Here is a 56,100-nt window from a genome sequence, read left to right as displayed (position 1 = left end):
ATGGTGGGGGCGGCGTACCTGATTTATCTCGGTATCACCAGTTTGCGTGCCACCATACAGGGCAACGCACCGCTGAGTGTAAATGAGGGAAGTGCTTCGCAACTGGTGGTGAAACGTTCACTGCGCGAGGGTTTTTTGTCGAATGTGCTTAACCCGAAAACCGCGGTATTCTACTTGGCATTTCTGCCTCAGTTTATAAACCCTGAAGGTTCACCGCTGTTGCAATCACTGCTGATGGCCAGCGTGCATTTTGTGATTGCTATGGTGTGGCAATGTGGATTAGCCGGCGCGTTGAACAAAGCCAAATCGCTGCTCAACAGTGCCCGTTTTATGCGTTATATGGAAGCGACCACTGGCGTGGTGCTGGTGGCCTTAGGCGTGAAGCTTTTGGTGGAAGAAGCGCCGTAATCAACCGCGTTCACTCAAACAAAAAATAAGCGCCGATAGGCGCTTATTTTTTATCGTGAGATACAGCGGAATGATTTATGACTGAACCTGCATTTTCGCTTGATTTGGCGTGGCGACCAGTGCGTCAAAGTAGTTTCGGGTTTCTTCGACGATAACCTTACGCAGTGCGATCAGGCCAATCAGGTTTGGAATCGCCATCAGGCCGTTCACGATGTCGGCGATAAGCCAGATCATATCCAGTTGCAGGAAGGCCCCGGAAGCAACCAGTGCAACAAACACCAGCTTGTAAACCAACACCGCTTTGGTGCCAAACAGGTACACCACGCAGCGTTCTCCGTAATAGTTCCAACCCAAAATCGTGGTAAAGGCAAAGAACATCAGGCCGATAGACACCAGCATCGGGCCAAGCGTATCGGAGTTCAGACCTTGCGCGAATGCGTATGTGGTCATCGCCGCACCAGAATAATCGCTCTGCCAAGCGCCTGTTAAGATCAGAGCCAGGCCAGTCATGGTACAGATGATGATGGTGTCAAAGAAGGTACCGGTCATCGAGATCAGCCCTTGCTTCACGCATGAATCGGTTTTTGCAGCTGCCGCCGCCATTGGGGCACTGCCCAGGCCGGATTCATTGGAGAATACCCCGCGGGCAATACCAGACTGAATCGCCAACATGATGCTCGCGCCCAGGAAACCACCGGTTGCAGCGGTTGACGTAAAGGCCGACACCAGCACCAGTTCCACGGCTTCAACCAAACGGTCGGCGTTCATCACGATCACACTGACACAGGCGATGATGTAGAACAGCGCCATGGTTGGCACCACTTTACCGGCCACTTTGGCAATCGACTGTATCCCGCCGAGCGTGACAAAGGCGACCAGCAGAGTCAGCACCACCGCGGAAATTTCACGTGAGACACCAAACGAGATCTCACTGGCATCGATGATGGCATTCACTTGTGGAAACGTACCGATACCAAAGCAGGCCACACCCAGTGCAAAGATGGCAAACATCACCGCCAACGCTTTAGAGCCTACGCCATATTGCAGGTAGTACATCGGCCCGCCGATCATCTGGCCCTTGTCGTCGACTTTGCGGTATTTCACCGCCAGCAGACACTCAGCGTATTTGGTTGCCATACCGAACAGCGCGGCCAGCCACATCCAGAAGAGGGCACCTGGGCCACCAAGTTTGATGGCAGTGGCCACACCGACAATGTTACCTGTACCTATGGTCGCGGAAAGGGCGGTACACAGCGCCGCAAAGCTGGACACATCGCCTTCGGCGGCCGATTTGTCTTTACTGAACACCATTTTCAGGGCAGTTGGCAGGTGACGAAACTGGATCAGGCCTAAGCGAAAGGTAAAGTAAACACCGGTGCCGACAAGCAGAATTAAAAGTGGTGGACCCCAGACTAAGTTGTCGATGGTCTGTAGTAAAGAATGAAAGTGGTTCATGAATTCCCCTTAATTGATAAAGCATTACTAAGGAGAAGAGGGAAAGGGGGAGATCAACGATCTCAACAGATCACTAACGACAGAAAAGCCGCTAGCCGGATAATGTTCTTTCCACTCCTCTGTCCTTTTGCCTGAGAGTTTCACCCTGTTTGCACACGGCTTGCTCCTTCGGCGACCGATTAAACGGTTCTCTCCAGAGGTTCCTCCAACTACAGTCCTCGCTTTCCCGTAAGGGTTTTCTAACCAGGGTTAGAATAAAGCACCTGAAAGATTTACTTCTTCGGCGGGTTAGTTTAACCAAATGTTATATATTGGTTAAAAACCACTCTCCTGCAGTCTTCATCGGAACAATCATCTATTGGTAGATGATTTGCTTTCGGATAGTAACCAAAAGATTTTGTGATGTCACCTACAAAAATCCTGTTTGTCGATGATTTGAGCAGTGGTGAGGCCGAAACTACTTTTTTCTGACCTTTATCCGCACGGAAATGGTATAAAATGGTAGTGTCTTTGCATGCTTAACTCTCTCATTTTGTTAAGGTTGCAAGAGGAATGATGGGGGAGCGTTTCCCTGAACAAGGAGTTGTTATGACTAGACTTTTGGCGATCGCAATTTTAGTAGTAATGGCATTTTTGTTGATCCGCTACCGGACGAACGAAAAATTACGAAAAGGTGTCGTGATCACGCTGATCGCCGGTTTTTTGGTGTATACCGCTTCCATCATTGTTGCTGAACTAACCCGCTGACGAGCAAACGGAGTAACCGAGTGAATAATAGTAATGAGACAAATCAACACGACGAAGATGTAGTAGTGATTGAAGAGCGCGATAAGCGCACTTATCTGTATATTGCTATTGCCGCTGTGCTGGGACTGGCTCTGGGTGGTCTGATTGGCTCAAGCGTCACGGCGAAGCAATGGGAAGCCAACTATCAGGTGTTGGAAGAGAAATACCAGCAGGTAGAAGACAGTAAAAAAGCCTCTGTTGATCAAGCGGCGCAGCGTCAGGCGGCACTGAGCGCTGAAGTGGAAGAGAAAATTAGCGCAGCGGTTGCAGAGCGCGACCAGGTGCATCAGGCCGAGGTCGAACAACTGAAAGCACAAATCACTAAACTCGAAAGCAGCAACAAAACATTGAAAGCTCAGGTCAGCGAAAAAGCCAAGTTGCTGACAGAAGCGGACGACAAAAACATGAAGCTGAATGCGCAGGCCGATATTCAGGCGACAGTGCTGGAGCGCTCACGCGAAGTTTTCCAGCGTGAAGTGAAGGTTAAACAAGAGCTGGCGGCACTGCAATCTGAGCGTGAAAAACTGGTCCCTAAAATTGCCAAGTTGAAAAAAGAGTGCGATGTCTATCTGGAAGGGCGCTCATGGGATGCGAAATCAGATGCGTGTGATAAGCAAGACGAAGCCAACTCTCGTCTGAGTCAATTGGATCAAATGATCAAAGTGCATCAGATGGATCTGCAGCAGATAAAAGCCTTAACCGAAGGGCTGGGCATGTAAGCCAGAGAATCGAACCTAAGCCCCGCATCTTGCGGGGCTTTTTTATTGCGATGTCCCTACAGTTGTTGTGTTGATTTTTCTATCACCTCAGGAGTAAGTTAGTCACAGGCACAGGATGGTGACAGGGTCCTGAACCTGGGGGAATATGACACGTAAAACCGATCAGTTTTGCTTATATCACCTAGGCTTAGAAGTAACAGCATTTCAAATCTGCCTTGATGGAGGATTGTATGAAAGAAGTACCTCGTGACCTAATCCCGGGCACAGTCGTGCGACGAAAAGACTGGACGAAAAATCAGTTCAGTTTGTGGGTGGACGCTGATATCGGCCGCTATGACGCCGGGCAGTTTACGAAACTGGCGTTGCAGGAAGACGAAGACCAGTGGCACAAGCGCGCGTACTCCATGGTGTCGAGCTACCGGGCATCCGGCTCGCATCTGGAGTTTCTGATCATTACCGCTGAGCACGGTAAGTTATCCCCACGTTTACATGAACTGAACACTGGCGATACCGTTTATGTGGGTCAGACGGTATCCGGTTTTATGACGGTAGGCGAGTTGCCTGAGCCAGCAAAAGAGCTTTGGATGCTTTCCACTGGTACCGCGATTGGCCCGTTTATCTCTATTTTGCGTGAGCCTGATGCACTCAGCCATCTGGATAAACTGGTGCTGGTGCATGCCGTGCGTCATGAAGAAGATCTGGTCTACCGAGCAGAGATCGAAGAACTGCAGGAGCACTATCAGGGACGTTTAGTGTATGTGCCGGTTGTATCCCGAGAGCAAGTGCCTTATGCGCTCAGAGGCCGGATTCCTGATTTGCTGAGCAGCGGTGCCATTCAGCAGCAGGCCGGCGCGACGTTGCGGGCAGACAAAAGCTTTGTGTATCTGTGTGGTAACCCGGATATGGTTCACGATACGCAGGATGTGCTGCAGCAATTTGGTTTAGAAAAGCACCTGCGCCGTAAACCAGGTCAATACGCCAGCGAAAATTATTGGTAACAACCACTGCAACATCAGGTTCGCTTTGGCCGAACCTGATGTTTTTGTATAATCTGCCAATCATTTCCTTTGACTCTGTTCCTCATGTTATCCGTTCAACTCAATAGTTTTGTCCATCGTGTGGTAGACAAACAGCACGTGTTGTCGCTGGTACAAGCGTGTGGCGTCAGTCTGAAACGTATTCGACGTTCACGCCATTGGCTACTGAGCGGAGAAGAGCAGAACTTGCGTCAGTTACACCAGCAACTCAGCGCCGATTACTATTGGATTCAGCTTGCGATTGAAAAGCAGTTGCCGGCGCCCAAAGCGACGCCAGCCGAAGTGATTGCGCAACACCCCGGTATTTCGGCATTGGCGTTGGTGGATATGTGTGGTTGTAGCCTCAGTGAAGCGAGGCAAGCGATTGATTTGGCAGAAGGGTTTGAGTGACAGCGCCGCTATCGCCGCGCTGTCTTGATTCTGAGTTGAGTAACTCAGCTCAGTAAATACCCGCTTTTTGAATGGTATGCTGGTTGATGACGCCCACAAAATGGTCGTTCTCGTCCAGCACTGGCAACGCGGTAATCGCACGTTCGCGCATCAACGTTAGTGCATCGAAGCACAGCGCCGAATGGGACGTTGTCACGGCGCCCGGTTTGATCAGGTGACTAATCGCGGTATCCGGTGCGACGCCCTTGGCAAATGAGCGACGCAAATCACCGTCGGTAAACACCCCATGCAGCTTGCCATCTGCAACCACTGCGATTAAACCAAACCCGGTTTGACACATCACTCCCACGGCTTCCTGCAGGCTGGAGTCTGGTGAGCAAAAGGCGTTTTTGTGCGGTGCATCCAGCAGTTGCTCTACACTGGTCAACAAGCGGCTGCCCAAAGAGCCCGCAGGATGAGATAACGCAAAATCATTGTGATCAAAGTTGCGAAGTGTCATCACGGTTAACGCCAGCGCATCACCAAGTAACAGGGTATTTGCCGCACTGGCAGTGGGCGCCAAGCCAAGTGGACACGCTTCTTTTTCTGCCGCGATATCTAGCGCCAGGTGACACTCTTTGGCCAGAAAACTGTTGAGGTTGGCGGTCATCCCTATGGTGGTAATTTCCTGACGCTTGAGCAGTGGCACCATCAGTTTAAATTCATTCGCTTCGCCTGAATTGGAGATCAGGATAACCACATCACCATGACGTGCCATGCCCAGGTCACCGTGTAAGGCTTCTGCCGGATGAACGAAGAAAGCCGGGGATCCGGTGGATGCCAGGGTCGCCGCGATTTTCTTACCAATATGCCCGGATTTGCCAATTCCCGTCACAATCACTTTCCCGCTGCAATTCAAAATAGCCTGACAGGTATCAGCAAACGACTGGTTCAAGGTATTCAGCAGCCGTTTCGCCTGCTCCAGTTCCTGTTCAATCACGCCACGACCGAGCTGGCAGATTTCTTCAATTGAGTGATGTGTTTCCATGATCATGTCCGGTGTTGTTCGCTCGCTTTGACTTAGCCAATACGGTTGACTAAGCCACGATGTAATTTTCATATCAAAAGCTCAATGCTCAGTTAGTTCGATGAGTGTCTTTTAATTTGAAAGAAATGATGCCATTAGTTTTACACCAAGTGATGAATGATAGGTAGTGACTTGGCTTACATCTGTGACTTAGAGCAGGCATATGCTGTCTGGATAACGGGTCTCGAATGACAAGACGACTGGCTCTGACTATCACGATGACTCGTTTTATGTTGGGATTAATGTTATTAAAAACAGTAATTTAATCCTGTGTCTGGTCGGGTATCCTATAACTATTCCACATGGGCACTATCGCACTTTTCCTCCTGTTGTCATTGACCGTGATGACCATTTTTGCTCCTTTTTAAATTCAGCATTATCCTTTCATTTGTTTTATTTTGAAAATTATATAGTGTGATTTTAATCAACAAAGTAAAAACTTTTTCTTTTAAAGTGAAAATTAAAGTGAAAGTATAAAAGTGAGCTCTGACACAGAGCCAATAACAACAACGAGGTTTGATTATGGAATGGATAATTCACGGAGCGGAATGGTTTATCGGACTGTTTCAAAAAGGGGGAGAGGTGTTTACAGGTATGGTGACCGGTATTCTGCCTCTCTTAATTGCATTGCTGGTGGCGATGAATGCGCTTATCCGGTTGATAGGCCAAGATCGGGTTGAAAAGCTGGCGCAGCGCAGTGCCGGAAATCCGGTTTCCCGTTACCTGGTTTTGCCAGTGATCGGCACGTTTATATTTTGTAACCCGATGACGCTCAGTCTCGGTCGCTTCCTGCCGGAGCGTTACAAACCTTCCTATTATGCGGCAGCCTCGTATAGCTGCCACTCAATGAACGGTTTATTCCCGCACATTAATCCGGGTGAGCTGTTCGTGTATCTCGGTATTGCCAGCGGTCTGACAACTTTGGGCTTGCCACTTGGTCCCTTGGCCGTCAGCTATCTGCTGGTGGGGATGGTGACTAACTTCTTCCGTGGCTGGATCACCGATTTTACGACGTCCATGGTCGAGCGTCAGCAAGGCGTCCAGTTGGAACGTCAGGTTCACTTCAGCTAACAGAGGAAATGGAATATGTCTCAGGTATTACGCATACAAAAAGGCAATGGTGGTTGGGGTGGCCCGTTGGAGCTGCCCGTCGAAGCCAACAAGAAAGTGGTGTACATCACCGGGGGAACGCGTCCCGCTATTGTAGACCGTATCGCTGAGCTGACTGGCTACGACGCGGTGGATGGGTTTAAAACCAGCATTCCCGATGAAGAGGTCGGCGTGGCGGTGATTGACTGCGGCGGCACTTTACGTTGCGGTTTGTATCCGAAAAAACGCATCCCAACCGTGAACATTCACTCTACAGGAAAAAGCGGGCCGTTGGCGCAGTACATCACAGAAGATATTTACGTATCTGGCGTGCGGGAGAACGATATCCAGTTGCTTGATGGCGACGGCGTTAACGTTCAACCCGTCGTTCGAGACGCAGCACCGCAGGAAGAGAGTAAGTACGACACCAGTAAAAAGCTCACTCAACAGAGTGACAGCCTGCTGGCCCGCATCGGTATTGGTATGGGATCGGTCATGGCAACGTTCTTTCAGGCAGGGCGCGAAACCATTGACACGGTGTTAAAAACCATCCTGCCGTTCATGGCGTTCGTCTCCATGTTGATTGGGGTGATCATGGCCTCCGGCCTGGGGGATGTGATCGCCAATGCACTAACGCCGCTGGCGCAGAATCCTTTTGGCCTGGTGACGTTGGCATTGATCTGCTCGTTCCCGCTGCTGTCGCCGTTTCTTGGCCCCGGCGCGGTGATCGCGCAGGTGATTGGGGTGCTGGTCGGTACGCAAATTGGTCTGGGAAATATCCCGCCGCATCTGGCACTGCCCGCCCTGTTTGCCATCAATGCTCAAGCGGCGTGTGACTTTATTCCAGTTGGTCTTGGTCTGGCAGAAGCCAAGCCGAGAACAGTCGAGATTGGGGTGCCATCGGTGTTGTATTCGCGCTTTTTGACCGGAGCACCCACCGTGCTGCTGGCCTGGTTTGTCTCCATGTTTATCTATCAATAGGAGGAAGATGCAATGTCACCACTGTATCAGGTAAAGATCGAAAGTATTGGTGAGTTTGCCAACAGCGCGTTGGAAGACGACATGATGATTATTTTCAGCAATGTTGCGCCTGTCGATGCGGCTGAATACTGCTTCATTCACAACCACGACGCGCTGAAAGGCGACATAAAGCCTGGCGGAGTGTTGAAGCTGGGGGAGCAGCAGTATCCGATCACCGCGGTGGGTGAGGTGGTCAACCAAAACCTCGCCGAGCTTGGCCATATCACGATCCGGTTTGACGCGTTGGCGGAGGCTGAGTACCCAGGGTGCCTGCATGTGAATGGTGCCCGTCCACAACAGGTTCGTTGTGGCGATGAAATTGTGTTTTTGAATTGAGTATTCGTGCTCTGCGCCTGTGGCAGAGCACATTTAGAGTAAGGTGTAAGTTATGAGTAAAGTTGCGTTAGTTGTCGGTGGTGGTCAGACTTTGGGTGAATTCCTGAGTCTTGGGCTGGCGGATGAAGGATATCGTGTCGCGGTCGCGGATTTGAATGGCAGCAATGCCGAGCAGGTTGCAGAACGTATCAACCGCGAATACGGTCAGGAGACGGCCTTCGGTGTGGAAGTCGATGCGACCAAAGAACAGAGCGTGGTCAACATGGTTCAAAGGGTGGATGACTATTTTGGCCGGATTGATCTGTTAGTCTACAGTGCCGGCGTCGCTCAGGCGGCCAAAATCGATCGTTTCCCGCTGGACGCCTGGCAGATGTCCATTGATGTCAACCTGACGGGATATTTTCTCTGCGCCCGTGAAGCCGCCAAAGTGATGATTCGTGAGCAGCGTGGTGGACGCATTATCCAGATCAACTCGAAATCAGGTAAAGTAGGCTCGAAGCACAACAGTGGTTATTCGGCCGCCAAGTTTGGTGGTGTCGGACTGACTCAGTCACTGGCGCTGGATCTTGCCGAGCATAAGATAACGGTGCATTCTCTGATGCTGGGTAACTTGTTGAAGAGCCCGATGTTCCAGTCTTTGCTGCCTCAATACGCGCAAAAACTGGGTGTGCCAGAATCGGAAGTTGAGCAGATTTATATTGATAAAGTACCACTGAAAGCCGGTTGCGAATATCAGGATGTCCTCAACGTACTGAAGTTCTATGCCAGCGACGAGGCGGCGTACTGCACCGGTCAGTCGATCAATATTACCGGCGGGCAGGTGATGTTCTAATCCACCCCCCGTGGATTAAGCCCTATGCTCCGAGAATAAGGGCAACTTATCTTGGGCAGGCCACTGGCTTGCCCCTTTTTAACAGAGAGACGAAAGATGGACTCAACAACGATACTGATTTATTTTGCCGCCGGTGCATGGGCGATTCAGATTGTATTTGGCTACCTGCAAATCCGCGCATTCAATCGAATGCTTCAGGCGATGGCGCACAAAGGTCAGGTTAAAATTGGCCGGACTCAGAGCCGCTGGAAACCCAGAACGGTCGTGGTCCTGGCTGAAGACAGCGCGCACCGTATCGTGGATGCCAAAGTCATGAAGGGTATTTCGGTGTTCGCCAGACCCAAAACACTGTCGTCTTTGATTGGCCAGGCATTTCCGCCGCCTCAAGCGCTTTTGTCTCAGCTCGACATGAATGTTCAGGAAGCGTTAAGCGTCGCAATTTCTAAGCAATAGTGAAAGAATCTCTTTCATTGACTTTTAAATTGAAAAAGAACTGTTATAGACTGTCATGAGTTTAATTATTAAGTCGATGCTATGAATTTAGATAACAGAAGAGCGCAGTTGCTGGATTATCTGCGTGCCAATGGTAAGACGTCAGTCAACAATCTGGCGGATACCTTTGAAACCTCAGGAGCCACAATTCGAAGCGATTTACGTTCTCTGGAAGAAGAAGGGCTGGTGATTCGCCGTTACGGCGCTGCAGAAGCGTGTTCACCGAGTGGTGTCAGCAGTGAAGACCGTTCTATGGATGAGAAACAAACGGTCAACCTAGATCGTAAGTGTCTGATTGCCAAAGCCGCTTCTCAATTGGTAAACGACGGTGATTCCATTATTCTTGATTGTGGCAGCACCACATTACAGATGGTGCCGCATTTTGAGCGCGTGATGGCACTGACCTTAATGACCAACAGCATCCACATTGTGAATGCCGTCGCCAATTTAGAAGCAGAACACACGGTGCTGATGCCGGGGGGCACTTATCGCCGTAAGTCAGCTTCGTTCCACGGAACATTGGCGGAGCAAGCGTTCAAGCAGTTCTCTTTCGACAAGTTGTTTATTGGTGCTGATGGCTTTGATCTCGCTCAGGGTACCACCACTTACAACGAAGCGTATCAGGTTAGTCAGGCGATGTGCCAGGCTGCAAATCAGATTATTGTGGTGACGGATTCCAGCAAGTTTGGCCGCCGCAGCCCGAATGTGGTGGTGCCGCTGGAGAAAATTGACGTCGTGGTTACCGACAGCCATATTTCGGCAGAAGATGCCGCCTATCTGGAAAGCAAAGGGATTCAGGTGATCACAGTAGATGCCTAGTGTAGATAGAGAATCGTAAGACAGGGAAGCCCAAAGGCTTCCTTTTTTATTGCGTTTTATTTTTCATTTTGTTGTCTCTTTCAATTTTATGCTTTTAGAATGAAAATTCTTGGTGATTAAAATCACGCTTTTTTGTTTTGCCTCTTTTTCAATGTGTCAATAAGGGAAACACTTCGGCTATTCACCGGGTTAATAGAGAGCCGAAAGCATGGATTGGATCGTGAAGGGAGCAGACTGGTTTATCGGTCTGTTTGAAAAGGGTGGTGAGGTGTTTACCGGTATGGTGACACAAGTGCTGCCATTGCTGATCTGTCTGTTGGTTGCGATGAACGCTCTCATTCGTTTTATTGGTCAGCACCATATTGAAACACTGGCGCAGAAAAGCGCTTCCAATCCCGTGTCACGCTACCTGTTGTTACCGACGATTGGCACCTTTGTGTTCTGCAATCCGATGGTGCTCAGCCTCGGACGTTTCTTGCCCGAAAAATACAAACCCTCCTATTACGCGTCGGCTTCTTACAGTTGTCACACCATGAATGGTCTGTTTCCCCACGTGAACCCCGGTGAGCTTTTCATCTATCTGGGGATCGCTGCCGGAATCACTCAACAGGGGTTGTCGCTCGGGCCACTCGCCATTTCGTATTTATTGGTTGGTTTGGTGACAAACTTTTTGCGTGGTTGGGTGACTGACCTCACCACGCAATGGGTCGCCAGACAGCAGGGGGTGACATTGAATGACAAGGTCGATCTGGATTCTGCCGGAGAGAAGGCATGACGGTGTTAAAAGTGATCCGCGGGCAGGGCGGCTGGGGCGGGCCGTTGTTTATTCCTGTGGAGCCAGAGAAGAAAATCGTCTACATCACTGCGGGCACTCGTCCGGTATTCATTGATGAAATGGTGAGCATGACAGGGATGCAGGCGGTGGATGGTTTCGACAGTTTCGTACCCGACGAGCACATTTCCTGTGTGGTGATTGACTGTGGTGGTACGTTGCGCTGTGGGCTCTATCCTAAAAAACGTATCCCGACTCTGAACATCCACGCCACTGGCCAAAGTGGCCCGTTGGCACAATACATTCAGGACGACATCTATGTGTCGGATGTACGCAGTGGCTGCTTTTCTCTGCTCAACCAACGCGATGTGCCCCAACGCGAATCTGCACCTCTGGCTCAAAGTGATACGATTGATACCACAAAAAAACTGACTCAACAGACGGATGGGTTGCTGGCTCGCGTCGGTATCGGGATGGGATCCGTTATGGCCACGTTGAATCAGGCCGGTCGGGAAACGATCGATACAGTACTGAAAACCATTCTGCCGTTTATGGCGTTCGTCTCAATGCTGATTGGTGTGATCTTGGCGTCCGGTTTGGGCGATGTGATTGCGAATGCGTTATCGCCATTGGCCGGAAACCCGCTGGGCCTACTGACGATTGCGTTGATCTGTTCGTTTCCTTTGCTGTCACCGTTTCTCGGACCTGGCGCAGTCATCGCTCAGGTGATCGGCGTTCTTATCGGCACTCAAATTGGTATGGGTACGATACCCCCGCATCTTGCTTTGCCGGCTCTGTTTGCTATCAATGCTCAGGCGGCATGCGATTTTATTCCGGTCGGTCTGGGGTTGGCAGAATCAAAGCAAGAAACCGTGCAGGTTGGGGTGCCCTCAGTGTTGTACTCCCGGTTTCTAACGGGAGCGCCAACGGTGCTGATTGCCTGGTTCGTGTCGTTCTTCATTTATCAGTGAGGGCATATGTTGCAATATCAGACGACGATCCTCTCGGTAGGAGAATGCGCCAGAGATGCTTTGCAAGATGATATGGTGATTTTGTTTGGACACAATGCGCCGCAAGAGGTGCGGGAGTATTGTTTTGTGCATTCAGGATCGGAGTTGGTCGGACAGATAGATCACGACACCACGTTACTGATCGGTGAACGGGCATATGTGGTGACGGCTGTCGGCAAAGTGGCCAATCACAACCTTGCCAAACTGGGGCACGTGACGCTGAAGTTTGATGGCCAGCGCACGCCTGAACTACCGGGAACGATTCATTTGTTAGGGCCGGAATTAACCACGCTCAGCGACGGTGATGTGTTGACTTTTGGCTGAACGCTGATGTCGAACGCGGTACGATCTGGCGCTGCAGTCACCAGACCGTAATTTACGTTATAGGGCGGACAGCCTTATCTGATCGGCAGATAGATGTCGGTGATCAGGTCACACTCGTCCACTTCATGGATTAAATTCAGATAGTGGAAAAAGCATGGAAAATCTCTCAGCTCTTCGCCGCTGTCCGGCAACCATTTTCGATACAGGTGATACACCGTATCGCTGATCCCGTCGTGGCTCCCTTTATGTTGGATCACCGCGCAACGTCCCGGAGGAATCACGCCATTTTCGACACCAAATTCGTTCTCGGGCACATCTTGCAGTACACTGCCTGCAATATCAAAACGAAATGCCTCCTTGGGCGTATCGTTAGGATCGCTGTACGGAATGCCAAACGTTTGGCTGGTTTTCACCGGCGATAAACCGGTTTGTTTGCGCCACTCAATCAGTTTAGAAGCGGTCTCCAGCACGCGCTGATGATCACCTTGATGCGTGATAAACGCAATCTGAGTGCGCGGAAAGTCAATGATTCTGACGTCCAAGTTCATGTCTCCTGTTTTTATCGGATGAATTTCCAGTCGGCTGTGCCAGGTTGGCCAGTCCGGCTGACTTCTGAACTGAGACGGTGTTTGGCCAAGCGTGCGACTGAATGCCCGCGAAAAGGCTTCCGGGCTATCAAATCGAGCTTCAAGTGCGATATCTGTGACCGTTTTCTGCGGCTCGAAGGCCAAGCGAAATGACGCTCTTCGTAATCGGGCCAACAGAAGATATTGTATGGTACTGATACCAATCGACGCCTTAAACACGCGATGAAAGTGGTACTTTGAGCAGGCAGCGATGTCACTGAGCAGATCCAGTGAAAGATCATCATCCAGATGTCGCTCAATATAATCACATACACGTTGCACTCGTTGTTCTCTGGTGCGAATCACACTCATCGTTGTCTCGTCTTAATGTTCAGAAGTTGGCGTTATCATAATCAGTGAATTTGCGCGTTGCCTGATTGAAATTGCGCAGTTACGCCACCTTATCAGAAATTTACGACGTATAAACCTCGGCGAGTCAGGGACTTGTATAGCACTATACCGCGTGATTTCATGGCTCGCTTTTTGGTTCCGCTTCTGACAAAGTAGTTGAATAACTCGTGCTACAACCCGCCGTCGAAGCGGCAAACAAAAGGAGCCAGGATGGCGATCAGCAAAACCACTGCCGCGTTACTTGTTGGCGTTAATGCAACCCTGATGGGGATAGGACTTTCCCGTTTTGCGTTCACGCCATTAATTCCGGCTCTGGCTCAGGGAAACTGGTTTACGTCGGTGGAGGCTGGCTACCTTGGCGCGTCGAACTTACTGGGGTATCTGATCGGTGCCTTGCTGGCGCACAAAGTCTCGGAGCGTTTTGGTTCTGCTCGGGTTTTGCTGGTGTCTGCACTGGCTGTGGGGTTGGCGTATCTGGTGTGTTTTACGCCATTTTCCTTTTGGTGGTTTGCATTATGGCGTTGCCTCTCCGGAATTGGTGGTGGCATGCTGATTGTGGTCGGCCCTTCCTTCGCGATTCTCAATACGCCTGAACGCCACCGCAATACGATTGGCACGATGATTTTTATGGGCATCGGTCTTGGGGTGGTAATCTCCGCCGTGGTGATGCCGTTTTTACTCTCTGTTGGTTTAACCCAAACCTGGTTGGTGTTGGGGCTGATGGCGCTGCTTTCCACCTTATTGTGTGGTGTTGGATTACGCCGTTTATACGCGCCAACAAGGTCTGAGGCATCACGACATACGCAGAACGAAGATATGTTTCAGCCTGGCCTTGCTGCTTGGTTGGTGATTCTGGCGTACGGATTCGATGCGGCGGGTTTCATTCCTCACACCATCTTTTGGGTCGATTATATCGCGGCGGAATTGAATCAAGGGACGAAACAAGCGCTGTGGTACTGGAGCATGTTTGGTTTTGGCACCATGTCCGGGCCGCTGATCGCCAATCTTCTGGTGCGAATGGCTGGCTGGCGAGGTGCGATTGTATGTGCCTTTATCATCAAAACATCGGCTGTCGCGATACCTGTGTTTATCCTCACACCAGCCGGGCTGGCGGTCTCCTCGTTTTTAGTCGGGGCGATGATTCCTGGTGTCGTCTCGTTGACTTCAGGGCGGCTGGCTGAGCTGGTGGGTGTATTGCACCACAAGAAAATGTGGGGTTTGGCGACGGCAATGTTTGCTTTGATTCAGGCGTTGTCTGGCAGTGCCATGTCGGCCTTTTTTGACTGGCAAGGCGTTTATGCTCCACTGTTCCCGGTAGCCGCTATGTTGATGGGCACCGCCTTGCTGCTGGTGGTCGTCAGTAATGTGGTAGAAACGCGGTCCGCAAGGACCGCGCAACAAGTTTCCCGGTGATTACGCTTTAACCGCTAACGCTGCACCAAACAGCATCAATCCTGCGCCGCAGGCCTGGTTAAGCCGTTTCTTCATGCCCAGCAGACGTTTCTGCAACAAAGGCGCGGTAATCAATGTGGCCACCAGAGAAAACCAGATTCCATGGAGCGCAATCATATACACGCCATAAAGCAGGGCTTCCATGTCGGTGCTGCCGTCAGCCGAGATCACCTGGCTGAAGATACTGAGGAAAAACAGCATTGTTTTCGGATTCAGCGCATTGCATAGGAATCCCTGCAGCAGATACCGGTGCGCTGCAAGTGGCTGTTCCGCGGAATAGGAGAGGGCTGCATCGGCTGACGCGCTGAGTATCCCTTTGATCCCAAGATAAATCAGATACGCAGCCCCTGCGTATTTTATCCCCATAAACAACCATTGATTCTGTGAGACCAGGTAACTGATTCCCAGCCAGGAATACGAAATGTGGATAGTGATCGCTAGGCTGATGCCAGCCGCGGTAAGTAGCCCCGCCTTTCGGCCCGCGTTGAGGCTATTTTTTAATACCAAAACGAAGTCTGCCCCTGGGCTGATTACAATGAGTATGCCTAATATGGCTAAGCTGATAACTTCCACAGATTGTCCTTGATAAGAATGAAATTTTCTCGCTAATTGTAGGTTGCTAAGTGCCGGTCTATAATCGAAAAGAATTCGATTGATAGGTGAGGAAAACTCACGTATGAGGCATCTGAAAGCGTTTTATGTTTTTCATGTTGCGGCGCAATCTGAAACGTTCAGTGAGGCGGCCGAGAAACTCAACCTGACGCATGGCGCGGTCAGCAAGCAGATAAAAACGTTGGAGAGCTATCTCAAACAACCTCTGTTTACCAAGCAGGGGCGCAATGTGGTACTGACTGCACAGGGCAAGGCGCTGAGTGATTACACCGATAAAGCGTTTGGTTCTTTGCAACAAGGAGTGGAACACCTTTCCCGGCTGCAAACACAAGCGCTGGAAGTGTCGTGCGAGCCGACACTGACCATGCGTTGGCTGATGCCTCGATTGGGGGAGTTTCATGCCCAGTCGGGAGCCGATGTTCGTTTATCGACGGCAGGTGGCCCGGTGTTACTCGGTCGCAGTGGTTTGTCTCTGGCGATCCGGCGTGATGATTTTCCCCTGACCGAAAACTACACCAAAACCACTTTGGTGGAAGAATGGGTAGGGCCGGTCATGAGCCCTGAGTATTGGCAACAGATTTGTACTGAATCTGCGTCGCTTAAAATGTTGCACAGTCAGACCCGGCCGGAGGCTTGGCAAGAGTGGCAGGCGATGGCGAATCATGCTCCATTAAGCCATCAGCACAATCAAACGTACGCGCATTTTTATTTTTGTTTGCAGGCGGCAGCCGATGGGCTCGGCGCAGCGATTGGCCCGTATCCACTGGTCATGGACGATTTGCAAAGTGGCCGTTTGATAGCACCTTTCGGTTTTGTGCCTTCCGGACACGATTATGTGTTGTTGGGCTTACCTGAGGAAAGTTCGCCCTTGGTTACGGCCTTCGAACAATGGCTTACGAAGCGCATATCGGCCTGCGTGCCTGAACAGGCATCAATACAATAAACACATACGGATGAAAGAAATTGAGCAGTAGAACGGTTATATCCAACGAAGCGCTCTAGACTGTGACCCATTCATCACACCTTAGTGCTTGATTTTGACAACCAGGAGACCTCAATGGAACTGAATGCAATTGCTGCTCATCACGCCGCTATCACTCAAAAACTGAATCAAATCGCCACCGACTCTGGGCTTCACTCGCTGTTGGTGATGCAGTCGATGCCCAATGAAATGGTGGTATTTGCCGCCAATACTCAAGAGATCTACAGCCCGGGAGATGCGGGCCCGAAAAGCAATCAAGCCGGTTGCCATGAGCTGTATTGTGAACGTGTCATCGATACGAATCAGCCGTTATTGGTTGGAGATGCCCGAACCGACGCTGAGTGGCAGGGTAATGAAGATCTGGTGAAATTCGATTTAGGTACTTATTACGGTGTGCCGATTCATTTTCAGGGTCAAGCGGTTGGTACCGTGTGTGCACTTAACCGCTCGCCCGTCGATTTTCATCAGGGTCGTCCGAGCGTCGTTGAACAAATTGATGCGCTGAGAGCGGAGATCGAAGCGCTACTCAATCAGGAATCTGCTCGGTGAGGTCATCTAACGCTGGCTGAGAAAGGCATCAGTGATGCCTTGATAAAGGCTGTCCACACTCGGATGGTCTGAGAGGTGGTCGAACAGCGGCGTGTGGACATCCGCAAGAATGTCAGCGGTTTGGCCACTGAGTCGATTGCATACCCGTATCGGCTCAACGATTTGCGCCAGGTTTGCCTGCAACAGAATACAGGCCTGCGCCAAGACCACTTGTCCTCCGCCTTTCTTTAGCAGCACCCGCTGTGCCGTGCCGACCACTTTTTGCCCGGCGATATTCAGGTTGTAGTCACCGTCGCAGTAGGATCCCGGAGTGGCATGAATGTCGGTACGCACTCCGAATTGAGTAAAAAATCGCTTCAGAACGTCACACAAATGGAGATACGCGGCTTTTATGTCATAAGGCTGATTGTCCGGCCAGTGGTAGATGTGGGACAGATTAATAATGCCCGGAAGCTGTGGTACCGGCGCCCCTCCGGTTTTTCGTTCGACCAACTTCCAGCCAAGGCGGGCGATTGCGCTGTCTAATTCTGCGGTTCTTGGCCATTTTTTTCCGGCAGGAAGCACCACCGTTGGGCTTTTGGCTTGCCAAAGCAGTAGAACCTGAGAAAGCGCGCCGGATTGTACCTGGCTGAGCAGTTCACTTTCTTTGCGAAATGCGTCTTCAGCTTCAATGCTGAGATAACGTATGAGTTTGTTCTGAGTGGCCAAATCAAGCTCCTAAAGCGGGGAGAGACAACACCATGTTGACCTGAAAGCCAGAGATTCGCAACCATTTGATCTCTATACACAAGCTGTTAACTTAATGACGTCACCACAAGGCCAGATTCGATTTGCCGGAGAAGATCATGAATCAACAAACACTGGACAGTATCTACGAAAAAATCATTAACGATGAGGATGCCCGAGCCTGTAAAGCCATTCCAGATTCAGCGTGTCGTGAAGTGCCGGGCAACTTTATTAAGATGATTGTGGCCCAGTTTCTGACCAAAGTGGGTGATGCGTTGATCAATCCGAAAGTTACCTTACCCTGGATTCTGCAAAGCATCGGGGCGCCTGTGTATCTGATCGGTTGGCTGGTGCCGATTCGTGAATCGGGATCGCTGATCCCGCAACTGAGTATCGCTCACTATATTCGCCGTATACCAGTACGCAAATGGGTGTGGGTGGCAGGCAGCATCTTACAGGCGCTCTCCATTTTTGCGATTGGATTTATTGCTCTGACCATGACGGGCGTGGCCGCTGGTTACGCTGTGATCGCCGCATTGGTCGTATTTAGCCTGTCACGTGGTCTTAACTCGGTGGCCTCCAAAGACATTCTCGGTAAAACCATTCCCAAATCCCAACGCGGTCAGGTGAACGGCTGGTCATCCAGTTCAGCCGGTTTGGTGACCCTGATATTGGCCAGCTTGCTCGGGCTGTCCTGGTGGTGGCAAGTGGAACCAAGCGAACGCTTTTATGGGGTTAGTCTCGCTGCGGCTGGAGGCGTTTGGCTACTGGCCGCGGTGGTGTATGCAAGGATTAATGAATATGCCGGTGAAATTGACGGTGGAAAAAGCGGTATGCTCGAAGCGTTTAAACAACTGGCGTTGCTGAAAACCGATCCAACTTTCCGTCGTTTTGTCATTACGCGTACGCTGTTCCTGTGCTCTGCGCTCAGTGCCCCATACTATGTGGTGCTGGCACAGCAATCATTTGGCAATCAACTGTGGGTATTGGCGCTGTTTATGTTTGCCAGTGGATTGGCCTCTTTTGTGTCCGGACCGTTTTGGGGACGCCTGTCCGATCAGTCCAGCCGAAGTGTGATGATCATTGGCGCGACCATGAGCGCATTGATCGGTGTTGTGCTGTTTGTGTGTGAGCAATGGCTGAATGGTTCGTCTGCCCCGGTTTACTTGCTGCCAGTATTGTATTTTTGTGTCTGCATTGCGCACGACGGTGTGCGTGTTGGGCGCAAAACGTATCTGGTTGATATTGCTGAAGGCGACCGACGTACCAGCTATGTCGCAGTCAGCAACACGGTGATTGGTTTGATGCTAATGTTGATGAGTTCGATTGGTGCGCTGTCGCATGTGATCAGCTTGTCATCGCTCGTGCTGGTATTCTCAGTCGTCACTCTGCTCGGTGTGGTCATGGCGAAGCAACTGCCCGAAGTGAGTCACTGATTCGCCATGACACGACGATGCCGCTGATACGCACAAGTTACGCGGGGTTGGTCTAGAGTATCAGCCAGCCCAACACCAGCGCGACAAGACACATGACAAATAACGGCAGACGCCCCGGAGAGCGTTGACTGACCGATTTTACCGGTACTGGTTGGGGATCTTCCTGGAATGTTTTTTTATGCAGCTCTGGTATGTAATCTGAAGAGCGGTCTAAGTGATACATAGTGACCTCGTGTATGCGTGATTTAATGATTGCGTTGAGCTAAGAATCCTTAAATGACCTTTTTTGTGCAATTGAAAACCAAAAGGTATCCATATATGATTCCTTATGGTCAGTTTGAAGATACAAGAGGGCAAGGTGGAGCCGTTACACAGTGAGATTTGTCGCCAGCTTAAGCTGGAATTGAAACGCGCAGGCGTCTCGTATAAAGCGCTCAGTGAGCATCTTGGTGTGTCTGAAGTCAGTGTGAAGCGGCTGCTCAATCAACAGCAGCCGCTGTCCATTTCCAGAGTGTGTGATATTGCTGATTTAGTTGGGGTATCGGTATCGCAGATCATGGCCAGAGCGGAAGAGGCGGTGTCCGCGGTGCCGGTTTTTAGCGATGAACAGGACGCTGCACTCTATGAGCATCAGGAGCTGTATACCTTATTGGATCATATGATTTCAGACCGAGCCGATGCCGATTGGTTGATGAAAAAGTACGATTTGGATGAAGCGTCGATGTATTTGTATCTGCGCGACCTTGAAAAGCTGGGATTGATTAACCTCATCAGTGGGCTACGATTTCGTGTGGCTGTGCCGAGGCACATTGCATTTTCAGAGTCGCATCGTTTTCCGAGTTATTTTAAGAATCAGGTGCTGGAAGGGCTGAAAGAGCGCGTGCAATGTATTAAGCAGGACAACAAATCAGCCTATTTTATTACCTCTAAACTCAGGCTGACTGAAGAGGAGTTTCAGCAATATAACCTCGGGTTGGAGGCCATGATGATGGACGCGTTACAGTTATCGCAGTCGCGCGATGTCAACACTCCGGGAACGGATGAATACACGATTGCCGATCTTGGCGCGAAAGGGCGCTTTCACCCAGAGTTGAAGAAACCTCACCGCAGGCGGTAATTCGCGTCAACGCGAAACGATACTTCTCAGCACCATTGATATCTGAAAAAGCACCGGAATATCCCGGTGCTTTTGTTTCTCTGTCCTTTGCTTACAGAGCGTTGAGCACGTCCGCCAGACGACGAACAGCCTCGGCCAGCTCTTTGGGTTCGGCGTTGGTGAAGTTCAAACGCAATGCGGCCGGTGCACCTTCTGGTTGAGGGTAGAAAACAGGGCTTGGTACCACCGCGACACCGTTAGAAAGCAACGTTTTGGCAAGTGCAAAAGTGTCACATTGGGGAATAGACAGCCAGACAAACATGCCACCGTCGATAGATTTGAGTTCACAGGTATCAGGCAACAGAGCACTTAGGGTTTCATGCAGAACCTCGTAGCGTGACTTGTACAACTGACGAATGTTTTCCATGTGCAGATCGAAGTTGTCATGCTCCAGCAAGCCGAGCAGCAATGCCTGCATTGGAACGCTAGAGTGCAGATCCGCGCCTTGTTTTACTTTAATCAGTGGCGCCAGGTACTCTTTTTTACCGGAAACCGCACCGATGCGTAGCCCCGGCGAGGCTATTTTAGAAAAAGAGCGCAATACGATAGAGTGCTGAGGGCAGAAATCCGAGACCAGAGGTAACGCGTCACCCTGGAAACGGAGTTCACGATAAGGGGCATCTTCGATAAAGGCGACGTTATAGCGCTCACACAAATCGGCGACTTGTTGGCGCGTGTCCAGCGCCCAGCAAACACCGGTCGGGTTGTGAAAGTCCGGTACGGCGTAAAACATTTTAGGCTGACGGGTCTTAAACACTTCCTCTAATTGCGTTACATCCGGGCCGAATGTCGTTTGAGATACGGTAGCAATCTCAGCCTGAACCAGACCAAAAACCTGCATCGCACCAAGGTAGCTCGGTGCTTCCATGACAACCACATCACCGGGGTTGATGTAAGCACGTGCAATCAGATCCAGCCCTTGTTGAGAGCCGGTACATGCCATGACATCGTGGCTTTCCGGCAGTGCAAAACGTACTTTTAGGTGCTCGAGTAGCGGCCCATAACCTGCGGTTGCGCCATATTGGAAAACGTGCGCCATATTGGCCATGTTTTCAAGCGTCGGCTTCATTAACTCGATAGGAAATGTCTTCTCATCTGGCAAGCCGCCGGCCAGAGAAATAACGTTCTTATCACTGGCTGCGGCCAGAATTTCTCTGATGTACGACGATTGAATCTGTTGCAGAGAGTGAGCAATTTCCATGTTGTGTTCCTGTATTTATTCGAATTTTATGATAGTTCGATAGTACAAGTCGTTGCGTTGGTTTGTTTGTCCATTTATGCTCTTCAACATGTCTATTTATGCTATTTAGTCGATGAGTCAGCAACACATATCCCGAATCAATGACGTGCTTTACCACATTCACCGCGACATCAGTGGTGCGCTCTCTGCAAAAGAACTGGCCGATGTCGCGGCGTATTCTGAACAGCACTTTCACCGTATTTTTAAACAAGTGGTTGGTGAATCGATTCATCAGTATGTGCGAAGAACGCGCATGGAATATGCCGCGAATCAACTGATGTTTGATCCGCGGTCGTCGGTATTAGAGATCGCCAACAAGTGCGGCTTTAACTCTTTGTCTTCGTTCAGCAGGGCCTTCAAGGCCACTTTTGAGATGGCGCCTGGCCAATGGCGCCAGCATGATCTTCAGGTGTCGGACAAACCGTATCTGAAAGATCCTGAAGTGGCTGCTGGCTATCATCGTGTGTACGGAAAATCCTTACCATCGCCGAAAATCATTGAAACACCTGAGCGCATGACGGCGTATGTTCGCCATCAGGGTTACAATAGGTCTATTAGGAACAGCTGGCTGATTTTAAAAGCCTGGGCTAACGCCGAGCAGCGAGATTTCGCAACGCAGTTTGGTTTGCACCATTCCAATCCCGCTTGGATAGAACTAAACCAATGCCGTTATGTCGCGTGTATTGAGATTGATAAACCCATCAAACTTCGTGGAATCGTCAATCAGATGACCATTCCGGGCGGTTTGCATGCCGTGTTCCGCTTGCGTGGCGTTTATGGGGAGTTGCTGCCACAAATCAGCATGGTACTGGAAACTTGGTTACCTGGCTCTGGGTTCAAGCTCGGTGCGACGCCTGCGTATGTCCACTATCATCAGAATCACTTCCTGAACGACAACGAGCAGTTCGAACTCGATTTTTACTTGCCAATCAGCTTTTTTTAGCCCTCTGATCGCCGCCTGCAATATCGTTCAATACCCATTGGGCAGGGAGGATTACGCTTGTCAAAAAGTGAGGAGCGTAATCATGGACAATGTTTGGATTGCAATGGTGGTGTTTGCATTCGTAGGGGCGGTGACGCCGGGGCCGGTCAATCTCTTGGCAACCAGCACGGCAGTCACCCGCGGGCTATCAGCGGCGTTAATGCACGTAGCGGGCGCCTCCATCGCTTACGCCCTAGTGGTGTATTGTTCAGGCAGTGTGCTGCAAAGCGTATTGAGCAGCCTACCGAGCCTGGAGTTTGGGTTGCAGTGTGTCGGTAGTGTCTTTTTACTCTATCTGGCATACAAAATTTATACTGCGCCAGTGACAGCGGTTGGCGAAGCGGGCGCCGCTGTCTCCGGCTTCTGGACAGGGTCTATGACTCAATTTCTTAATCCCAAAGCCTGGTTGTACGCTGCCTCGGGTGTGAGTTTGTATGTGCTTGGGCAGACGCAGCAGGATGTGTGGCTCATCCATTTCACATTAGTGTCGTTAGTGGTGTGTCTGTTCGGCGTCGGTATTTGGGCCGTAATTGGAAGAATGTTGTCCGGATATCTTGAAAATCCGTTTCAACAACGTACTTTTAACAGAGGAATGGCTGTATTGCTCGGCTGTTCAATTGGTCTGATTTGGCTGTAAACACAAGGATGATTCATGAAAAAGGACCGGAGTGCCCATTTCAAGCTAAGTACGCAGTTGCCTTGGGTTGAGTTGCGGGTCGCTGACAACAGTTCGGCGTGTTACGAGGCTCATTCACACGATGAGTTTTCTTTCGGAATCATCGATCAGGGCGAGGCCCTGTATCTCAATCGCGGCAGGCGGCATACCATCGGAAAAGGTGACATTGTCACGATCAACCCTGCGGATGTACATGCGTGCAATCCGCATCAAGGGCTTTGGTCTTACCGGATGTTGTTTGTCGATACTCGCAAAATGGGGGAGTGCCAACAGGAGGTGTTGGATGATGTATCATTTGATTACCAGCCATTTCGCTACGATCTGGAGCGAAATCCGCACCTCAAACAAGACTTTCTCAACTTGTTTTCAGCCTTACATTCAGAGAGTGACCGGTTGACCGCAGAGAGCCAGTTGTTCCGGTTTATTGCGCGCAGCTTCCAGCTCAAAGATGTATCTCGGACACAGGCTCAGTTAGATCTACCGGGCTTACAAAGAGTGCGTGATAAATTGCTGGATGAACTCGATGCTGCGCATCAACTTAGTGAACTCGCTGAGGAGGCCAACATGAGCCGTTACCAACTGTTGAGGGCGTTTCAACACCACTTTGGTTTGTCACCGCATGCCTATCTGATGGATGAGAAAATCAAACGCTCTAAGGTGTTACTGAAACGAGGTCAAGACATCGCGGGCGTGGCGCTGTCTCTGGGGTTCTCTGATCAGGCGCACTTTCAACGCCAGTTTAAACGTAAAGTGGCGGTCACACCGAAATACTATCAGTCTCATTTCGTTTAACCTGACGCTGACGTCTCAATGTCTAAAATTGACGATTTTTTGTCCTGCTTTCATGCCTGAGTTGGCATCATATTCCGTGATCAAGTGCTACATTGATTGATGAGATAACCATCCCTTCCATTTATCTGAACGGTTAAAAGAGGTAGATATGTTAGGCGAAAATCACTCACTGACTCACGAATTTCCAGAACATCTGGATACCATCACTGAGCTTTGTAAACTTGACGAAAGCTTTGCTCAAAATGCCAAACACTATGATGCTCTGGATAAAGAGATACGGGTTCTTGAACTAAGAGGGGCTCCTATCGACGACAGGGCCATGAACCAGCTTAAAATGGAGCGCGCAGAGTTAAAAGATACGCTTCATCGTCATCTGGTCAACGGCAAATAGTGACGCAGGGTAGTATCTCTCATTGGCCGCCTGTCTAGGCGGCTTTTGACTTTCTGACAGTTATCCATCGGCGGGGGNATCACTGAGCTTTGTAAACTTGACGAAAGCTTTGCTCAAAATGCCAAACACTATGATGCTCTGGATAAAGAGATACGGGTTCTTGAACTAAGAGGGGCTCCTATCGACGACAGGGCCATGAACCAGCTTAAAATGGAGCGCGCAGAGTTAAAAGATACGCTTCATCGTCATCTGGTCAACGGCAAATAGTGACGCAGGGTAGTATCTCTCATTGGCCGCCTGTCTAGGCGGCTTTTGACTTTCTGACAGTTATCCATCGGCGGGTGTTGGTTATTCTGCTGGCTGAACGGGTAAGATTTCATCAACCTCGCCTGAGAGATTTATTGAACTCCGACCACTGGTCGCCTGTGTACTCCTAGAGATGCAATAACACAGGAGTATACAGTGCGTAAGATCTTAGCTTTAGCGGCAGCGTTCATGCTGGCAGGGTGTGTCAGTCCTCATTCAGTGGCGGACAACCGGGAGTGTGTCGGTGTGATGTCGTCTGAAGATGCGTATGGCTACCTTAATCCCAACCATTACACCATGCAGGTCCTGGCGCTGAGACAAGAGAAGGATGTCAAAGATTACATCCGCTATATAGACCCAAAACATCCGGTATGGGTAAACTGGAAAGCGAGCCGGGGCACACGCTGGTATACCGTTACGGTAGGCGATTTCGCAACCAAGCAAGAGGCATACAACGCGCTTTCATCGCTACCGGGCAAAGTGAAGCAGTCGCAGCCCTTTGTGATCAGTTTTGCTGAAATGAAACGTAAGCAACAGACGAACGTCGTCCGGATGCGTTGATCACCCGCTTAATCGATGTTTGCTGGTTAGGTGGATGCAGCATTCACCTGAATATCATACAAAGCCCTCAATTGAGGGCTTTGTTGTTATTTGGGCGATGAATGTGGTGCATCGTCTCTTATCATGCTCAGTAAGCTATAGTAATTAAAGACAAAATATTGAGTGCAGCTTGCAAACTTTGGCGTATGATAATTCTTTTAAGGAGGTATGAATGGGGTTTAACGAAGTCATTTTAGCCGATTCTATTTACCTTCCACCTTTCCTGAGAGTTGTGTTGCTTGGCCTGTTGATTTGGGCCGTGTTACATCAAATACTCCGACCTGTTCTGCACTCTGGCCATATCTGGCATCCGTCACTGGCTGACTTGTCACTTTTTATCATCAGCCTGGCTGCGAGTCTGAAAATTTTGATGTTGTGAGGGAATCCAATTGCAATTCATTAAACGTTACGGCTTAACCATAGTTTTAACGCTCATCGCGATTTTCATGGCACAGTGGATTTGGCATTACTACATGGCGGCGCCTTGGACGAGGGATGGGAAGATCAATGCCGACATCGTCAGTATCTCTTCCGACATCGCCGGCAAAGTTACGGAAGTCAGGGTAAAAGATAATCAGCTGGTAAAGCGGGGAGATATCTTGTTTGTTATCGATCCCCAGCCTTATCAGATTGCCCGGGAACAGGCGAAAGCCTCGTTGCAACGTGCGACAGCGGAACAAATCAAAGCGGAACACATTGCCAAGCGGCGCAGAAACATGCCATCGGGCACCATACCGGCTGAGAGTATTGATGATGCGATCAATGACGCGCTGGCGGCAAAAGCCGCTGTTGCAGAGGCGCAAAGTGCAGTAGACCATGCCACTTGGTCACTGGAAAGAAGTCAGGTTGTGGCTCCAACCGATGGCTACGTGACCAACCTTAAAGTGCGTCAGGGCCACTACACCCAAGTGGGAGAGTCACTGGTGGCGCTGGTCGACAGCGAATCGTTTTATGTCACCGGTTATTTTGAAGAGACCAAGCTTAGCCACATTCAGGTAAACGATAGAGCCAAAATCACGTTATACAGCAACGATGAAACCCTGACTGGTGTGGTGGAAAGTATCGGCCGGGCGATTGCTGACCAGAGTGTCGACAGCGCCAGTTCACTCATTCCGTCCGTTAAGACCAATGTTCCCTGGATTCGGCTGGCGCAGCGCGTGCCGGTTCGCATTAAACTGAATACGTTACCTGCACACGCCCTGTTGGTTGTCGGCACCAGTTGCACTGTGGTTGTCACTCCTCAATGAATAAGGCGTTAGCTACCGTGTTTCAAAAGCTGCCCTGGCGAAATACGCCTTGGGGGGCTGCCAGTCCGGATTTGTGGCGCAGTAGTCTGAGGATTGCAATCGGAATGTGTCTGGCATTGGCGGTCGCATTTTACTTTCAGTTGCAACAGCCTTACTGGTCGATGGCCACGGTGGCGGTGCTGCGTCAGTCCACAACAGGCAGCTTATTGACGCGTTCACTCGCGCGGATCGTCGCTACGGTCGTTGGTGGAGTGATGGCGATGATCATCGCGGGTTGGACCATGAATGAACCCTGGCTTTTGGTATTCTGTGCTGCGTCCTGGCTGGCGCTGGTGTCTTACGTGTCTTCGATTCAGGTCCGGGACAACGCCTACGGCATCGCTATCATGGGGTACACCAGCTCGTTAGTGCTGTTCAGCTCGATCAACAGTGTCGGGTTGGAATCTTTGTATTACACCACCAATTGGCGGATCAGCGAAGTGATCGTAGGCATTGTCTGCTCTGCGTTGATGCTGGCGATTATGCCAGATTCATCGAACGACAAACTCAAATTGCATCAGGCTTTAAGTGCAATGCGTTCGCAACTGCTGGATCACGCTATCGAGATGTGGCGTGAAAAGGAAAGCGACAAAGCGGTCTCCGTCTTGTTGGGGTTTGTCGGCAGAATCATGTCGGTCAATCTGCTTCGGGTACAGGCGCTGTGGGGAAATCTGGAGTCCCGGCGTAATAAAGCAGTACTGAATTATCTGATGCATTTATTGTTTCGGATGCACTCGCAGTTGACGGCGATGCGGCGCTTTTTTATTGATTGGGAAGAGAAACCAGAGAGCCTCAGAAGCCATGTCCGGGAGTATCTGGATTTACTTAAACAGCCTGAACCATGTCGTTACCAGGTGGCGCGCGTATTGGCGAAAATGTATCCGGACGCACGCAACGATCATCGTTACTATACGATCTGGGAACGCTTGCAACATTTTCAGCAATTGCAGTTCAGTTATCTGCGTTGGCTAAAGCATCTTAATGCACCGCAAGCCTCAAAGCTTCGCGCTGATCCTCCCAAAGGCACCCGAGTTGAAGACATTATTGAGCACAAACAGGCGGGTTATAACGCGCTGCGCACGTTTGCTGTGATTGTCGTATCTTGCGCGTTTGTTATCGGCACACAATGGGACAAAGGCAGCTCATTCATGTCGCTGGCAGCCATGATGTGCATTATGTTCTGTACCCGCCCGTACCCACATTTGGTGATTGCGCCAGCGATCAAGGCCATTCTGGTGCTGGCGGTGTTCTGCTTTTTCTTCAAGTTTCTCGTATTAGTGCACGTCTATGACTTGAGTGTGTTTCTAATGCTGCTGTTTCCTTTACTGGTGACGATGAAGCTGATCGAAGGGTTGGCCGAGCCAAAGAACAAGGCTTTTATGCTGTTTCTTATCGTGATGTTAGGTTCATTGCTGATGATTACCGATCCGCCAGTCTACGATGTTCAGTCGTACCTGAATTCGGTATTGGCGATGTCTCTTGGTCCGTGTCTGGCGCTGCTGTCATTTGCGCTCATCCAGCCTCACAAAGACAAAGAGTGGGGAGCTTCTGTCATTGACATTATTCGTCGTCAGTTTAGTGGTCAGTTGAGGGCAAGACCACGAATGAGTGAAGAGCATTTTGCGGCGTTTATTTACCAGCACGTCAACCTCGCGTTGCAACGTAAGGACATGACCGTCAGGAAGTGGGTTTTACGCTGGGGCGTTGTGATGATCAATGTTGATCATGTTTTGTGGTGTTTACGGCGTTGGCATTCTCGCGATCCTGTACTTCAGGAAGCCAAACGCCAGGTCATGGCGGAGGTGAGTAAGGTGATTATTCGCGACGCTTATGATCGCAAACAAATCGACGAGCTGGTGGCACGATTAAAGGCAATGACAGACGGGCTGGCCACACATCACAGCTCGGAATATCGAATGTTGGCCAGCATGGTCTGGCGTTTGCGATGTGCGTTATTGCCATTATCAACCGCGAATATGACGCCACAAGAGTTGGCTGATCATTAACTCAGTGCTCCCTTATTTCTGTTCCACAAGAGGGGCTGCGATAGTATTCGAAACCAATAACCAATAACCAATAATCAGGATGACTATGTATACAGGGAAATGCCATTGCGGCAACGTCACGTTGACCATTCCACGTTTAACCGAGACCACAACCAGTTGCAACTGCTCGATCTGCCACCGCTATGGCGCATTGTGGGGGTACCTGACTTGCAATGAGGTCCAGGTGGATATCGGGCAGTTTGGTCTGGGCAGTTACGAACATGGCGACAAATGCATTAGCTTTAAGCATTGTAATCAGTGCGGTTGTGTGACGCACTACACCGCAACGGAAGCGTGGGATAGTGATCGTCTGGCGGTGAACTATCGGATGTTTGACCCCAGAGAGGTGGCGAACATCGATATCCGCTATTTTGATGGCGCTGACAGCTGGACGTTTCAAGATTAATACCCGTTCACTATCCGCGATACTCCAGGAGCCACTGCTTGAATAGGGTTTGCGCTTTGGTCTCAGTTTGACTTTGGAGTTTTGTTAGCCAGTAGGAGCCGTTGTCGAGAAAGATATCGAAGGGTTGGATGAGCTTCTCTTCCATGAGTGTTCTTTCGAACATAACGGGAGGTGCTAATGCAATTCCGAATCCCTGAACTGCGGCTTCAATCATCGAAATGGATGAATCAAAGGTGATGCTGTTGAATCTGGACTTAGGTAGCGGTATATGGGCTTGTTGAAACCACAACGCCCACTCCTCAGGATTGTATGAACGCAGCAAGGTGTAGCCCAGAATGTCCTGCGGTTTCTCTAAGTGATGGCCGATCGTTTTGTTGCAAAGCACAGTTAAAGGGGCAGGAAACAAATGCTCTGCTTCGGTCGCATGCCATCTGCCTTTGCCATAACGAATAAAGAAGTCCAGCCCTTCGGACACGGGATCCGCCACGTTGTTGTTGGTCGAGATTCTGACATCGATATAGGGAAAACGTTCATTGAAGTCTTTGATTCTTGGGAGCAACCAGTTCAGAGCGAAGGTGCCCACCGCACCAACACTGACCACTTCTCGGTGAATTCCTTGTTCAAGCATTTCTAGCGTATCGGTCATACTGTCAAACGCATTTTTAACCACCGGCAATAACATCATTCCTTCATCGGTCAGCGCTAATCCCCGCGGAAGACGATAAAACAGCGCTCCCCCCAGTTGCTGTTCCAACATCTTAACCTGCTGACTGATCGCCGCCTGCGTGACACAGAGCTCGATAGCGGCTTTGGTGAAGTTCAAATGCTTAGCAGAGATAAGAAATGCCCTCAGGGCATTCAACGGTAGATGTGTGATGTTCATGATTAGATCTTAGTTAAACTTATGGCTGAGTTTAGTTTTAACACATTGTTCTCTGATACGTCTATCCTTACGATTGGTGTGTTTCTAGAGTGATATATATTAAAAATCAATAAGTAATAGTTATAAATGGAGAGGTTCACTTCAATGTGTGTGAGAAAACTAACCATCAATGCAATAGCTCTGGCTATGTTGTTTGCGCCTGCCGTTAACGCGGCTGGCGTGGGAGAAAAACTAAAAAGCGAGGTCGACAAACAGGCTCAAGCGTTGATGCAGAACTATCATATTCCGGGTATGGCGTTTGGTGTTGTCATTGAGGGGAAGGCGTATTTTTACAATTACGGTGTGGCTGACAAAGCGCAAAACCAGCCTGTGTCTGAAGCGACGATTTTTGAGTTGGGTTCGGTCAGCAAAACATTCGCAGCCACGCTGGCGAGCTACGCGCAGGTGAAGGGGCAACTGTCGTTAACGGATACGGCGGAGCAACACATGCCCGAACTGAAAGGCAGCACTATCGGTGCGCGAACCTTGCAAGAGTTAGGAACGTACCTCGCAGGCGGGTTACCGTTGCAGTTTCCAGATGCGGTGAAAAACAATCGGGATATGGTTCAGTACTATCGGAATTGGGGCGAAGTGTACCCAAGCAACACTAAAAGGCTCTATTCGAACCCCAGTATCGGTCTGTTTGGCTATATCGCCGCGTTAAGCCTGAAAGAGGACTACGCGTCCGTTATGGAAAAAAATGTGTTTCCAGCACTGAGTATGTCCAATACCTACATCAATGTGCCGGATAGTAAAATGAAAGAGTATGCATTTGGTTATAACGCGAACGGCGAAGCCGTGAGAGTGAATCCGGGTGTACTGGATGCAGAGGCGTATGGGGTCAAGTCTACCAGTTCGGACATGGTACAGTACATCAAAGCCAACCTGGGGTTGGCCGTGGTCGCACCTGATATGCAGCAGGCACTGGTCAATAACCGGATCGGCTTCTATCAGTCCCGTACTTTTACGCAAGGTTTAGCGTGGGAGATGTACCCGTACCCCAGCCAACTCAATGCCCTTTTGGAAGGAAACTCGACGGATGTGGTCATTAAGCCTCAACCAATTCAGATCAACATGCCGCCGACACCACCGACGAACGAGGTATGGGTCAACAAAACAGGCTCGACCGGTGGATTTGGTGCCTACGTGGTCTACATTCCAAGCCAAGAAGCGGGTATCGTGATTCTTGCCAATAAAAACTACCCAAATCAGGAACGAGTGAAAGCGGCATTCCATATTCTGCAGGCAGGATTAGAGCAGTAAGCGCAACCAGGGTCGATAACGTTTGAACACTCATGTCCGCGGTTGGAGAGCATGAGTGTTTGTTTATTGAGCCAATAGGATGGTGAACACGGAACCCTGATTAATCTGCGACGCCAACTTCAACTGACCACCTAAATTCTCGGTCATCGCTCTGGCGAGAGAAAGTCCGAGGCCATAACCCTCAACATTACTGCGGCTTGCATCCACACGATACAGACGCTCAAAGATCAGATCTTGATATTGGGGGGCGATACCGATTCCGGTGTCCGTGACCTGAATCTTTATCTGGTTATCGTCGGTTCGTTGGGCGCTGAGCGTAACCTGACCGCCAGGTTGTGTGTACTTGACGGCATTATCAACCAGGTTCACCAGCACTTGAGTCAGTTTGTCCGGATCAGACTGTACTACCAGTGCTTCGTCGGCGGTAACGCGCAATTCGATCTGCTTTTCGTCAGCCACATCTTCATACCAGCTGGCTACAGTATGCATGACCTGATGGAGGTCGGTGGCCTCGTATTGTGCTTGCTGCTTCCCAGTGAGTTCGTCATTCAGTTTCATCAATGCAGTCAGCATGTTACTCGCTTGCATGGCGTATTCGGCGCAGTCAGCCAGGGCATGTTGGGTTTTGTCTGCATTGTTCTCATCCGTTAACGCCGATTGGGCGCAAAGTGTGATCCTTGATAGTGGCGTGCGGATATCGTGAGCAATGGCGTCCACCGTGGTGTTCAGGGTCGTCGTGACATGATGAAGTTGCGTAATCGCATCATGAACGCTGGCGCTGATTACACTCAGGCCTTGCAGGTCAGCACGTGGTGGGTCGGCGATGTCCAGATTGCCTTGACGTAATTTGTGTAACATATCGCCCAACGTCACTAGTGGTGACATCGCGCGATGGATGATGCGTCGGGTGAACAGGGTGGTGATGCCAATCAGGACAAGCATTGCGTAGAAGGTCATCAACCACTGTTTGTAGGCGATGGTGTAGCGCGCTTTGTTATCCAGAATCAGCCAAAAATCTTGGGTTTCACCGGTTATTTTCAATGACATGAACGGGCTGAATACGAAGGCGTTGAACCAGGATTGGTGGTCTGCGGTGTCGGTCGCCAGATCAATACGTCTTGGTATATTTCCATCACCTGCAATAAATCGGGGCACACTCAGGTCTCCTGTCGGTACAGCAAAGGCGGCAATGTTGTTTTCAATCAGGCGGTGTGGGTTCGCGGTTAAAACATGCACCAGACGCTCGGCGGAATCGTAGGTGAGAATACGTTGATACTCGGTCGCCATGGAGCTAAGAATTTTTCTCTCCGTACGGTACAAGTCAAAAAAGAACAAGGTACCGACGATCAGTTCAACCAATAGCAAACAGAGCAATAACAACGACATAAATCGCAGCAGTAGAGTGCGCCGCGCTTTAATCAGCGCTTGCTCAATGTTGTGATTTGAGGACATAGCCGACTCCCCGCAGTGTATGAATCATCGGGTGCTCAAAACCTTTGTCCACTTTCCCTCTTAGACGACACACCAGTACATCGACCACATTGGTTTGTGGGTCAAACTGGTGGCCCCAAACGTATTCCAGAATAGCCGTTTTGGTGATGACTGTTTCCGGGTGTTCCATCAGTAGCTTAATCAGCATGAATTCACGCTGATTAAGGTGCACGGGGATGTCGTTACGTTTGAGCGAGTGTCTGAGCAAATCAAGAGATAGTTCGCCATAGCTCAGTTCATGCGGATTGGTTTGTTGCTGCTTGCCTCGGCGTGTCAGTGATTGGCAGCGTGCCATGAGCTCAGGAAAGGCGAATGGTTTGACCAGATAATCATCCGCACCGGATTGCAGACCTTTAACACGCTCTTCCACGGAATGCTTGGCGCTGAGAATGATCACCGGTGTGGTGTGGCCTTCTCCGCGAAGTTGGGCCAGGACTTCAAAACCATCTTTTTGTGGCAGCATAATATCCAACACAATGACATCGAAGGATTCACTCACGGCCTGATACAGGCCATCGACGCCGTTGTTGACGTGTGTGATGGCGCAGCCTTCCTGTTGAAAACCATTGGTTAGAAAGTGTGCGATGTGTGCATCATCTTCAATTAATAATATTTTCATGGTTTTCCCGTCATTCTCTGCCACCAACTCAACTCACTTCACACTTTACCAACAACCGGGTTTGAATATAACCAACATTACATCTTCGTAATGTTGGGGAAAGTCTGCGGTAATAGACGATTCGTTAGCATGTTACTGCTGAATAAGACAACCTATGACAGGAGTGAACATGAAAAACATCAAATTAACGTTACTGACGGCTTCTATGAGTTTTCTGGCTTTGTCCGGCAACGCGTTGGCTGCCAACCAACCTCATACCGTGTCCGTCACACAAATTTCATCTAAGAGTGCATTCTTGCTGGCTCAGGATGCGGTCAACCAGTGTGAAGCGAAAGGGTACAAAGTTTCTGCCACGGTAGTCGATGTGTCGGGTCAGGTATTGGCGCAGCTTCGTTCTGATGGTGCCGGTATACACACGCTGGATAGCTCGCGTAAGAAGGCGTTTACCGTTGCCAGTATGAAACAACCGTCAGGTAATCTGATGAAGCTGGTTGCTGAAAAGCCAATTATGCAGCCACTGCAAAATATGGATGACAATCTGCTGTTTCTGGCAGGGGGCGTTCCGTTGCAACTCAATGAGACGTTCATTGGTGCTATTGGTGTAGGTGGCGCTCCGGGCGGCCATCTGGATGTTGAATGTGCAGAAGCGGCAATTAAGAAAGTCTTCTGATTACCGCTCATCGTTTACTAGTCGTTTTAATGCCTGCCCTGATAAACCGAATCGTTTTTCAGGGTTTTCTGTTTGATAAGTCAAGGAGTTACATGCTTATGGGTGTTGTTTCGTATGTCGAGGTGTGACACTATCTGAGCGTAAGTGGTGATATGGACTAAGCGGTACGCCAGCACTGAATAAACAAGAAAGAATCCGTTGTTGCGTGAAGAGGAGAGAGTGTGAGCGTTAAAGTGTTTTATCAGCATCGGGTTGATGGCCCCGAACTCGTGAATCATGACAAAGTTGTTTCGACCTATCATGAAGCCTGCGACGTCATTGACAACTATCCCTGGGCAGAAGAAATGGAATGGTTTGACAAAGTAGGAGAGGGTGGCGGTTTTTTCTTTGTCTTTGGTGATGAGGAGGACAAATACGCTACGTTCCAGTTTACGCCAATCGATGTTGATAAGGGGATTCTTGACTTAGACGTTGTCATAAAGTCGAGCTTTTGGAATCTATTTGGTCGCAATGCGGTCTCCAAAAACTTTGATGTTATGTCGATACCCGAAGCCAAACAACAGCTCAAAGAGCTATTTGATTACTCCATTGAGTCCCTGTATAGAAAATACAAGAAATAACCATATCGGCTCAGTGACAAGGGAGCGCAGAGCATGGAAACAAAGCGGCTCTATCCGGAGCATTAGATAACACGGTCATTTATGCGAAAACGGCGTGTGATGTGTTGAGCGATAGCACATGTTTTTCATGATAAAAGAGCCAGCAACGTTGCGTTGCTGGCTCTTCAATCGGCAAGCGGATTTAGATTTGGACAACGTCCTTGCTAGATTTTGAATGCCCCAACATGACGGTCGAGTGTTCTAGACAGCTCAGCGAGGCGTTGGCTGGACTCTTCCAGCTGTTCACTGGCGCTTAACGAGCCTTTCACCGAGTGGCTGACGGTATCCATGTTCATATTGATCTCATTGGCCACGGTGGATTGTTGTTCAGTTGCTGTTGCGACCTGCGTGTTGATGTCCAGAATGGTCATCACTTGAGTTGAGATCTCTTCCAGCGCTTGTCTGGCCAATTCTGTTTCGGTAGTGCCTTCCTCAATCAACGATTTACTGTTGCCCATTGAATTCACTGCACTTTGCGCTTCGCTCTGCAGTTGGTTGATCATGGTGTTAATTTCGTCTGTCGATTGTGCCGTTTTTGTCGCGAGATTACGGACTTCGTCTGCAACCACCGCAAAACCACGCCCGGCATCACCAGCACGTGCCGCTTCAATTGCAGCATTCAGCGCAAGCAAGTTCGTTTGTTCAGAGATCCCCCGAATCACTTCAAGGATGGTCCCGATCGACTGTGTGTTGTCTGCAAGACTGGCAATGATGTTTGACGTACTGTTCATTTCGGTTTCAAGGTTGGTCATTGCTGTCGTTGTTCTTTCCAACGTCTTGTAACCTGCTTGCGTCTCATTGGTCGCGGTGCCAGCAGCATTTGCTGCACCGGCCGCATTTGAGGCAATTTCATTGACGGTGGCGATCATTTCATTCATGGACGTCACCACCAGCATCGTCTGTTCGTTCTGCTCTTGTCCTCTTGCCAAGGCTTGCTGTGATTGCTCGCGCAGTGCGATGGCCGAGCTGTTCAATTCGACACAGGTATTGACAACTTGCGTGATGATCTCGTGAACTTTACCGACAAACACGTTAAATGCCGCAGATATTTGCGCGACTTCGTCGTTGCCTTTGGTTGGTAGCCGGACGGTTAAATCACCATCTCCCTGAGAAATCTCGTGCAATGCATTCTTTAGTACCGAAAGAGGGCGCATTAATTTGCCCAACAGAAGTGAAAGCACAATGACGCAGAGTACAAAGATCGCAACCATGGAGGTCAGTTGATAAGTAATAATTCCGTTGGTCGCCTGGCTGACTTCAGTGATCGGAATACCGATATCAAACGTTCCGTATAACTGGCCGTTGACGTAGATAGGGGCCATGATGTCAAACACCCATACCTGTTGTACGTCAGCGTACCATTTTGAATACTGTTGCACGCCTTTGGTCGCACCAGCAACGGTATAATCGTCGTCATAAACTTTGTTGAGTTTTTGCTTATCACTGTGTGCAACGGCGGCCACCTTTTTATCGATGACAATGGCATAGCTCACGTCAGAGCGCTGCTTTAATCCGTCAACCAATGTTTGAAGATCTTGAATCGGATTGTCTGAGTTTTCCAGAATGTAGCTGGCATTCTTTGCCAGAAACTCAGCTTGAACCTGGGATTTGTTAAGGATGATCTCGTCGATTTTCTGACTCGAAATGAGATAAGTTGATGCCATACTGGCCACGACAGCAATGCCGAACATGGCGCAGACGGCTAATAGGATTATTCTTTTCATTCTGATTGTCTCAACGCAATTTTATTTTGATGTCTAAAGCCAGGACTCTGTTAAGCCTATGACGCTTAGAGATGAAACCACTGTTGTAAAAAGTGTCCCGCGAAATTAGACGTGACGTATCGATACTGTATCTGCACAAATGCCAATAACTTTAGAGTAAAAAAGCAGACTAAATCGAATGATCGTGTCGCTAATTGGAGCCATCATCGGATTAATTGAACTTTGCCCGGTAACAACAAAGCGGCTATTAATCAGCTGTGTCCCCGAAAACTGAACAACAACGGTTGGGTCGATGTGAGTTAACTAATAAAACGACTTACTACCGGTGTTTGTTAACCGTTCGTTGATTTGTTGTGCGAGGAGGTCGGCATTTTCGTTGAATGGCAAACAGACGTTTGTTGAGTCCGATCAGTGAGACTTCTCCACCTGGCTCTGCAAGAAATCGATAAATGTCCGTACTTTTTCAGGCACATGGCGAGTATTGGGATAAAGCGCGTAGATACCTTGTTTGGGAAAGCGATAACTAGGCAACAAATGGATTAACGAGCCATTGGTAATGTCTTCTTGCACCAGCCAAGCGGGCAGTAGAGCAACGCCTGCGCCATTGCGAGCAAATTCGAGTAGTGAAGCGGCGCTGTCAGCCATAATCTTGGAAGGCGTATCTGCTCTGAATTGCACGTTATCACCTGCAGGTGTTGTGACGTCCCAGCTCAACGGTGTGGAGAGACGGCTATGTGCAAGCCAGTGTGCACTTTGTAATTGCTTCAGGTCGGCGATGCCGTGGTCATGATATGTTGTTAGGTACTCTTTTGAAGCGACGGGTAAAATATCGAACTGATCAATCAGCTTTGCGCGATGCGTGGAATCCGTCAATTGACCAAGGCGTATCGCGACATCGAAACGTCCAGTGATCAAGTCATCATTGTGTGATGACGAAACGTGTTGGATGCGCAGTTGAGGGTGTAACACTGAGAAGGTTGATAGTACTGGCACTACAATTCGGGATCCATATTCAGGCGTTGTGGTAATGCGTAAGATACCCTTCAGACCTGCATGATCGCTGCGGACATCATCCAAAAGCTGTTCCGCATCTTGTAACAGTTGTTGACAGCGCCAATAAAAATGTTCACCTGCATCGGTGACCGCCACCTTTCGTGTACTGCGTGTAAGTACGGAAACCCCTAATTCCTGCTCAAGCTGCTTGATATTAAAGCTTACGACAGCTTTAGTCAGTCCCAGTGTATTTGCCGCGCCAGTAAAACTTCCGGTTTCCACGACTGCCACAAATATTTCCAAACGTTGCATATTGAGCATGCTTCCACCTAATTCTCTTGGATTATTGTCAAAATATTTTTGACAGTGTAACTGCAATACGTGGATTTATCTTTATTTTCCTGAATTTATACTACACCCATTATGTTGTTTTCCTTGAGAAATATATGAGTTATCGGGTGCGTGTCGCCAGCGTTTATCTGCTGGGTTTTTTCATCGATTTGCTTAACATGTTTATCGCCAATGTTGCTTACCCGGATATTGGCAGGCAGTTGAATGCATCAGTGAGTCAGCTGGCGTGGGTGAGTAATGGGTACATTCTGGGGTTAACGTTAGTTATTCCTTTGAGTCGTTGGTTGGCAAAACGAATGGGATCCAAACGCCTGTTTATCCTCTCATTGATTATCTTCATTATCGGTACTTTGGGAGTAATAGGTGCCGCCCGAATTGAACAACTTATTCTTTGGCGTGTAGTTCAAGGTCTGGGGGGAGGGTTGTTGATCCCAGTTGGTCAGGCAATGACCTATGTACTTTATCGCAACCATGAGCGGGCAAAGCTCTCTTCTGCCGTGATGCTGGTTGCTTTGCTGGCGCCAGCGCTCGCTCCGGCCATTGGTGGTGTGCTGGTAGACAATGTTAGTTGGCGTTGGGTATTTGGAGCCAGCTTGCCTCTGGCAGTTTTTTCATTGCTTCTTGCCTTGGCCTGGTTGAAGCGTGATGTACTCACTACTGATATCGAACCGCTGGATGTGAGGGGCTTTATTTCAGGCAGTGCGGCATTAACTCTGATATTGCTGGGCCTGACGTATATGGGTGAAGGCGAACGTTTGAATTTGGGCACAACGTTAATGGCCTTCGGTATATTGCTGATGGTCTGGTATGTAATCGCCTCGTTACGTAAACGACAGCCGTTGCTGAATCTACGCCTAATTAAGGACCCGATGTTGCATACCGCGATGCTGATCTATCAACTCGTTCCGGGAATTTTCACTGGCGTCAGCCTGATTGCGATGTTGTATTTGCAAGATCTACTGGGGATTCATGCCACTTTAGTGGGAGCGATGATGTTTCCATGGGCACTCGCCGCATTTGCTGCGATCTCTCTGACGGGCAAACACTTTAATGAAGTTGGACCGCGTCCGTTGTTTATCGTTGGTAGCCTGTTACAGGGTTGGGGCATTGGATTATTAATGTTGGTCGGCAGCGCCGACGACGTTGTTTTTGCGTTCATCTCTTATGCGTTGATGGGATTCGGAGGAAGTCTGTGCAGTAGTGCGGCGCAAAGCCTGGCGTTTATTCAAGTGCATGATGGCGATCTGGCAGATGCTAGTGCACTGTGGAACATCAACCGTCAGCTCAGTTTCTGTTTTGGGGTCACGTTAATTAGCTTGCTGCTGAGTGTGTTACTCAATACGCAAGGAATTCGCCAGCTCCAGGCATATCAACTGTGCTTTGCTCTGGCGGCCGTTAGTGCCTTCATTCCTGTGTTACTCAGCCTACGAATAATGAATTCCGGTGTGATACCTATATTAAATAAGGAGAAATGATGAACCGTTATTTTCAAGAAATCTTAGATGCACACGATTTGATTTGCTGTTGGCTTAGCGACGTCAGGAGTCCTACACAAGTGTGTGAAGAGTTGTTAGCACGTTTCAGCCCGGCCTATTCAATGGTAACACCTGACGGTGCCCAGCTTAATTACACGTCTCTAACTTCGTTTTTTCAGGCGCAATGTGGAGCGAAACCGGGGCTGAAGATTGAAATAGATAATATGCGTTTGATTACGGAGAGTGAAGTAGGGGCTTGCGTGACGTACCAAGAACGACAACAACTGCCAGGGCAACGTTCCACGCTGCGTTTTTCCACTGTTGTGTTTGAGTTGGGGAAAGGTGATCAGGTGATATGGCGTCATCTGCATGAGACGGCACAGCCTTTATAGAATTCTAATTGGTGTCCGCGAACCCTGATCTCCAGTTTCTGACATCCATAATCACCCTAAATGTGTCGAGAGTTGTCTCGTGACTGACGGCTTATTTTAAATAAAGCCCCGTAAGCGGGGCTTTGTCAGTTATTTCAGAACCACATCCTTAACCATGCCGGCTTCGGCGTGCCCTGGAATATTGCAGGCAAACTCGACGTTGTTATCGCCGTGGAAGTGCCAGGTGAGTTGTTTGGCTTTGCCTGGCTGCACGGTGACCGTGCTACCTGAATCGTGAGCGTGCCCTGTGGTCATCTGACGCATCATTTCGCGATGTTTCAACTGCTCTGCGTTCGAGCCGATGGAAAACTCGTGATCGATTTTGCCAGTGTTCATTACCACGAACTGCACCACATCGTTAGGCTGGATCTGTATATCTTCTTTAAAGGTGATTTTCATGTCGTCCGTTAAGATCACGTGAATCACTTTATCCGGCTTGGCGCCAGCGGCAGGCATGCCCACATCCGACATGCCTTCCATGTTCATCATTTGTGAGTGGTCCATTTTATTGTTATCCATCATTGATTCGTGCATGGTGCCGCTGTCCATCATGCTGTCATGGTTCATCTGCATATGCTCGTCAGCCATAACACCGCTTGCGGCCATGATCAGAGAGAGAGTCAGTAGTGTTTTTTTCATTGTTGAATTCCTTATTTATCCGAGAGTGACGATTGAGTTGGATTGGTTGGCCGGACTTCCCGGCTCTTCCATAGTTTGAAAATAGCTGGAATAACCAGCAGGGTGAGTAATAAAGCGGACGCCATACCACCGATCATCGGGGCAGCGATGCGTTGCATGACCTCAGAACCTGTGCCTTCGCCATACATGATTGGGATAAGGCCGATGATGACGGTGCTCACGGTCATCATCACCGGGCGGACGCGTAACCCGGCTCCTTCACGAATAGCATCGATCAGTGCCTGTTTTTCCAGCGGTTGATGATTTTCCTGCGCATGCAGCTTGCGCGCGTGCCATGCCTGATTGAGATACACCAGCATGATGACGCCAATTTCCACCGCAACACCGGCGAGTGCGATGAAACCCACACCAACGGCAATAGAGAAGTTGTAGTCCAGCCAATGCATCAGCCAAAGACCGCCCACCATTGCCAGTGGCAGGGTCGCCATAATGATCAGCACCTCTCCAACACGGCGGAAGCTGAAGTAGAGCAGCAACATGATGATGGCGAGTGTGATTGGCGTTACCACACTCAGGCGCGCTTTGGCGCGCTCCATATATTCGTATTGACCAGACCAGGTCAGAGAATAACCGGATGGCATATCGAGTTGTGCCGCGACGGCTTGTTGCGCTTCATGGACGTATGAACCTAGGTCTCGACCATCGATATCGACAAAGACCCAACCGTTCGGACGGGCGTTTTCGGTTTTGATCATCGGTGGACCGTCTTCGTAGCGAATGTCAGCCACATCTGCGAGTGCGATGCGAGCGCCATTTGGCGTTACCAGCGGCAGATTCTGCAGTTTGACGACCGAATCACGGTAGTTTTGCGGGTAACGCACATTGATTGGGTAGCGTTCGAGTCCCTCGATGGTTTCTCCGACATTCATGCCGCCCACGGCGGTGGCAATCACTTGTTGGACATCTTTGATATTCAACCCATACCGCGCCGCCTGACGGCGGTTAATGTCGATCGTGACGTAACGTCCACCAGCGACACGCTCGGCATACACCGACGCCGTCCCGTTTAACTGGTTGAGAATCGGCTCGAGATCGGCGCCAATTTGCTCAATCACGTTCAGGTCTGGTCCGGCAATTTTTATCCCGATCGGTGTTTTGATCCCCGTTGCCAACATGTCGATACGGGTTTTTATTGGCATGACCCAGGCGTTGGTCAGCCCTGGGAACTGAATCAACTGATCAAACTCTTTCCTGAGATCGTCAGTAGTGACGCCGTCACGCCATTGCTCTTTTGGTTTGAGCTGAATGACGGTTTCGATCATGGTCAATGGCGCGGGGTCGGTGGCCGTTTCTGCGCGGCCAATCTTTCCCCACACGGTCGCTACTTCGGGTACGGTCTTGATCAGTTTGTTGGTCTGTTGCAGTAATTCGCGCGCTTTACCGATGGATATGCCGGGGTAGGTAGTCGGCATGTACATCAGGTCGCCCTCATCCAGTGGTGGGATAAACTCACTGCCCACTTTACTGATGGGGTAGTACGCAGACGCCATCAGGGCCAGAGCAAGCATCAGCATCGATTTCGGGTAGCTCAGGCTGAGGTTCAGTAGTGGCCGATAGAGCGCCACCAGGCCGCGATTGACCGGGTTTTTGTGCTCTGGCAGTACCTTTCCGCGGATAAAGTACCCCATCAATACAGGAACCAGTGTGATTGCCAGGCCTGCAGCGGCGGCCATTGCGTACGTTTTGGTGAAGGCAAGAGGCGAGAACATTTTGCCTTCTTGTCCCTCAAGTGCGAAAACCGGCACAAAGCTCAACGTGATGATAAGCAGTGAGAAAAACAGTGGTGCTCCCACTTCCTCAGCCGCACGGCCGATAACCTGCCAACGGTTTTTGTCGGTCAGCGGGGTGCGTTCTATGTGTTTGTGAACGTTCTCAATCATCACGATAGCCCCGTCGACCATAGCACCGATGGCGATGGCGATCCCGCCGAGTGACATGATGTTGGCATTGATACCTTGCCAGTGCATGACCACGAAAGCCGAGAGGATACCGACCGGCAGGCTGAGTGCGATCACCAGCGACGAACGTATGTGGAACAAAAACAGAGCACACACGACCGCCACCACAATGAACTCTTCGGCTAACTTCTTCCAAAGGTTGTCGACGGCGGCGTTGATCAGCGTTGAACGGTCGTAAGTCGAGACAATTTCCACGCCATCAGGCAGGCTGCGCTGCAACTCGGAAAGTTTGTCTTTGACGGCCGCGATCACGTCACTGGCGTTTTCGCCGTAACGCATCACGATCACACCGCCGACGGCTTCACCTTCTCCGTTTAATTCAGAGATGCCGCGACGCATTTGAGGCCCCAGATTGATGTCGGCGATATCACCCAGCAGCAATGGAGTACCTTTGCTGGTGACTTTCAACGGTAGCGCGCGGATATCGTCGACATTTCGCAGATAGCCGGTGGTACGTACCATATGTTCAGCTTCGGCCACTTCAACCACTGACGCACCCGTCTCCTGGTTGCCATTTTGTATGGCGTTGTTGACCTGTTGTAGCGTCAGATCGTAGGCACGCAGTTTGGCCGGATCGATTTGTACCTGATACTGTTTGACCATGCCACCGACTGTGGCGACTTCAGACACCCCGCTCACGGTTTGCAGTTCGTATTTCAAGAACCAGTCTTGCAAGCTGCGCAATTGGGCCAGATCGTGTTGACCGGTTTTGTCCTGCAACACATAGCTGTAAACCCAACCAACACCGGTTGCGTCGGGACCGAGCGTGGGCTTAGCATTCGGTGGTAACTTAGGGGCGACCTGGCTGAGATACTCCAGTACCCGCGAACGCGCCCAGTACATGTCGGTATCATCATCAAAGATAATGTATACGTATGAGTCGCCGAAGAAGGAGTAACCTCGCACCGTGACGGCTCCTGGAACGGCGAGCATCGCGGTGGTGAGTGGGTAGGTGACCTGATCCTCAACCACCTGAGGCGCTTGCCCCGGATAGCTGGTTTTAATGATCACCTGAACATCCGATAAGTCCGGCAGAGCGTCGACGGGGGTGTTCTTGACACTGTATAAACCGCCCAGAGTCAGAAACAGGGTCGCAATCAGCACCAGAAAACGGTTGTTGATCGACCAGCGTATAATGGCTGCAATCATTACTTGCCTCCCTGAATTGCCGGTTCAATATCAACCAGCGTGTAGTCTGAGCCGCTGCGAGCGATCAGAAACCGAACCGTTTCACCTTCTTTGAACGCGGACAAATCGATGTCATCGGCCACCGAAAAGTTCATCACGCCTGCGTCCCACTGCCACTCGTGGACTGGCTGATGTTTCAGTGTGAGCATGCCGAAATCGGCCATCAGCATGGTGATGTCTCCCGTCACCCAGACTTCCGCAGCCAGCACGCTGTGGTCCGCTTTCACGTTAATAACTTCAAACTGGCCGGCATCGGTTTTGGCCATCTCAAATTCAATGGCCTGACCTCTGCCAAGAGTCGAGAGGTCAACCTGTTCGTTTACCTGAAAGTTCATGGTCATGCCCGGCCAGTCCCACTGTGGCACCGGTTGGTGGCGGATGGTAAGCATGCGGTGATCTGCCATCACGTCGGTGATCTCTCCTTTGGCCCACGCGGTATTGTTCAAGGCATCTGCGTCGTTACCAGAATCAATGCGTGACAGATCGGCAGACTGGCTCGACTCTGAGTCGAGCATAAAGTGTGCGGAGGTCACGACAATGTCGTCGTCTTTGAGCCCTTTAAGGACTTCAACACGGTCATCCGCTTCTCGTCCGGTTTCGATGCGCACAGAGCGGTATTGGCCGTCACCTTCTGCCAGCACGACACGGCTCATGCCACCTGCGTGAATAACGGCTGAGCGTGGAACGGTGAGCACCGATTGTTGAGATTTGGGTTGTAGGGTGATACCAGCAAACATGTTCGGTTTGAGTTCCCCATCCGGGTTAGGGAATTTCAGCCGCATGCGCAATGTGCGGGTTTGTGGATCCAGAATAGGGTAGACATAATCCACTTCGCCTTGCCATGATTGGCCTGGAAGAGAATCAAGACTCATGGTGGCCGGACTGCCGGATGTGATCCAGTGAGCCTGGCGCTCGAACACTTCGGCATCAACCCAGACATCGTCAAGCGGGCCGGCACTGATCACCGTCTGAGCCGGCGACAGATATCCCCCTTCGCGAATATTGAGGCTGGCGATAATGCCATCTGCGGCGGCTTTGATGGCGATGGTTTGCTGAGCTTTACCGCTTTTTACGATCTGGCGGATCTGTTCGCGGTCGACACCAAGCGATACTAGCCGTTCAGTGGCGCCTTTAATCAGGCCGCTACGGCCCGTCCGGTAAGCATTAAGCAGTTCTTCCTGCGCTTTGACCAGATCAGGTGAATAGAAAGTGAAGAGCACATCACCTTGTTGGACTTTCTCGCCGACCGCATTGATGTGCAGTTTTTCGACCCAGCCAGCCACACGCACGTTGGTTTGCCATAATCGACTTTCATCAAAAGCGATATAGCCGACAGTCTCGATACGCGGCGCAAGGTAGGCCTTTTTTACTGCTTCTCGTTTGACGCCCAAGTTGTTCTCCACCGAGGGGCTGATGGTGACCGTGCCCGCCGCCTGTGTATTGTTGGCCTGCTCTTCGGCATACACAGGAATGAGATCCATGCCCATCGGCGATTTCCCCGGCTTATCTCGTCGATAGTTCGGGTCCATTGGAGCGACCCAATACAGTGGTTCATCGGTTGATGAAGACGCGGTGCTGGCGGATAAGGCGGCACTCTGCCCAACTGGCAGAAATTGGTTGGCGGTAAAGCCGAGTGCAACACCGACGGTCAGTGCCAGTGTCGTGATAGTGATTGTTTTCATTGTTGGCGCTCCTGAGCAGATGAGGCAGTCGGTGACAGATCGGGTTGGTTCACTTGATAGCCAAATGCGTCTAGCAGATAAGCCAGATTGCTGTTAGCAATGTTCAGATCCGTTAACAACCGCTGCTTTTCCAGATCCAGCGCCAGCTCATCGGCTGTGGCGGTGAGCACATCATTAAACTGAGCCGTGTTGTTCTGGTAACCGCGTTCTACGGCCCGGGTCCGCTCTTTAGCGCGTTGCAATAAGGTGTCCTGATAACGTTCCAGACGTTGCTTCAGGTTATTCTTGTCGACCAGCAATGCGTTCACTTTGGCGTTCATTTGTGCCAGCAGCAGGTCTTTGTTGGATTTAGCGGCACCAACCTGATATTGCGCGGCGGCATGCTGGCGATCCTGACGATTGCCGGTAAACAGCGGAATATCCAATGTCAGGTAGGCGCTGACTAAATCCGACGCGGGTTCGCCTCGCATGTTGTTGGCCTGCCGATAGGCGTACATGACTTCCACGCCAAACTGAGGTGTGTATGCCTGCTCAGCCAGTTCGACCTGAGTCTGACTGGTGGTGACGGCCACATCGGCCATTTTTAGCATGGGGTGCTGGTTTAGCAGAGCATAGTGCTGGTTGCCGTCAGATTGGCGTAACTTGGCCTCGAGATCAGGCCAGTCGAGTGTGTTACTGGCGGAAATACGGGCCTGATTGCTGAGCCAGACGGGACCTAACCATTCGGACAACTGGGATTGGATACGACGCTGCATTTGTTGATTGGCAAGCAGTTTTTCATCCAGCTTGCTCACTTGCAGTTGAGCTTGAATCAGATCCTGAGTGTCACTCTTCCCGAGTTGATAGTTGGTCGCAATGTAGCGCTCCATTTCTTTCATCAGGCGCAGGTTCTCACGCAGGATGCGTTCGGCTTGTTGCTGGTAACCCAGCTCAAGCCAAAGCTGGGTCATGCTGTTCGCGACCTCGAGCTCACGTGTCTGGCGTTGCAGTTGCATTGCATCGGCTTGCTGCCCCGTTTGCTTTTGTTTGAGATCAAGTGTTGAGCCTCGCTCAAACTGTTGCATCAATCCGACCGAGATGTTTGTCATCGGATCGTCATCAAATTTAAAGCTATCGACGGGCAGGCCGCCGACACCGACTTTGAGTTTCGGATCCATCAATGTGGCATTGGCGATGGCCGTTTCCCTCAGGGATAACTCCTGAGCGTAGATTTGTTTGCGACTCGCGTCATTTTCCAGCGCGAGTTCAATCCATTGCTTGAGTATGGGCTGGTGTGCGGGTACGTCTTGTTGTACCGCCGTACGTACGCTGCCTGAAGCAGCCAGTGGCGCAGACGTCAACCCAACTAGTCCACTCACAGCAATAGCGAGTATGGATGGTTTGATTTTCACGTGTAGATTCCATCAATCGTGAGGCGTGAACGAATTCAGGCCAAGCGAAAACACCCGTTTCTAAAGTGTTAAAGGAAACGGAATACAATCAGATTGAAAAGAAATCAGACGATAGGGGGGCGATAGAGTGTGGTTTGCCGTTTGATTTTTATCGCAGGCAGATCGTGAGGCACGGGCGCGCGCAGGTGTGAGCGCGTCAAACTGGTTATCGGTGCAGGCAAGGTGGCAAGAGCACTAATACACGTAACGTTGCAACAGTCTTGTAACCCGGACCAGCCATCACAGCCATAACCATTGCTTTTTGCCATCGAGTGATGCGCATTGGGCGTATGGTCGGTTGTACTCGGGGACGACATCATGGACTGATGATGCGTAGAGGATGAGGTTTGAAATGCCATGCTTGGATCAGCTGATGATACGCCAGACACTAGAAAGGCCAGCACAGTCAGCAACGTCATCCAAATTGTACGAAGAGAGTACTTAGGCATAACAACATATCCATTCAAAGAGAAACTAAGTATAGACCTTTCCCTTAGGGGAAGGTCAATGAACTTGCACAATAAAGTGAAATTTTGTTGTTGCTAATCATTAAGTTGGCTTTCTGTTTGTTAAGTGAGTGTGATTTAAGAACAAAAAGCCTGCTGATGACAAATTTTTATATGTTACTGTTTGCTTATTAATGTTCTGGCTGCCTTGTGGAGGGAATCATGAATCTAGGCAATTTGCTGGTTGAACTTGAGCAAGTGGGGTTGCAAAACGATGCGCCACAAAGCGATCGAGCCAAGAAGTATCTCAACATCACTCGAGATACAGGCGAATTTTTAGCGTTGCTGATCAAAGCAACGCAATCAAATCAAGTGCTTGAAATCGGCACATCCAATGGGTATTCCTCATTGTGGCTGGCAAATGCGCTACCAGCCAATGGACAGCTTTTTACGATTGAGTTCTTATCAAGCAAAGCGGATGAGGCGCAAAGACATTTTGAACGTGCCGGGTTGAGTCACAAGATCACGCAGTTACGGGGTGATGCTACTGAGCTGGTGAATGAGTTGTCCGGTGCGTTTGATTTCATTTTTTTGGATGCCAACCGTGCGACCTATTGTGCCATGGCCGAACGACTCTTCGTACTGTTGAAGCCCGGAGGCCTAATGGTGTGTGATAACGCGGTTTCTCACCAGCAGGAGCTGGCTGAATTCGTGGATTGGGTTACGGCCCAGCCGCATCTGCAAACTTCTTTGGTGCCTGTCGGTAAAGGAGAACTGCTGATTTACAAGAACCAGTAGTGAAATTTACTTATCAAGTTAAGGTATTGCAATGATCAACACTTCTCTTTTTGTTATGGCGACTATCACGCCCAAAAGTCAGTATTTTGAGCAAGTAAAAGCTGAGCTGCTGTCCATTCTTGAACCCACTCGCGCCGAGCCGGGCTGCCTGCGCTTTGATCTGCACGAATCCGAGTGTCAAACTGCTCTTTACTTGTATGAGGAGTGGACTGATAAGCACGATCTCGACGCACATCACCAACAAGCGTACACCCGTCAAGCGGCCAGTAAACTGATCGACTGGCTGGCTGCGCCGACCCAAGTTTCTTTAATGCATAAAGTGGATTGAGCCCCCTTCATAGACAAATGAACGTGCCCACTGTGCCATGACGAGTATACAGAATGAGCTACACTGATAAGGTATCTCGTTGTGGACAAATAAGATGTATCGGTGGGTTATCGGGATTATCTTGAGCTGTCTCATCGGAATTCCGAGTCCGTATGTGGACGGCGCTGAGGAAGCACCGTCCGCGAACACAAAGACAGTTCCTGTACTGACAATCAGCGGAGCAATTGGCCCTGCTGTCGGCGACTATTTGATTAAAGAGATTCAGCGCGCCAATCAACTTTCCAATGCGGTCGCATTGGTTATCACTATTGATACGCCGGGTGGACTGGTTTCCAGCCTGCGCGATATAAACCAACATATTCTCGCCTCCAATATTCCGGTTTTGTGCCTGGTCTATCCGCAGGGGGCCCGAGCTGCCAGTGCCGGGACCTATCTTTTGTACGCTTGCCATATTGCAGCGATGTCGTCGGCAACCACATTAGGAGCCGCAACGCCAGTGAACATCAGTGGGCCGGCGGGTGGTGGCGAACAAAAAGAGGATCAGAAATCGGCAGAGCCCTCTACCATGGAAAAGAAAATGCTCAACGACTCGATTGCCTACATTCGATCGCTGGCCCAATTGCGCGGACGCAACGTTGAATGGGCAGAAAAAGCCGTGCGTGAGGCGGCGACATTGTCCGCTCCTGAAGCCTTAGAACTGAACGTGATTAACCTGATTGTCGAAACGCCGGCTGAACTGGTCAGACAGGCGAATGGTAAGAGCGTGACAATCAATAATCAGTTAACCGTGATGGAGCTGGCGGGAGCTGTTACGGAGCCGCGTGAACCGGATTGGCGTAACCAGTTCTTATCCACCATTACCGATCCCAACATTGCCTATATTCTGATGCTCATCGGTGTGTATGGACTATTGCTTGAATTCTACAGCCCTGGATTCGGCATTTCGGGCATTGTCGGAGCGATTTCTTTGCTGATTGCCCTGTATGCATTTCAGCTGTTACCGGTTAACTACGTCGGTCTTGGCCTGATGTGTGTAGGGCTGGCCTTGTTGGTGGCTGAGTCGCTGATCCCGAGTTTCGGTTTATTTGGTATCAGCGGGATGGTGGCGTTTGTGTTGGGCTCGGTATTCCTGCTCGACAGTGATATCCCCGATCTCAGAGTGTCATTGAATCTGATTTACGGTATTGCTGCGCTGTCCGGCGGGTTCATTGTCTTCGTACTCGGTCGTTTGTTAAAGCTGAGAAAACAAAAAATAGTCAGCGGTCAGGAAGAGCTGCTCGATAGTGAAGCTCAGGTGTTAGGGAGCTTCAACGGCAAAGGGTTTGTGCAAGTCAGTGGGGAACGGTGGGCGGCAGAGAGTCAGGAGCCGGTCGAGAAAGGCGAGACAGTCCGGATCAACGCAGTTGATGGCCTGACTCTGAAAGTATCCAAGATTTCGGGGAGCAAAGAAAAATGATGGAAATTCTGATTGAAAGCGGCATGCTGACCCCAGTACTGGCTGTGATTCTGCTGTTGTTACTGGCGTTTAGTCTGTTCCATATACTGCGTGAGTATGAACGGGGTGTGATCTTCTTCCTGGGGCGTTTTCAACGCGTCAAAGGGCCGGGCTTGATCATTGTGATTCCTTTGGTTCAACAAATTGTTCGGGTGGATTTACGTACCGTCGTGATGGACGTTCCGACTCAGGATGTGATTAGCCGGGATAACGTGTCTGTGCGGGTGAATGCGGTGATCTATTTTCGGGTTATCGACGCTCAGAAAGCGATCATTAATGTGGAGGACTTCCTTCAAGCCACGTCTCAACTGGCACAAACCACGTTGCGTTCTGTGCTGGGGCAACACGAATTGGATGAGATGCTGGCGAACCGAGACATGCTGAATACCGACATTCAAGCGATTCTGGACGCCAGAACCGACGGCTGGGGGATCAAGGTGTCTGACGTTGAAATTAAACACATCGATCTGAACGAATCGATGATTCGGGCGATTGCTCGTCAGGCGGAGGCCGAACGAACCCGGAGAGCCAAGATCATTCACGCTTCTGGTGAAATGGAAGCGTCCGATAAGCTGGTGGAGGCGGCGAGCAAACTGGCGTCTGAGCCAAACGCGATACTGCTGCGCTACCTGCAGACGCTGACCGAAATAGCCGGTGAGAAAAACTCGACGATTCTATTTCCGATGCCGATGGAGTTAATGAAAGGTTTGTTTGGAAAAGACGGCTCGGGCAAAGATAAACAATAAGCGATTTTCTTCGTCATCAAGCACCGGCCCGCGCGCCGGTGTTTTTGTGCTTATGACCTGATTTCAAAGGCGTCATCACGGATTGTAGACCCGGCTTGTCGCTACATTGAGCGTTTTGTCAGGGAGAGAATCATGAATCAGGAACAGAAACGTCAGGTCCAGCAGAAGGCATTTGTCGAAAGCGGGCAGGAGTTATCGATCGGTACACTCGACGGTTTGGGGATCGATGTCGTGACGTTGGCGGCAACCACATCAGCATCGAATTATGTACAACAAGTGTTTGATTCCGGACTGACCGCAGTGGTCTATAAACTGAATCTGGGTGGAGAGAACTGGACCCTGAAACGTAAACGTGATCAAAGCCTGGTAAAGAACATCGACGGGCAAACCTCATTTCTCAACGAAGTGCAGCGACGCTGCGATTTTACCCACCTCAAACAACAGGCTCAGGGCGGTTTTGAACACGTCGTTGATACGCGTTATGCCTCTTTTTTGCATGGCGTGATTCTGTCGCCCTGGATTGAGGGGGAGGGCTTATCGCGATTGGATGAAAGCGTCTTTCGTCAGATATTTTCAACCATTTGTTCGCTGGAAATGGCCGGACTGTTTGAATGGGACTTATGTCCGGGTAACTTGCTTGTTGACCAGAGTGGCCAGATTAAGCTGTTTGATTTTGGCTATATGTACCGTTTTGATCCCAAAACAGAATTTAACAGTAACGGTCTGGATACACCGATGTTTCACGGGGTGGAGCGTTTTGAAACCCGGTTCTTTTTCGATTATCTGCTTAAGCACTCTCACACCTTGAGTGCGCAGGAACAATTGACCTTGTATCACTGTGAGAAAACCTGTGCGTTTGAGGCCTACCAGGACAAACGTAGCCGTTTGGCTGATCGCGGAGCCAGTGAGGCAGTGCTGAGTTGGCATGATGCGTTATTAAACGACTGGCAACAGGCGTTGAAGGAGGAATCGGCGCTGCGCCGTTTATTCCAGCGGGAAAAGTTTCGTTCCACACTACTCGATATGCTGGATGATGTGCACGGCAAGTCATGTACGCACTACACACTGCAAAAGGCAGATTATGTGCTGAATGCCTTAGAAAAGGATTATGGACAACTTAAGCAAGAAGGTGGATTATTTTTTGGCGATGAGCATTGCACTCAGGCGCAATTGTTAGCGAAGTATCGTGCCATGAGAGCTGATGCGGTGCGATATCAGCTCTCATAAACTGACCGGTTTAGTGCGTCAGGTAATGCTTCACAAATTCCGCCACTTTGACCATGTCATCAATAGCAATGTGCTCATCTGTGGTATGCACTTTGGCCATTCCGGTGGAGATGTTCACTGTGGTTAAGCCTTTTGCATTGAAGTTATTGGCGTCACTGCCTCCGCCCGTGCGTTTGGTCTTCGGAATCAGGCCGATGGCTTTAAAGGCGGTTTTGATCGATGCGATATGCGGATGATTGTCATCCAAAACGAAGGCGTTATACGCGCGAGTGGACTCAATCAATGCTTCGGCGCCATGTGTGGCCGCTACCGATTTAAATGTTTCGGTCATGTGAGCGACCTGCGCTGCGAGTTTAGTGTCATTGAGTGAGCGGGCTTCAGCGACAATTTTCAGCTCTGGCATCACGATGTTGGTTGCGCCACCACCTTGCACCAGGCCAATGTTTGCCGTGGTTTCTTCATCGATACGCAGCAGTTTCATTTGAGTGATCGCTTCCGCTGCAACCCCAATCGCACTGATGCCTTCTTCTGGCGCAAGTCCTGCGTGGGCGGGGCGGCCTTTAATTGTGACGGTCAGCTTTTGCTGGCCGGGCGCAGCGTTGACAATAGTGCCGATCGGGCCTCCGGTATCCAGCACGATGGCTTTGTCGGACTGGATATAGGCCATGTCGAAGTGTCGGGAGCCAAACAACCCGCCTTCTTCATGGACGGTAAAAGCGATCTCAATGGTTTTGTGGGCGAGCTTGTGTGCCTGGATGGCGCGCACCGCTTCAACGATCGCCGCAATGCCGGATTTATCGTCGCCACCAAGAACCGTACTGCCTTTGGATCGGATAATGCCATCTTCAATGACCGGTTCCACGCCGACTCCCGGTTTGACGGTGTCCATATGGCAACTCAGCACCACGCTGTCGTTGAGCGTCCCTTCCAGTCGGGCATACAGATTGAATCCGTTGGAGATCGTTTCCGGGACCGGCAGTCTACTGACACTGAATCCCAGAGAACCCAGTTGTTCGGCCAGTGTCTCACCAATCTGTTTTTCGTTGCAGGATTCGCTGTCGATCTTCACCAACTGGATAAAGTGTTCAACTAAACGCTCGCGGTTAATCTGAGTCATTATGGTACCTCGATAGGGAACAGAGGCGATTACCTTAACGCTCTTAGGGGCAGTGTAACCCTGAGATAAATCAAAGAAACCACCAATCCTGGTAACAACGTCAGGTAAGCTGTTGATGCAAAGAATCCACGGCGCTTGGCATTTGCGCCGTGGATAAATCAGATCAGTTGTTTGAGTTCATTGAGCATCATCGGGCGGTAGTAGTAATAACCCTGATGGAAACGCACGCCTTTCGCAGTGAGGTATTTGACCTGCTCCAGTGTTTCCACGCCTTCTGCGATGATATGAACATTGAGTTGATGTCCAAGTTCAATGATCGAATTGAGCACTGGGGCGTTGATGGATTCGATACCTATGGTGTCAACGAAACATTTGTCTATTTTCAGGTAGTCAAAGCGGATGTTTTGCATCACAGAGAGAGCCGTATGTCCGGTGCCAAAATCATCGATGGCAACGTCAATACCCAGTGCACGCACATCATCGAGTATGCTTTGAGTTTCTTTATCGAGTAACTGGCGCTCAGTGATTTCCAGCCCGAGGATCAGGTTAAGCTCGTCAAAACGCTGCTGATTTAACTTGAGATTTTCCAGACAGTTTTTACAGTTGAGATAAGAAGGCGGCACATTAATCCCGATGTGAACGCGGTGTTTAAACACCAAATCTTTGCAATCTCGGTACGCACAATCGAACACATAATCGGTCAGCTCATTGATCAGGTTATGTTCTTCCGCCAGCGCGATAAACGTATCTGGGCGGATATACCCGGTTTGAGGATGAATCCAACGCATCAGCGCTTCAAACCCTGAAATTTGATTGGTTTCGATGTCCACGACAGGCTGGTAAACCAGAAAGAACTCCTGGCGTGCCAATGCTTTTTTGATGTCGCTCAGCATGGTGTTTTTACGCCCAGACCACATCATTAATATGAAGATCAGCGCAGACAGCGCCAGCGAGACCGGCAATGCCGACAACAGGAAAAAGCCCTGTTGTGATCGGCTGTAGTCGGCACTGGCTTCAACAAAAATCTCGTAACCAAATTTTTTCGACTTGACCACCGTGTGTCTTGTGTCCGATTCAAAACGCTCATCGACCGGGAAGTAACGTGTACCGGAACGAATAACGGCTCGCTTCACCCGGCTGTCATTGGTGTAGCCTAACTTAGCAATGACGAACTGCTTTTCAACCCCGGAGACAACCCCGATATTCGGTTGTGTTCGGTGTACGTCGACCACGATCAGTGTCCGGGCTTTGATGTCTTGCCCCAAATCATAGAGAAATACTCCCGCTCGCAATCCACTTTCTGGCAGCCTGTCACTTACATCTATGGATGATTCCCCGCGTTTGGACGAGCAGATCAATTTGCGGTCTTTGATCACAAACATTTCTCGTAAGACACTTTCGAACAGCAAGTCCTGCTGAATACGTTCGCAGTTCTCCGGGTGACGCAATGCTTTCAAATTTTCACTACGCAGGTCTTCAATAATGTCATCTAAGGTATGAACATACCCGTCAGCGATGTTGCTCAGTCCGTCATCAATACTCATCAAGCCTGCTTTGTAAGCCGCCAGAAACACGATAGGCATTGGCAGCAGGAGAATGGCAATGATGACTTTAATAGTGCTTTTTGATATTGGGTTGTTTTTTAGCATGCAAGCAAATTATTAATTATTTCAATGATTTCTCATAAATGAGAGGGAGAGTATAGTGAATAACCATAAATAAACAATTGTCATTCCGCGACAATCACACCTAAATTACAAAAAACCTAAGTTGCATAGGGAATCGATTGCGTAGCGTTTTGTTCGAAATCCTGTTGTGTAATTCAAGCGGTACTTTCTGCGTAACAGATTTACACCTGCAGGGTGCTCGTCTGAGTTTCGTTACACAGTAAAAACTTGTCTCTAAACATCAGTTTAGCTGGTGTTTAATGCAAATAATGTAAAGGTTGTTTAATTTATGTAAATTTATTGTGACGATGGCCGTCATTTCTTTTTATTACAGCTATTTAGCCTGCTGTATTTCCTTTTTATTGGTTGTGCTTCACCTTTAATACATACCGCTTTGTGAGGGCGTGTGGACGCCCCTGTGATGAACCTAAAGGAGTAGAGCATGACTGAATCGTACAACCCACTGGGCACTGATGGTTTTGAGTTTGTGGAATATACCGCTGCAAATGAGAAAGGCATTGCCGACCTGAAAGCACTGTTCAGTTCGCTGGGTTTTGCGGAGATCGCGAAGCACCGCTCAAAAGAGGCGTGGCTGTATCGTCAGGGCGAGATCAGCTTTATTGTCAACGCTCAGCCTCATAGTCAGGCAGAAGAGTTTGCGAAAGAACATGGCCCTTCAGTGTGTGGCATGGCTTTCCGTGTACACGATTCTGCGCAAGCGATGGCGCATGCGCTTGCTAACGGCGCGAAACAGTACGTAACCGAAATCGGCCCGATGGAACTGAGTATTCCAGCCGTTTACGGCATTGGTGAAAGCCTGCTGTACTTTGTTGACCGCTATGGTAGCAGCAGCATCTATGACGTGGACTTCAAATTCTACGACGATGCACAAGAGCGCCTGAAGAAAATGGATGCGGGCCTCTACGTCATTGATCACCTGACACACAATGTGAAGCAGGGCAACATGGATGTTTGGGCCGGTTTTTACGAGCGTATCGGTAACTTCCGTGAAATCCGTTATTTCGACATTGAAGGGAAACTGACGGGGCTGGTTAGCCGCGCCATGACAGCACCATGTGGCAAAATTCGTATTCCGATTAATGAATCATCGGACGATAAATCGCAGATTGAAGAATTCATCCGTGAGTACAATGGTGAAGGTATCCAGCATATCGCTCTGAGTACTGATGACATCTACAAAACCGTCAGCACACTGCGCGAACGTGGTATGGACTTTATGCCGACACCAGACACCTACTACGAGAAAGTCAACGCTCGTGTGGAAGGGCATACCGAGGATGTCGACAAACTGCGTGAACTGCAAATTCTGATCGATGGCGCGCCGATGAAAGATGGCATTCTGCTGCAAATCTTCACTCAAACCGTTATCGGTCCTGTGTTCTTCGAAATCATCCAGCGTAAAGGCAATGAAGGCTTTGGTGAAGGTAATTTCAAAGCGCTGTTTGAATCGATAGAAGAAGATCAGATTCGTCGTGGAGTGCTGAGCGATGCATAAATGGATCACATTCCCTCACCGGGAGGGAGTGTGTTC

General features: G+C 50.0%; 59 protein-coding genes and 1 riboswitch (1 of these 60 only partly in view). Of the genes, 40 read left to right on the top strand and 19 right to left on the bottom strand.

Going from position 1 to position 56,100, the window contains the following annotated elements; genetic code table 11:
* Window positions 1-408: the 3' portion of a LysE family translocator gene (locus CAG64_RS15635; protein WP_237668213.1), read on the top strand. 225 nt of this gene lie to the left of the window's left edge; only the last 408 of its 633 coding nucleotides appear in the window; the start codon falls outside the window, past its left edge; the stop codon is at window positions 406-408.
* Window positions 409-483: 75 nt separating this feature from the next.
* On the opposite strand, the gene CAG64_RS15630 is transcribed toward CAG64_RS15635, so the two are convergent.
* The gene (locus CAG64_RS15630; RefSeq protein WP_161454563.1) at window positions 484-1,863 is read right to left on the bottom strand and encodes an alanine/glycine:cation symporter family protein; all 1,380 of its coding nucleotides are present in this window, start codon (window positions 1,861-1,863) and stop codon (window positions 484-486) included.
* A gap of 109 nt (window positions 1,864-1,972) precedes the next feature.
* Window positions 1,973-2,070: riboswitch (glycine riboswitch) on the bottom strand.
* Window positions 2,071-2,451: 381 nt separating this feature from the next.
* Between CAG64_RS15630 and CAG64_RS23680 the strand changes: the two genes are divergently transcribed.
* The 4 genes from CAG64_RS23680 (at window position 2,452) to CAG64_RS15615 (ending at window position 4,795) form a co-directional block, all read left to right on the top strand.
* The gene (locus tag CAG64_RS23680; RefSeq protein ID WP_021703469.1) at window positions 2,452-2,610 is read left to right on the top strand and encodes a hypothetical protein; all 159 of its coding nucleotides are present in this window, start codon (window positions 2,452-2,454) and stop codon (window positions 2,608-2,610) included.
* A 20-nt stretch (window positions 2,611-2,630) separates the two neighbouring features.
* Entirely contained in the window at window positions 2,631-3,368 is a 738-nt protein-coding gene (locus CAG64_RS15625; RefSeq protein ID WP_161454562.1) for a chromosome partitioning protein ParA, read from the top strand.
* A 230-nt stretch (window positions 3,369-3,598) separates the two neighbouring features.
* A complete protein-coding gene (locus tag CAG64_RS15620) occupies window positions 3,599-4,366 on the top strand; it encodes a ferredoxin--NADP reductase (protein WP_161454561.1) in 768 nt (255 codons plus the stop codon).
* Between the two features lie 84 nt (window positions 4,367-4,450).
* The gene (locus tag CAG64_RS15615) at window positions 4,451-4,795 is read left to right on the top strand and encodes a ribosome recycling factor family protein (RefSeq protein ID WP_161454560.1); all 345 of its coding nucleotides are present in this window, start codon (window positions 4,451-4,453) and stop codon (window positions 4,793-4,795) included.
* A gap of 49 nt (window positions 4,796-4,844) precedes the next feature.
* On the opposite strand, the gene CAG64_RS15610 is transcribed toward CAG64_RS15615, so the two are convergent.
* Window positions 4,845-5,822: a KpsF/GutQ family sugar-phosphate isomerase gene (locus CAG64_RS15610; RefSeq protein WP_161488426.1), complete on the bottom strand. Its 978-nt coding sequence runs from the start codon at window positions 5,820-5,822 to the stop codon at window positions 4,845-4,847.
* A 561-nt stretch (window positions 5,823-6,383) separates the two neighbouring features.
* On the opposite strand from CAG64_RS15610, the gene srlA (CAG64_RS15605) reads away from it, so the two are divergent.
* From srlA (CAG64_RS15605) to CAG64_RS15565, 9 genes are all read left to right on the top strand, one after another.
* On the top strand, window positions 6,384-6,932 hold the full coding sequence (srlA, locus tag CAG64_RS15605) for a PTS glucitol/sorbitol transporter subunit IIC (protein ID WP_021703464.1): 549 nt from the start codon (window positions 6,384-6,386) through the stop codon (window positions 6,930-6,932).
* A gap of 15 nt (window positions 6,933-6,947) precedes the next feature.
* Window positions 6,948-7,931, top strand: a complete 984-nt coding sequence (gene srlE / locus CAG64_RS15600; protein ID WP_021703463.1) for a PTS glucitol/sorbitol transporter subunit IIB — start codon at window positions 6,948-6,950, stop codon at window positions 7,929-7,931.
* Between the two features lie 12 nt (window positions 7,932-7,943).
* The gene (locus CAG64_RS15595; protein WP_021703462.1) at window positions 7,944-8,306 is read left to right on the top strand and encodes a PTS glucitol/sorbitol transporter subunit IIA; all 363 of its coding nucleotides are present in this window, start codon (window positions 7,944-7,946) and stop codon (window positions 8,304-8,306) included.
* Window positions 8,307-8,358: 52 nt separating this feature from the next.
* Window positions 8,359-9,138 (top strand): sorbitol-6-phosphate dehydrogenase, encoded by a 780-nt coding sequence (gene srlD, locus CAG64_RS15590; RefSeq protein ID WP_021703461.1) that lies wholly within the window; start codon window positions 8,359-8,361, stop codon window positions 9,136-9,138.
* Between the two features lie 96 nt (window positions 9,139-9,234).
* Window positions 9,235-9,591: a transcriptional regulator GutM gene (locus tag CAG64_RS15585; RefSeq protein ID WP_161488427.1), complete on the top strand. Its 357-nt coding sequence runs from the start codon at window positions 9,235-9,237 to the stop codon at window positions 9,589-9,591.
* Between the two features lie 81 nt (window positions 9,592-9,672).
* Window positions 9,673-10,449: a glucitol operon DNA-binding transcriptional repressor SrlR gene (gene srlR, locus CAG64_RS15580; protein ID WP_161448331.1), complete on the top strand. Its 777-nt coding sequence runs from the start codon at window positions 9,673-9,675 to the stop codon at window positions 10,447-10,449.
* 208 nt (window positions 10,450-10,657) lie between these two features.
* A complete protein-coding gene (srlA, locus tag CAG64_RS15575) occupies window positions 10,658-11,224 on the top strand; it encodes a PTS glucitol/sorbitol transporter subunit IIC (protein ID WP_061897591.1) in 567 nt (188 codons plus the stop codon).
* The gene (srlE, locus tag CAG64_RS15570) at window positions 11,221-12,192 is read left to right on the top strand and encodes a PTS glucitol/sorbitol transporter subunit IIB (protein WP_161448329.1); all 972 of its coding nucleotides are present in this window, start codon (window positions 11,221-11,223) and stop codon (window positions 12,190-12,192) included. The genes srlA (CAG64_RS15575) and srlE (CAG64_RS15570) overlap by 4 nt, the downstream gene beginning before the upstream one ends.
* A gap of 6 nt (window positions 12,193-12,198) precedes the next feature.
* Window positions 12,199-12,555 carry a PTS glucitol/sorbitol transporter subunit IIA gene (locus tag CAG64_RS15565; protein ID WP_161448327.1) on the top strand — a complete coding sequence of 119 codons (357 nt, stop codon included), beginning with the start codon at window positions 12,199-12,201 and terminating at the stop codon, window positions 12,553-12,555.
* Between the two features lie 74 nt (window positions 12,556-12,629).
* Here the strand turns inward: CAG64_RS15565 and CAG64_RS15560 are convergent, their stop codons facing one another.
* Window positions 12,630-13,493 carry an AraC family transcriptional regulator gene (locus CAG64_RS15560; RefSeq protein ID WP_161448325.1) on the bottom strand — a complete coding sequence of 288 codons (864 nt, stop codon included), beginning with the start codon at window positions 13,491-13,493 and terminating at the stop codon, window positions 12,630-12,632.
* A 249-nt stretch (window positions 13,494-13,742) separates the two neighbouring features.
* On the opposite strand from CAG64_RS15560, the gene CAG64_RS15555 reads away from it, so the two are divergent.
* Window positions 13,743-14,945 (top strand): YbfB/YjiJ family MFS transporter, encoded by a 1,203-nt coding sequence (locus CAG64_RS15555; protein WP_161448323.1) that lies wholly within the window; start codon window positions 13,743-13,745, stop codon window positions 14,943-14,945.
* Here CAG64_RS15555 and CAG64_RS15550 read toward each other — a convergent pair whose 3' ends face one another.
* Complete coding sequence (locus CAG64_RS15550; protein WP_161448322.1) at window positions 14,946-15,557, bottom strand: LysE family transporter; 612 nt, start codon at window positions 15,555-15,557, stop codon at window positions 14,946-14,948.
* Window positions 15,558-15,660: 103 nt separating this feature from the next.
* Here CAG64_RS15550 and CAG64_RS15545 point away from each other — a divergent pair, with 103 nt between their 5' ends.
* Both CAG64_RS15545 and CAG64_RS15540 read left to right on the top strand, forming a co-directional pair.
* The gene (locus CAG64_RS15545) at window positions 15,661-16,539 is read left to right on the top strand and encodes a LysR family transcriptional regulator (protein WP_161448320.1); all 879 of its coding nucleotides are present in this window, start codon (window positions 15,661-15,663) and stop codon (window positions 16,537-16,539) included.
* A 114-nt stretch (window positions 16,540-16,653) separates the two neighbouring features.
* Window positions 16,654-17,127: a GAF domain-containing protein gene (locus CAG64_RS15540; protein WP_161448318.1), complete on the top strand. Its 474-nt coding sequence runs from the start codon at window positions 16,654-16,656 to the stop codon at window positions 17,125-17,127.
* Window positions 17,128-17,133: 6 nt separating this feature from the next.
* Here CAG64_RS15540 and CAG64_RS15535 read toward each other — a convergent pair whose 3' ends face one another.
* Window positions 17,134-17,835, bottom strand: coding sequence for a lipoate--protein ligase family protein (locus CAG64_RS15535; RefSeq protein ID WP_161448316.1), 702 nt, complete (start codon window positions 17,833-17,835; stop codon window positions 17,134-17,136).
* A 137-nt stretch (window positions 17,836-17,972) separates the two neighbouring features.
* Between CAG64_RS15535 and CAG64_RS15530 the strand changes: the two genes are divergently transcribed.
* Window positions 17,973-19,289 carry an MFS transporter gene (locus CAG64_RS15530; protein WP_161448314.1) on the top strand — a complete coding sequence of 439 codons (1,317 nt, stop codon included), beginning with the start codon at window positions 17,973-17,975 and terminating at the stop codon, window positions 19,287-19,289.
* A gap of 52 nt (window positions 19,290-19,341) precedes the next feature.
* Here the strand turns inward: CAG64_RS15530 and CAG64_RS15525 are convergent, their stop codons facing one another.
* The gene (locus tag CAG64_RS15525; RefSeq protein WP_021703448.1) at window positions 19,342-19,512 is read right to left on the bottom strand and encodes a hypothetical protein; all 171 of its coding nucleotides are present in this window, start codon (window positions 19,510-19,512) and stop codon (window positions 19,342-19,344) included.
* 105 nt (window positions 19,513-19,617) lie between these two features.
* Between CAG64_RS15525 and CAG64_RS15520 the strand changes: the two genes are divergently transcribed.
* On the top strand, window positions 19,618-20,406 hold the full coding sequence (locus CAG64_RS15520) for a helix-turn-helix domain-containing protein (RefSeq protein ID WP_021703447.1): 789 nt from the start codon (window positions 19,618-19,620) through the stop codon (window positions 20,404-20,406).
* A 91-nt stretch (window positions 20,407-20,497) separates the two neighbouring features.
* Here CAG64_RS15520 and CAG64_RS15515 read toward each other — a convergent pair whose 3' ends face one another.
* A complete protein-coding gene (locus CAG64_RS15515) occupies window positions 20,498-21,646 on the bottom strand; it encodes an aminotransferase-like domain-containing protein (RefSeq protein ID WP_161448312.1) in 1,149 nt (382 codons plus the stop codon).
* Window positions 21,647-21,758: 112 nt separating this feature from the next.
* On the opposite strand from CAG64_RS15515, the gene CAG64_RS15510 reads away from it, so the two are divergent.
* From CAG64_RS15510 to CAG64_RS15465, 10 genes are all read left to right on the top strand, one after another.
* Complete coding sequence (locus tag CAG64_RS15510; protein WP_161448310.1) at window positions 21,759-22,628, top strand: AraC family transcriptional regulator; 870 nt, start codon at window positions 21,759-21,761, stop codon at window positions 22,626-22,628.
* Between the two features lie 82 nt (window positions 22,629-22,710).
* A complete protein-coding gene (locus tag CAG64_RS15505; RefSeq protein ID WP_161448308.1) occupies window positions 22,711-23,304 on the top strand; it encodes a LysE family translocator in 594 nt (197 codons plus the stop codon).
* A 15-nt stretch (window positions 23,305-23,319) separates the two neighbouring features.
* Window positions 23,320-24,135 carry a helix-turn-helix domain-containing protein gene (locus CAG64_RS15500; protein ID WP_161448306.1) on the top strand — a complete coding sequence of 272 codons (816 nt, stop codon included), beginning with the start codon at window positions 23,320-23,322 and terminating at the stop codon, window positions 24,133-24,135.
* A 148-nt stretch (window positions 24,136-24,283) separates the two neighbouring features.
* A complete protein-coding gene (locus CAG64_RS15495; protein WP_021703442.1) occupies window positions 24,284-24,526 on the top strand; it encodes a YdcH family protein in 243 nt (80 codons plus the stop codon).
* 66 nt (window positions 24,527-24,592) lie between these two features.
* A complete protein-coding gene (locus tag CAG64_RS23675) occupies window positions 24,593-24,793 on the top strand; it encodes a DUF465 domain-containing protein (RefSeq protein ID WP_161489333.1) in 201 nt (66 codons plus the stop codon).
* A 195-nt stretch (window positions 24,794-24,988) separates the two neighbouring features.
* Window positions 24,989-25,393 carry an SPOR domain-containing protein gene (locus CAG64_RS15485; protein WP_021703441.1) on the top strand — a complete coding sequence of 135 codons (405 nt, stop codon included), beginning with the start codon at window positions 24,989-24,991 and terminating at the stop codon, window positions 25,391-25,393.
* A 211-nt stretch (window positions 25,394-25,604) separates the two neighbouring features.
* Window positions 25,605-25,811: a DUF1656 domain-containing protein gene (locus CAG64_RS15480; protein ID WP_021703440.1), complete on the top strand. Its 207-nt coding sequence runs from the start codon at window positions 25,605-25,607 to the stop codon at window positions 25,809-25,811.
* Window positions 25,812-25,821: 10 nt separating this feature from the next.
* Window positions 25,822-26,679 (top strand): efflux RND transporter periplasmic adaptor subunit, encoded by an 858-nt coding sequence (locus CAG64_RS15475; protein ID WP_202600888.1) that lies wholly within the window; start codon window positions 25,822-25,824, stop codon window positions 26,677-26,679.
* On the top strand, window positions 26,676-28,724 hold the full coding sequence (locus tag CAG64_RS15470) for an FUSC family protein (protein ID WP_161448304.1): 2,049 nt from the start codon (window positions 26,676-26,678) through the stop codon (window positions 28,722-28,724). Before CAG64_RS15475 ends, CAG64_RS15470 begins: the two co-directional genes overlap by 4 nt.
* Window positions 28,725-28,809: 85 nt before the next feature.
* On the top strand, window positions 28,810-29,169 hold the full coding sequence (locus CAG64_RS15465; protein WP_161448302.1) for a GFA family protein: 360 nt from the start codon (window positions 28,810-28,812) through the stop codon (window positions 29,167-29,169).
* A 10-nt stretch (window positions 29,170-29,179) separates the two neighbouring features.
* On the opposite strand, the gene CAG64_RS15460 is transcribed toward CAG64_RS15465, so the two are convergent.
* Complete coding sequence (locus CAG64_RS15460; RefSeq protein ID WP_161448300.1) at window positions 29,180-30,052, bottom strand: LysR family transcriptional regulator; 873 nt, start codon at window positions 30,050-30,052, stop codon at window positions 29,180-29,182.
* Between the two features lie 144 nt (window positions 30,053-30,196).
* On the opposite strand from CAG64_RS15460, the gene ampC reads away from it, so the two are divergent.
* Window positions 30,197-31,354: a class C beta-lactamase gene (ampC, locus tag CAG64_RS15455; RefSeq protein ID WP_161454187.1), complete on the top strand. Its 1,158-nt coding sequence runs from the start codon at window positions 30,197-30,199 to the stop codon at window positions 31,352-31,354.
* 63 nt (window positions 31,355-31,417) lie between these two features.
* On the opposite strand, the gene CAG64_RS15450 is transcribed toward ampC, so the two are convergent.
* Entirely contained in the window at window positions 31,418-32,806 is a 1,389-nt protein-coding gene (locus tag CAG64_RS15450) for a sensor histidine kinase (RefSeq protein WP_161457952.1), read from the bottom strand.
* A complete protein-coding gene (locus tag CAG64_RS15445; protein WP_161457953.1) occupies window positions 32,784-33,464 on the bottom strand; it encodes a response regulator in 681 nt (226 codons plus the stop codon). The genes CAG64_RS15450 and CAG64_RS15445 overlap by 23 nt, the downstream gene beginning before the upstream one ends.
* Before the next feature lie 169 nt (window positions 33,465-33,633).
* On the opposite strand from CAG64_RS15445, the gene CAG64_RS15440 reads away from it, so the two are divergent.
* Together CAG64_RS15440 and CAG64_RS15435 are read left to right on the top strand one after the other, a co-directional pair.
* Window positions 33,634-34,134 (top strand): GlcG/HbpS family heme-binding protein, encoded by a 501-nt coding sequence (locus CAG64_RS15440; protein WP_161457954.1) that lies wholly within the window; start codon window positions 33,634-33,636, stop codon window positions 34,132-34,134.
* 221 nt (window positions 34,135-34,355) lie between these two features.
* Complete coding sequence (locus CAG64_RS15435; protein ID WP_161457955.1) at window positions 34,356-34,754, top strand: hypothetical protein; 399 nt, start codon at window positions 34,356-34,358, stop codon at window positions 34,752-34,754.
* 203 nt (window positions 34,755-34,957) lie between these two features.
* On the opposite strand, the gene CAG64_RS15430 is transcribed toward CAG64_RS15435, so the two are convergent.
* Together CAG64_RS15430 and CAG64_RS15425 are read right to left on the bottom strand one after the other, a co-directional pair.
* Complete coding sequence (locus CAG64_RS15430) at window positions 34,958-36,517, bottom strand: methyl-accepting chemotaxis protein (RefSeq protein WP_161457956.1); 1,560 nt, start codon at window positions 36,515-36,517, stop codon at window positions 34,958-34,960.
* Window positions 36,518-36,925: 408 nt separating this feature from the next.
* The gene (locus CAG64_RS15425; protein ID WP_161457957.1) at window positions 36,926-37,831 is read right to left on the bottom strand and encodes a LysR family transcriptional regulator; all 906 of its coding nucleotides are present in this window, start codon (window positions 37,829-37,831) and stop codon (window positions 36,926-36,928) included.
* Between the two features lie 125 nt (window positions 37,832-37,956).
* Between CAG64_RS15425 and CAG64_RS15420 the strand changes: the two genes are divergently transcribed.
* Together CAG64_RS15420 and CAG64_RS15415 are read left to right on the top strand one after the other, a co-directional pair.
* Complete coding sequence (locus CAG64_RS15420) at window positions 37,957-39,336, top strand: MFS transporter (RefSeq protein WP_161457958.1); 1,380 nt, start codon at window positions 37,957-37,959, stop codon at window positions 39,334-39,336.
* Window positions 39,336-39,728, top strand: coding sequence for a DUF4440 domain-containing protein (locus tag CAG64_RS15415; protein ID WP_161457959.1), 393 nt, complete (start codon window positions 39,336-39,338; stop codon window positions 39,726-39,728). Before CAG64_RS15420 ends, CAG64_RS15415 begins: the two co-directional genes overlap by 1 nt.
* Window positions 39,729-39,857: 129 nt before the next feature.
* Here the strand turns inward: CAG64_RS15415 and copI are convergent, their stop codons facing one another.
* From copI to CAG64_RS15390, 5 genes are all read right to left on the bottom strand, one after another.
* Window positions 39,858-40,406: a copper-resistant cuproprotein CopI gene (gene copI, locus CAG64_RS15410; RefSeq protein WP_021703426.1), complete on the bottom strand. Its 549-nt coding sequence runs from the start codon at window positions 40,404-40,406 to the stop codon at window positions 39,858-39,860.
* 11 nt (window positions 40,407-40,417) lie between these two features.
* The gene (locus CAG64_RS15405; RefSeq protein ID WP_161457960.1) at window positions 40,418-43,573 is read right to left on the bottom strand and encodes an efflux RND transporter permease subunit; all 3,156 of its coding nucleotides are present in this window, start codon (window positions 43,571-43,573) and stop codon (window positions 40,418-40,420) included.
* Window positions 43,573-45,294 carry an efflux RND transporter periplasmic adaptor subunit gene (locus CAG64_RS15400; protein WP_161457961.1) on the bottom strand — a complete coding sequence of 574 codons (1,722 nt, stop codon included), beginning with the start codon at window positions 45,292-45,294 and terminating at the stop codon, window positions 43,573-43,575. The genes CAG64_RS15405 and CAG64_RS15400 overlap by 1 nt, the downstream gene beginning before the upstream one ends.
* Window positions 45,291-46,685: a TolC family protein gene (locus CAG64_RS15395; protein ID WP_161457962.1), complete on the bottom strand. Its 1,395-nt coding sequence runs from the start codon at window positions 46,683-46,685 to the stop codon at window positions 45,291-45,293. The genes CAG64_RS15400 and CAG64_RS15395 overlap by 4 nt, the downstream gene beginning before the upstream one ends.
* Window positions 46,686-46,789: 104 nt before the next feature.
* Window positions 46,790-47,173 (bottom strand): hypothetical protein, encoded by a 384-nt coding sequence (locus tag CAG64_RS15390; RefSeq protein WP_161457963.1) that lies wholly within the window; start codon window positions 47,171-47,173, stop codon window positions 46,790-46,792.
* A 219-nt stretch (window positions 47,174-47,392) separates the two neighbouring features.
* Here CAG64_RS15390 and CAG64_RS15385 point away from each other — a divergent pair, with 219 nt between their 5' ends.
* The 5 genes from CAG64_RS15385 (at window position 47,393) to CAG64_RS15365 (ending at window position 51,764) form a co-directional block, all read left to right on the top strand.
* Entirely contained in the window at window positions 47,393-47,968 is a 576-nt protein-coding gene (locus tag CAG64_RS15385) for an O-methyltransferase (RefSeq protein ID WP_161457964.1), read from the top strand.
* Between the two features lie 31 nt (window positions 47,969-47,999).
* A complete protein-coding gene (locus CAG64_RS15380) occupies window positions 48,000-48,296 on the top strand; it encodes a putative quinol monooxygenase (protein WP_021703421.1) in 297 nt (98 codons plus the stop codon).
* Between the two features lie 94 nt (window positions 48,297-48,390).
* A complete protein-coding gene (locus CAG64_RS15375; RefSeq protein WP_161457965.1) occupies window positions 48,391-49,752 on the top strand; it encodes an NfeD family protein in 1,362 nt (453 codons plus the stop codon).
* Entirely contained in the window at window positions 49,749-50,537 is a 789-nt protein-coding gene (locus CAG64_RS15370; protein ID WP_202601006.1) for a slipin family protein, read from the top strand. Before CAG64_RS15375 ends, CAG64_RS15370 begins: the two co-directional genes overlap by 4 nt.
* A gap of 132 nt (window positions 50,538-50,669) precedes the next feature.
* Window positions 50,670-51,764: an AarF/UbiB family protein gene (locus tag CAG64_RS15365; RefSeq protein ID WP_161457966.1), complete on the top strand. Its 1,095-nt coding sequence runs from the start codon at window positions 50,670-50,672 to the stop codon at window positions 51,762-51,764.
* 10 nt (window positions 51,765-51,774) lie between these two features.
* Here the strand turns inward: CAG64_RS15365 and CAG64_RS15360 are convergent, their stop codons facing one another.
* The gene (locus CAG64_RS15360; protein WP_161457967.1) at window positions 51,775-52,881 is read right to left on the bottom strand and encodes a M20/M25/M40 family metallo-hydrolase; all 1,107 of its coding nucleotides are present in this window, start codon (window positions 52,879-52,881) and stop codon (window positions 51,775-51,777) included.
* A 158-nt stretch (window positions 52,882-53,039) separates the two neighbouring features.
* Window positions 53,040-54,530, bottom strand: a complete 1,491-nt coding sequence (locus CAG64_RS15355) for an EAL domain-containing protein (protein ID WP_161457968.1) — start codon at window positions 54,528-54,530, stop codon at window positions 53,040-53,042.
* A 460-nt stretch (window positions 54,531-54,990) separates the two neighbouring features.
* Here CAG64_RS15355 and hppD point away from each other — a divergent pair, with 460 nt between their 5' ends.
* Window positions 54,991-56,064, top strand: a complete 1,074-nt coding sequence (hppD, locus tag CAG64_RS15350; protein WP_161453586.1) for a 4-hydroxyphenylpyruvate dioxygenase — start codon at window positions 54,991-54,993, stop codon at window positions 56,062-56,064.
* The last annotated feature ends 36 nt before the right edge of the window (window positions 56,065-56,100 follow it).

The organism is Vibrio sp. V38_P2S17PM301, assembly GCF_009904845.1.
Lineage (GTDB): Bacteria > Pseudomonadota > Gammaproteobacteria > Enterobacterales > Vibrionaceae > Vibrio > Vibrio proteolyticus.
Note: the sequence above shows the minus strand (reverse complement) of the source record. Positions and strands in the feature narration are given on the sequence as shown.

What these genes read in the sequence shown, in the direction of transcription:
- CAG64_RS15595 (WP_021703462.1), top strand. Translation starts at nt 7,944, where the DNA reads ATGTCACCACTGTATCAGGTAAAGATCGAAAGTATTGGTGAGTTTGCC.
- CAG64_RS15465 (WP_161448302.1), top strand. Translation starts at nt 28,810, where the DNA reads ATGTATACAGGGAAATGCCATTGCGGCAACGTCACGTTGACCATTCCA.
- CAG64_RS15470 (WP_161448304.1), top strand. Translation starts at nt 26,676, where the DNA reads ATGAATAAGGCGTTAGCTACCGTGTTTCAAAAGCTGCCCTGGCGAAAT.
- CAG64_RS15450 (WP_161457952.1), bottom strand. Translation starts at nt 32,806, where the DNA reads ATGTCCTCAAATCACAACATTGAGCAAGCGCTGATTAAAGCGCGGCGC.
- CAG64_RS15615 (WP_161454560.1), top strand. Translation starts at nt 4,451, where the DNA reads ATGTTATCCGTTCAACTCAATAGTTTTGTCCATCGTGTGGTAGACAAA.
- CAG64_RS15610 (WP_161488426.1), bottom strand. Translation starts at nt 5,822, where the DNA reads ATGGAAACACATCACTCAATTGAAGAAATCTGCCAGCTCGGTCGTGGC.
- CAG64_RS15585 (WP_161488427.1), top strand. Translation starts at nt 9,235, where the DNA reads ATGGACTCAACAACGATACTGATTTATTTTGCCGCCGGTGCATGGGCG.
- CAG64_RS15495 (WP_021703442.1), top strand. Translation starts at nt 24,284, where the DNA reads ATGTTAGGCGAAAATCACTCACTGACTCACGAATTTCCAGAACATCTG.
- CAG64_RS15400 (WP_161457961.1), bottom strand. Translation starts at nt 45,294, where the DNA reads ATGAAAACAATCACTATCACGACACTGGCACTGACCGTCGGTGTTGCA.
- CAG64_RS15480 (WP_021703440.1), top strand. Translation starts at nt 25,605, where the DNA reads ATGGGGTTTAACGAAGTCATTTTAGCCGATTCTATTTACCTTCCACCT.
- CAG64_RS15440 (WP_161457954.1), top strand. Translation starts at nt 33,634, where the DNA reads ATGAAAAACATCAAATTAACGTTACTGACGGCTTCTATGAGTTTTCTG.
- srlE (WP_161448329.1), top strand. Translation starts at nt 11,221, where the DNA reads ATGACGGTGTTAAAAGTGATCCGCGGGCAGGGCGGCTGGGGCGGGCCG.
- CAG64_RS15565 (WP_161448327.1), top strand. Translation starts at nt 12,199, where the DNA reads ATGTTGCAATATCAGACGACGATCCTCTCGGTAGGAGAATGCGCCAGA.
- CAG64_RS15620 (WP_161454561.1), top strand. Translation starts at nt 3,599, where the DNA reads ATGAAAGAAGTACCTCGTGACCTAATCCCGGGCACAGTCGTGCGACGA.
- CAG64_RS15560 (WP_161448325.1), bottom strand. Translation starts at nt 13,493, where the DNA reads ATGAGTGTGATTCGCACCAGAGAACAACGAGTGCAACGTGTATGTGAT.
- CAG64_RS15390 (WP_161457963.1), bottom strand. Translation starts at nt 47,173, where the DNA reads ATGCCTAAGTACTCTCTTCGTACAATTTGGATGACGTTGCTGACTGTG.
- srlA (WP_021703464.1), top strand. Translation starts at nt 6,384, where the DNA reads ATGGAATGGATAATTCACGGAGCGGAATGGTTTATCGGACTGTTTCAA.
- CAG64_RS15460 (WP_161448300.1), bottom strand. Translation starts at nt 30,052, where the DNA reads ATGAACATCACACATCTACCGTTGAATGCCCTGAGGGCATTTCTTATC.
- CAG64_RS15355 (WP_161457968.1), bottom strand. Translation starts at nt 54,530, where the DNA reads ATGCTAAAAAACAACCCAATATCAAAAAGCACTATTAAAGTCATCATT.
- CAG64_RS15365 (WP_161457966.1), top strand. Translation starts at nt 50,670, where the DNA reads ATGAATCAGGAACAGAAACGTCAGGTCCAGCAGAAGGCATTTGTCGAA.
- CAG64_RS15375 (WP_161457965.1), top strand. Translation starts at nt 48,391, where the DNA reads ATGTATCGGTGGGTTATCGGGATTATCTTGAGCTGTCTCATCGGAATT.
- CAG64_RS23680 (WP_021703469.1), top strand. Translation starts at nt 2,452, where the DNA reads ATGACTAGACTTTTGGCGATCGCAATTTTAGTAGTAATGGCATTTTTG.
- CAG64_RS15360 (WP_161457967.1), bottom strand. Translation starts at nt 52,881, where the DNA reads ATGACTCAGATTAACCGCGAGCGTTTAGTTGAACACTTTATCCAGTTG.
- CAG64_RS15500 (WP_161448306.1), top strand. Translation starts at nt 23,320, where the DNA reads ATGAAAAAGGACCGGAGTGCCCATTTCAAGCTAAGTACGCAGTTGCCT.
- CAG64_RS15510 (WP_161448310.1), top strand. Translation starts at nt 21,759, where the DNA reads ATGAGTCAGCAACACATATCCCGAATCAATGACGTGCTTTACCACATT.
- srlR (WP_161448331.1), top strand. Translation starts at nt 9,673, where the DNA reads ATGAATTTAGATAACAGAAGAGCGCAGTTGCTGGATTATCTGCGTGCC.
- CAG64_RS15385 (WP_161457964.1), top strand. Translation starts at nt 47,393, where the DNA reads ATGAATCTAGGCAATTTGCTGGTTGAACTTGAGCAAGTGGGGTTGCAA.
- CAG64_RS15430 (WP_161457956.1), bottom strand. Translation starts at nt 36,517, where the DNA reads ATGAAAAGAATAATCCTATTAGCCGTCTGCGCCATGTTCGGCATTGCT.
- copI (WP_021703426.1), bottom strand. Translation starts at nt 40,406, where the DNA reads ATGAAAAAAACACTACTGACTCTCTCTCTGATCATGGCCGCAAGCGGT.
- hppD (WP_161453586.1), top strand. Translation starts at nt 54,991, where the DNA reads ATGACTGAATCGTACAACCCACTGGGCACTGATGGTTTTGAGTTTGTG.
- CAG64_RS15630 (WP_161454563.1), bottom strand. Translation starts at nt 1,863, where the DNA reads ATGAACCACTTTCATTCTTTACTACAGACCATCGACAACTTAGTCTGG.
- CAG64_RS15540 (WP_161448318.1), top strand. Translation starts at nt 16,654, where the DNA reads ATGGAACTGAATGCAATTGCTGCTCATCACGCCGCTATCACTCAAAAA.
- CAG64_RS15555 (WP_161448323.1), top strand. Translation starts at nt 13,743, where the DNA reads ATGGCGATCAGCAAAACCACTGCCGCGTTACTTGTTGGCGTTAATGCA.
- CAG64_RS15515 (WP_161448312.1), bottom strand. Translation starts at nt 21,646, where the DNA reads ATGGAAATTGCTCACTCTCTGCAACAGATTCAATCGTCGTACATCAGA.
- CAG64_RS15505 (WP_161448308.1), top strand. Translation starts at nt 22,711, where the DNA reads ATGGACAATGTTTGGATTGCAATGGTGGTGTTTGCATTCGTAGGGGCG.
- CAG64_RS15370 (WP_202601006.1), top strand. Translation starts at nt 49,749, where the DNA reads ATGATGGAAATTCTGATTGAAAGCGGCATGCTGACCCCAGTACTGGCT.
- CAG64_RS15530 (WP_161448314.1), top strand. Translation starts at nt 17,973, where the DNA reads ATGAATCAACAAACACTGGACAGTATCTACGAAAAAATCATTAACGAT.
- CAG64_RS15405 (WP_161457960.1), bottom strand. Translation starts at nt 43,573, where the DNA reads ATGATTGCAGCCATTATACGCTGGTCGATCAACAACCGTTTTCTGGTG.
- srlA (WP_061897591.1), top strand. Translation starts at nt 10,658, where the DNA reads ATGGATTGGATCGTGAAGGGAGCAGACTGGTTTATCGGTCTGTTTGAA.
- CAG64_RS15425 (WP_161457957.1), bottom strand. Translation starts at nt 37,831, where the DNA reads ATGCTCAATATGCAACGTTTGGAAATATTTGTGGCAGTCGTGGAAACC.
- CAG64_RS15520 (WP_021703447.1), top strand. Translation starts at nt 19,618, where the DNA reads ATGGTCAGTTTGAAGATACAAGAGGGCAAGGTGGAGCCGTTACACAGT.
- CAG64_RS15545 (WP_161448320.1), top strand. Translation starts at nt 15,661, where the DNA reads ATGAGGCATCTGAAAGCGTTTTATGTTTTTCATGTTGCGGCGCAATCT.
- srlE (WP_021703463.1), top strand. Translation starts at nt 6,948, where the DNA reads ATGTCTCAGGTATTACGCATACAAAAAGGCAATGGTGGTTGGGGTGGC.
- ampC (WP_161454187.1), top strand. Translation starts at nt 30,197, where the DNA reads ATGTGTGTGAGAAAACTAACCATCAATGCAATAGCTCTGGCTATGTTG.
- CAG64_RS15445 (WP_161457953.1), bottom strand. Translation starts at nt 33,464, where the DNA reads ATGAAAATATTATTAATTGAAGATGATGCACACATCGCACACTTTCTA.
- CAG64_RS15420 (WP_161457958.1), top strand. Translation starts at nt 37,957, where the DNA reads ATGAGTTATCGGGTGCGTGTCGCCAGCGTTTATCTGCTGGGTTTTTTC.
- srlD (WP_021703461.1), top strand. Translation starts at nt 8,359, where the DNA reads ATGAGTAAAGTTGCGTTAGTTGTCGGTGGTGGTCAGACTTTGGGTGAA.
- CAG64_RS15380 (WP_021703421.1), top strand. Translation starts at nt 48,000, where the DNA reads ATGATCAACACTTCTCTTTTTGTTATGGCGACTATCACGCCCAAAAGT.
- CAG64_RS15415 (WP_161457959.1), top strand. Translation starts at nt 39,336, where the DNA reads ATGAACCGTTATTTTCAAGAAATCTTAGATGCACACGATTTGATTTGC.
- CAG64_RS15525 (WP_021703448.1), bottom strand. Translation starts at nt 19,512, where the DNA reads ATGTATCACTTAGACCGCTCTTCAGATTACATACCAGAGCTGCATAAA.